Genomic DNA, 55,297 nt, shown 5'->3' with positions numbered 1-55,297 from the left:
GTCGCCAGGATGTCCGGCGTCACGTCGTTTTTGTAGATTGGCGGGTTGTTATACACCATGATTGGCAGGTCAGTGGCGGTTGCCACGCTGCGGAAGTGGGCCGCTGTTTCATGCGGTTTTGAAGAGTACACCAGCGCAGGCATCACCATAATACCGTCAACGCCCACACGCTCGGCCTCTTTCGCCATCTTCTGCGCAAAGGCGGTGGTAAATTCTGCGACACCGGCGATAACCGGGATCTGACCACCCGCCGCGTCTTTCGCCACTTCGATAATTTGCAGCTTTTCCTGCGTGGTCAGAGAAGTGTTCTCGCCCACGCTGCCGCACACCACCAGGCCGGAAACACCATCCTTGACCAGGTTTTTCATCACCGTATGGGTGGCATCCAGGTCGAGAGAGTAATCGCTGCGAAACTGGGTGCTGACTGCCGGGAATACACCGCTCCAGTGAATGGCTTTCTTGCTCATGTTCGGTTCCTTGTCGTCAATTTGTTAAGTCAAAGTGAATGAATGGTGAATATTCACTGACAGATTGACGTTTCAGGCGTCCGACGGCTTGGTGGTTTTCCTCCTCTTTGATGACGAAATTGGCACAGTGCGTTTGTCTTACCCGGCCAGCGTGACGCGAAAATCACGCGGCGTAGAGCCGGTCATGGCCTTGAACTGGCGGCTAAAGGCGCTGTGATCGGTATAGCCACATTGCAGGGCAATATCGGTAATCGGCGTATCGCCCGCCAGCAGCTCGGTCGCTTTTTCCAGACGGACTTTGTGGATCATCTGACGCGGGGTGAGGTGAAAAATGCGCTTACAGTAGCGTTCAATTTGCGCCACCGACATACCGCTCAGCGCGGTCAACTCCTCCATGGCGATCGGCCGGTGGTAATGCTTGCGGATATGATCGTCGACGATCGCCAGCCGTTGCCACGCCGGGTGTCGCGCCTGCGCTTCCTGTAGGTCATGCGAAATGCCCGCCATGCCGATCACCTGGCCCTGCGCATCCCGCAACGCCAGTTTCTGGGTCAGACACCAGCCGCGCTCACGGCCGTTATAGAGATGCATCTCCAGCTGATCGCGCAGCGTCACCCCTTCGCGCAGCACCCGCATATCCTGCTCGGTATAGCCCTGTCCCAGCGCGGAAGGGAAAACATCGGCAGAGGTTTTCCCCAGTAGCGAAGCCACCGTCTTAAACCCACAGCGACGCGCCAGGGTCATATTGACCATCAGATAGCGCGCCTGCACGTCTTTGACAAAAAACACCACATTAGGAATGGCATTGAGCAGCGGCGCAATCAACGCCATCGCATGAAGCAAGGTCTGGATATTGTCCGGACGCTGACGCGCCAGCCCTTCACAAATCTGGCTCAGTTCAGTCACTTCCAGTGCTGGCGAGGGCGCCAGCGCATTATCAATCACACAGGACATAACGCTTCCTCCCGATCGGTGAGCTGGATCTTTATTAACTTTTCGTTAACTCATCAAGCGCCCTTACCGCGTTTTGCGATCCTGCCACAGGTTTATGATTTACCCTTTTCATCCACTGGCGCAGTCACCTTTTTTGGTTTACCACACCAACAACAGAATGATTAATAAGAAATAAATATGAATTTAACTTAAGAATAAAACCGGTCACTGTGCTGATTTCGTCATTTCTGGTGACGAAAGCGATCAAGCAGGAATGCCAGCCTTACGCCAGCATTTAGCAACAAGGTGTTAACTTTCCGGAGATCCCATGACAGCGCAGCACAGCGAACTGAGAGTAATTGACTCCCACACCGGCGGCGAACCGACCCGCCTGGTCATCGACGGTTTTCCGGATCTGGGCGCTGGAAACATGGCCGAGCGCCGGGACCGCTTCGCCCGCGACTACGACGACTGGCGGAAAGCCATCATTCTTGAGCCGCGCGGCAACGATGTCCTGGTCGGCGCTCTGCTCTGTGAACCGGTGTCGCCGAAGGCCACGGCGGGGGTCATCTTCTTCAACAACAGCGGTTTTCTGAACATGTGCGGTCACGGGACGATCGGGCTTGTCGCCTCGCTGGCCTGGCTTGGCCGCATTCAGCCCGGCAAACATCTGATTGAAACCCCGGTGGGTGATGTGACCGCCACGCTGCACGACGATGGCAGCGTTTCGGTAGAAAACGTCCCGGCGTATCGCTGGCGCAAACAGGTGCAGGTTGAAACCGCTCACGGTACGGTCACGGGCGATATCGCCTGGGGCGGAAACTGGTTCTTCCTCGTCAACGATCATCCTTTTGCAGTGACGCCGGACAAGATCCCCCAGTTAACGGAGTATGCCTGGGCGATCCGGGAAGGATTAGAACGTGCCGGTATTCGCGGTGAACATGACGGTATCATCGACCATATTGAACTCTTCGCGGAGGATGACCGCGCGGACAGCCGCAGCTTTGTGCTCTGTCCGGGAAAAGCCTGGGATCGCTCCCCCTGCGGCACCGGCACCAGCGCCAAGCTGGCCTGTCTGGCAGAAGACGGCAAACTCAGGCCGGGAGAAACCTGGCGGCAGGCGAGCATCATCGGCAGCGAATTTACCGCCCATTTCGTGCCGCATGGCAACAAGATCATCCCGACGATCCGTGGTGAGGCATGGGTCTGCGGCGATAACCGGTTGATCCTCAATCCTGACGATCCGTTCCGCTGGGGGATTACGTTGTGACCGACACCGACATCATTGTCATTGGTGCCGGGATCGTCGGTGCCGCCTGTGCCTGGCAACTGGCAAAGCGCGGGCAGCGGGTCACGCTGATCGACGACGGTAACGCGGGCGCAACGGCAGCAGGGATGGGACATCTGGTGTGCATGGATGACGACCCCGCAGAGCTTACCCTTTCAGCCTGGTCTCTGGCACGCTGGCGGGAACTGACGCCCCGGATGCCGGAAAGCTGCGCCTGGCGCGGATGCGGCACGCTGTGGCTGGCGGAAACGCCGCAGGAGCTTGAACTGGCAGAAGAAAAACAACGGCGGATGGCGCAACACCAGGTCGCCAGCGACATGCAGACCCGCGACCAGCTTGCCGCACGTGAACCCCTGCTCACCTCCCGGCTCAGCGGCGGGCTGTGGGTGCCCGGAGACGGGATTGTCTACGCGCCGAACGTCGCCCGCTGGTTAATTGATGATGCCGATGTCACGCATCTTCGTGACCGCGCCCTCGCAGTCGATGCCCCCTACGTCACCCTGCACAGCGGCAAACGCCTGCGCGCGCGTGCCATCGTCATCGCCTGCGGTCTGGGGGCCAACGCGCTGCTTGGTGAAAACTGGCTACGGGCGAAAAAAGGCCAACTGGCGATCACCGATCGCTACGCTCCGTTGCTCAGCCACCAGCTGGTAGAGCTGGGATACGGTGCCAGCGCCCATGCGGGTGGCACCTCGGTGGCGTTTAACGTCCAGCCGCGTCCCACCGGACAACTGCTGATTGGCTCTTCCCGCCAGTTCGACAATACCGACCGCGAGCTGGATTTACCGCTTCTGGCCACCATGCTGACACGCGCGCGCCATTTTCTCCCCTCTCTGGATAACCTCAATATCATTCGCTGCTGGAGCGGCTTTCGCGCCGCGTCGGCAGACGGCAACCCGCTCATCGGCCCGCATCCTGCGCGGCCGGGTATCTGGCTGGCACTGGGGCACGAAGGGCTGGGCGTCACCACCGCCCCCGCAACCGCCGAACTGCTCTGCGCGCAAATCCTCGGCGAACGCTCACCCGTTTCACCGGATGCCTGGCTCCCCGCGCGGCTGCAAAAACAGGAGGCCATTGCATGACGACCCTGAAGCTGATTATCGAAGGCGAACCCTGCGACGTTCCTGCTGGCATCAGCATCGCAGCGGCGCTGGCACTCACGGGTAGCGGCGTGACGCGAAGTTCGGTCAGCGGTGAGCTGCGCGCCCCCTTCTGCGGCATGGGCGTTTGCCAGGAGTGTCGCGTCACGGTGAATGGACGACGGGTGCTGGCCTGCCAGACGGAATGCCAGCCCGACATGGTGATTGAAAGGAGCCAACATGCGAACGTTTGAGTGCGAGATCCTTGTCCTGGGTGCCGGGCCAGCCGGGCTGTCGGCGGCACTGGCCGCTGCACGCTGTGGAAAGTCGGTGATGGTGCTTGACGACAACCCGCGCCCCGGGGGGCAAATCTGGCGTGATGGTCCGCAGGTTTCGCTGCCTCCGCGCGCCTTACGCCTGCGGCAGGCAGTGGCGGAACAGCCGGGCATTACGCTACTGAATGGCGCCCGGTTGATTGCCCGCCCTGAATCGCATTGCGTTGTTTTTGAAACCGCAGACAGTTGCGGCGAGATCCGCTGGCAGCGGTTAATTTTATGCTGCGGCGCGCGGGAACTCTCCCTGCCGTTTCCTGGCTGGACGCTTCCCGGCGTAACGGGAGCCGGTGGGCTACAGGCACAGATTAAACATGGCCTGCCGCTCAACGGCGAGCGGGTCGTCATTGCCGGCAGCGGGCCACTGCTGCTGGCGGTCGCCGGTACGGTGAAACGCGCAGGCGGAAATATCGTCGCCATCATCGAACAGGCGCCGGTGAGCGCGCTGGCCCGTTTCGCGGCGGGGCTCTGGCGCTGGCCAGAAAAACTGCTCCAGCTCGGCGAGCTTTTTCCGGCCCACTATCAACCGGCAAGCCAGGTCATCCACGCCCGGGGGGAGAGATTCCTTCAGTCTGTCACCGTGCGTTACGGGGGAAAAACCCGTGAGATAGCGTGCGACAGGCTGGCTATCGGCTATGGGCTGGTGCCCAATATTGAGCCAGGCCTGCTCTTCGGCTGCACAACCGAAAATCAGGCTATCCGGGTCGATGCTTCTCAACGCACCAGCGTGCAGGATATCTATGCTGCGGGGGAGTGCACCGGTTTTGGCGGCAGCGAACTGGCGCAGGCAGAAGGGGAAATTGCGGGTTATAGCGCGGCGGATAACCCCGGGAAAGCAGAAAAGGCCATCGCAACCCGCGCACGCTGGCAGCGTTTTGCCCGGGCGCTTCATACCACCTTCACCTTACCGGAATCATTAAAAGACGTTATCACTGCCGACACCCTGCTCTGCCGCTGCGAAGATGTGCGCTGCGGCGATGTGCAACATGCCGAAAGCTGGCAGGCGGCGAAGCTCGCCTCGCGCTGCGGAATGGGCGCGTGTCAGGGGAAAACCTGCGCCACCAGCGCCCGCTGGCTGTACGGCTGGCCGCTGCCGCAACCGCGCGAGCCGCTTTCTCCCGCGCGTATCGACACGCTGATCCACCTGGCAAAGCCGGAGGGCTGAGTTACTCCTCTTCCCCGCGTTCGGCAATATGGCGATTGCCGAGCGCGATGAACTCTTCCAGTAGCGCCGTTAGCTGTTTCATTTTCTCCGGCGTGTATTCCGCTTCAATCTGCTGATAGGCCTCTTCCACCTGCGCCTGGGCGTGCTCGTACAGCGCGTTGCCCTCTTTAGTCAGCGACACGTACAGCTTGCGCTGGTCGTTCACCGGCTTTAAGCGCAGCACCAGCCCGTCGCGCTCCATCCGCGTCAGAATACCCGTCAGGCTCGGGCGCAAAATACAGGTCCGAAACGCGAGGTCGTGAAAATCCATCGACGGATGTTCAGCCAGCACGCGCACAATCCGCCACTGCTGTTCGGTCAGGTTATGCCGCTTCACAATCGGGCGGAAGTAAGACATCGCCGCTTCCCGCGCCTGCAACAGCGCGATGGTTAATGAATCATGCATAGCCTCTCCCCACCAGTCATTAACAAGTAAACAATTACACAAAAGATGTTTTTATAAACAACTCGTTTTACGTCAAAAAGTCTAACAGAAACAACACAATTTTATTAACTACATGATAAATAAATATTTAATTATCTATATGTAAATTTATTGTTATTCATATCACAAATTTTTCACTTCTGATTGCGAAACGAACAGCAAAAGCATAAAACCAGATCATTAACATATTAACGAAATCACAACCCGGACTTTCAGGGTGAGGAGTAGTCAATGAAAGGTACTGTTTTTGCCGTCGCATTGAACCATCAAAGCCAGCGTGATGCCTGGCGCGACGCGTTTGAAAAAGCCCCCTACACCACGCCGCCAAAAACGGCGGTGTGGTTTATCAAACCGCATAACACCGTGATCCGCGCAGGCGAGCCCATTCCGTTCCCACAAGGGGAAACCGTGTTAAGCGGTGCGACGGTGGCACTGGTCGTGGGCAAAACCGCCAGCAAGGTGCGCGTGGAAGACGCGGCGGCATACATCGCGGGATATGCGTTAGCCAATGAAGTGAGCCTGCCGGAAGAGAGTTTCTACCGCCCGGCGATTAAGGCCAAATGCCGTGACGGTTTTTGTCCGCTGGGTGAGCTTGTCGTCGTTGATAACGTCGATAACCTGACCATCATCACCGAGATCAACGGCCGCGAAGCTGACCACTGGAACACGGCCGATTTGCAGCGCAATGCCGCCGAACTGCTCAGCGCCCTGAGCGAATTCGCCACCCTCAATCCCGGTGATGCCATTCTGCTCGGTACTCCGCATTCCCGCGTCCCCCTGCAGCCCGGCGATCGCGTGCGCATTCTGGCGAAAGGTTTTCCCCCGCTGGAAAACCCGGTGGTGGATGAACGCGACGTAGCCATCGCACACGGCCCGCACCCGCATGCCACGCTGTTTGCCCTGGGGTTGAACTACGCCGACCACGCCAGCGAACTGGACTTCAAACCGCCCACCGAGCCGCTGGTGTTTATCAAAGCCCCGAACACTTTTAACGGTGATAACCAGACGTCGGTACGCCCGGACAACGTTGAGTACATGCACTACGAGGCGGAGCTGGTGGTGGTCATCGGCAAAACCGCCCGCAAGGTGAGTGAAGCCGACGCGATGGACTATGTGGCGGGCTATACGGTGTGCAACGACTACGCCATCCGCGACTATCTCGAAAATTACTATCGCCCGAATCTGCGCGTCAAAAGCCGTGACGGGCTGACCCCGATTTCCCCCAACATCGTGCCGAAAGCGGCCATTCCCGACCCGCACAACCTGGCCCTTCGCACCTTTGTTAACGGCGAATTACGCCAGGAAGGCACCACGGCAGACCTGATCTTCAGCATCCCGTTCCTGATTGCGTACCTGAGCGAATTTATGACCCTGCAGCCGGGCGACATGATTGCCACCGGCACGCCGAAAGGGCTTTCCGACGTGGTGCCGGGTGACGAAGTGGTGGTGGAAGTAGAAGGCGTGGGCCGCCTGGTGAACCGAATTGTCAGTGAGGAGACGACAAAATGAAAAAGATAAACCATTGGATCAACGGTAAAAACGTGGCGGGAAGTGACTACTTCCACACCACTAACCCGGCGTCTGGCGAGGTGCTGGCAGAAGTGGCCTCCGGCGGTGAAGCCGAAATACATCAGGCCGTTGCGGCGGCAAAAGAGGCATTCCCGAAATGGGCTAACCTGCCGATGAAAGAGCGCGCGCGCCTGATGCGTCGTCTGGGCGATCTGATCGACCAGAACGTCCCTGAGATCGCCGCCATGGAGACCGCCGACACCGGCCTGCCGATCCACCAGACCAAAAACGTGCTGATCCCACGCGCCTCGCACAACTTCGAGTTTTTCGCCGAAGTGTGCCAGCAAATGAACGGCAAGACCTACCCGGTTGACGACAAGATGCTCAACTACACCCTGGTGCAGCCGGTGGGCGTTTGTGCGCTGGTGTCGCCGTGGAACGTGCCGTTTATGACCGCCACCTGGAAGGTTGCGCCGTGCCTGGCGCTGGGCAATACCGCAGTGCTGAAGATGTCTGAGCTTTCCCCGCTGACGGCCGACCGTCTGGGCGAGCTGGCGCTGGAGGCGGGCATTCCGGCGGGCGTGCTGAACGTAGTGCAGGGATACGGAGCCACAGCAGGCGATGCGCTGGTGCGTCATCGCGACGTGCGCGCCGTGTCATTCACCGGCGGTACGGCTACCGGGCGCAATATCATGAAAAACGCCGGGCTGAAAAAGTACTCGATGGAGCTCGGCGGTAAATCCCCGGTGCTGATTTTTGAAGATGCCGATATCGAGCGCGCCCTGGATGCCGCCCTGTTCACCATTTTCTCTATCAACGGCGAGCGTTGTACCGCGGGCTCGCGCATCTTCATTCAGCAGAGCATCTACCCGGAATTCGTCAAACGCTTCGCGGAACGCGCCAACCGCCTGCGCGTGGGCGACCCGACCGATCCGAACACGCAGGTCGGCGCGCTGATCAGCCAGCAGCACTGGGAGAAAGTCTCCGGCTACATCCGTCTCGGTATTGAAGAAGGCGCGGCCCTGCTGGCCGGCGGGCCGGATAAACCGACCGATCTGCCTGCGCACCTGAGAGGCGGCAACTTCCTGCGCCCAACCGTGCTCGCGGACGTCGATAACCGTATGCGCGTGGCACAGGAGGAGATCTTCGGGCCGGTGGCGTGCCTGCTGCCGTTTAAAGACGAAGCGGAAGGCCTGCGTCTGGCTAACGACGTGGAGTACGGTCTGGCGTCGTACATCTGGACCCAGGACGTCAGCAAAGTGCTGCGCCTGGCGCGCAATATCGAAGCGGGCATGGTGTTTGTGAACACCCAGAACGTGCGCGATCTGCGTCAGCCGTTTGGCGGCGTGAAGGCCTCCGGCACCGGCCGCGAGGGCGGCGAGTACAGCTTCGAAGTGTTTGCGGAGATGAAGAACGTCTGCATCTCTATGGGCGACCATCCGATTCCAAAATGGGGAGTCTGATATGGGCAAGTTAGCGTTAGCGGCAAAAATTACCCACGTTCCGTCGATGTACCTTTCTGAGCTGCCGGGGAAAAACCACGGCTGCCGTCAGTCGGCCATCGACGGACACAAAGAGATCAGCAAGCGCTGCCGCGAGCTGGGCGTCGATACCATTATTGTTTTCGACACCCACTGGCTGGTGAACAGCGCGTACCACATTAACTGTGCGGACCATTTTTCCGGCATCTACACCAGCAACGAGCTGCCGCACTTTATCCGCGACATGACCTACGACTACGACGGTAACCCGGCGCTCGGCCAGCTTATCGCCGACGAAGCGGTGAAGCTTGGCGTGCGCGCCAAAGCGCACAACATCCCGAGCCTGAAGCTGGAGTACGGCACGCTGGTGCCGATGCGCTACATGAACAGCGACAAGCACTTCAAAGTGATCTCCATTTCAGCGTTCTGCACCGTTCACGACTTCGCCGACAGCCGCAGGCTCGGCGAAGCCATCGTCAGCGCGATTGAGAAATACAACGGCACGGTCGCGGTACTGGCGAGCGGGTCGCTGTCGCACCGCTTTATTGACGACCAGCGCGCGGAAGAAGGGATGAACAGCTACACCCGCGAGTTCGACCGCCAGATGGACGAGCGCGTGGTGAAGCTGTGGCGCGAAGGCCAGTTCAAAGAGTTTTGCAGCATGCTGCCGGAGTACGCCGACTACTGCTATGGGGAAGGCAATATGCACGACACGGTGATGCTGCTGGGGATGCTCGGCTGGGACAATTACGACGGCAAGGTGGAGTTTCTCACCGAGCTGTTTGCCAGTTCCGGCACCGGCCAGGTCAACGCTGTTTTCCCACTGCCCGCTTAAGGAGCCACCATGCCGCATTTTATCGCTGAATGTACCGACAATATCCGCGAGCAGGCCGATCTGCCGGGACTGTTCGCCAAAGTGAACGAGGCGCTGGCCGCCACGGGCATTTTCCCGCTCGGGGGCATCCGCAGCCGCGCGCACTGGCTGGATACCTGGCAGATGGCCGACGGCAAACATGATTACGCCTTTGTACACATGACCTTGAAAATCGGTGCCGGGCGAAGCCTGGAGAGCCGTGAGGCCGTGGGTGAGATGCTGTTTGAGCTTATCAAAACGCATTTCGCGGATCTGATGGCGGCTCGCTATCTGGCGCTGTCGTTTGAGCTCGACGAGCTTCACCCAACGCTCAATTACAAACAAAACAACGTGCACGCGTTGTTTAAGTAGACATCTTTTCGCCCGGTGGCGCTTCGCTTACCGGGCCTACAACGGCTCGAACGTAGGCCGGGTAAGCGAAGCGCCACCCGGCAACAGCCGCACAAAGGATACGCCATGCTCGATAAACACACCCATTCCCTGATCGCCCATCGTCTGCACCAGGCGGAGCAATCCCGCGAGCAGATCCGCCAGATCTCGCTGGACTACCCGACGATCACCATCGACGACGCCTACGCCGTGCAGCGCGAATGGGTCAGCCTGAAAATCGCCGAAGGCCGCGTACTGAAAGGCCACAAGATCGGCCTGACCTCCAAAGCGATGCAGGCCAGCTCGCAGATCAGCGAACCGGATTACGGCGCGCTGCTGGACGACATGTTCTTCCACGACGGCAGCGACATCCCTGTCGATCGCTTTATCGTGCCGCGCATCGAAGTGGAGCTGGCCTTCGTGCTGGCCAAACCGCTGCGCGGCCCGAACTGCACGATCTTCGACGTCTACAACGCTACGGATTACGTGATCCCGGCGCTGGAACTGATCGACGCCCGCTGCCACAACATCGATCCCGACACCCAACGCCCGCGCAAAGTGTTCGACACCATCTCCGACAACGCCGCCAACGCTGGGGTGATCCTCGGTGGCCGCCCGATTAAACCCGACGAGCTGGATCTGCGCTGGATCTCCGCCCTGCTCTATCGCAACGGCGTGATCGAAGAGACCGGCGTCGCAGCAGGCGTGCTGAACCATCCGGCGAACGGCGTGGCGTGGCTGGCGAACAAACTGGCACCGTACGACGTGCAGCTTGAACCGGGGCAAATCATCCTCGGCGGTTCGTTTACCCGCCCGGTGGCTGCCAGCAAGGGCGATACCTTCCATGTCGACTACGGCAACATGGGCTCCATCAGTTGCCGCTTCGTCTAGGAGACAACCATGCAAAACGCATTCAAAGCGGCGCTGAAATCCGGAACGCCGCAAATTGGGTTATGGCTGGGGCTGACCAGCAGCTACAGCGCCGAACTGCTGGCAGGCGCGGGCTTCGACTGGCTGCTGATCGACGGTGAACACGCACCAAACAATGTGCAAACCGTCTTAACGCAGCTACAGGCAATTGCGCCTTACGCCAGCCAGCCGGTCGTGCGCCCGTCGTGGAACGATCCGGTGCAGATCAAACAGCTGCTCGACGTGGGCGCGCAAACCCTGCTGGTACCGATGGTGCAAAACGCCGATGAAGCCCGGCTGGCGGTAAGCGCTACCCGTTATCCCCCTGCGGGTATTCGCGGTGTGGGCAGTGCGCTGGCCCGTGCGTCGCGCTGGAACCGTATCCCGGATTACCTGCAACAGGCGAACGATGCCATGTGCGTACTGGTGCAAATCGAAACCCGCGAGGCGCTAAAAAATCTGCCGCAGATCCTGGACGTGGAAGGGGTCGACGGGGTGTTTATCGGCCCGGCGGATCTCAGCGCCGACATGGGTTTTGCGGGTAATCCGCAGCACCCGGACGTACAGGCCGCTATCGAACAGGCCATTGCCCAGATACGCGACGCAGGTAAAGCGCCCGGCATCCTGATGGCGAATGAAGCGCTGGCAAAACGCTATCTCGAACTCGGCGCATTGTTTGTCGCCGTCGGCGTTGATACCACCCTGCTCGCCCGCAGCGCCGAAGCCCTGGCTGCAAGATTTATCGAAAAACCGGTTACGTCAGTTAATAACAATAAATCCGTCTACTAAACGTAAGATCTGGAGCGCACCATGACGACCTCTACCCTGCAAAATAATAAAGCTGTTGAACATCGCGTCATTAACAAACTGTTCCGTCGCTTGATCGTGTTTCTCTTTATCCTGTTTGTCTTCTCGTTTCTCGACCGCATTAACATTGGCTTTGCCGGGCTGACGATGGGCAAAGATCTGGGCTTGACCTCCACCATGTTTGGCCTGGCGGCAACGCTGTTTTACGTCACCTACGTGCTGTGTGGGATCCCGAGCAACATCATGCTGGCCAGGATCGGCGCACGCCGCTGGATCGCCGGGATCATGGTGGTGTGGGGCATTGCCTCGACCTGCACCATGTTCGCCACCAGCCCGCAGACGCTCTACGTCCTGCGTATGCTGGTGGGCATTGCCGAAGCCGGCTTCCTGCCGGGGATCCTGGTGTATCTCACCTGGTGGTTCCCGGCGTATCACCGTGCCCGCGCCAACGCGCTGTTTATGATTGCCATGCCGGTGACCATGATGCTCGGCTCGATCCTCTCCGGGTACATTCTGGCGATGGACGGGCTATGGAACCTGAAAGGCTGGCAGTGGCTGTTCCTGCTGGAAGGCCTGCCGTCCGTGGTGCTTGGCGTGGTGACCTGGTTCTTCCTTAACGACACGCCGGATCAGGCCACCTGGCTGGATGATGACGAAAAGCAGGCGCTCAAAACCATGATCGCCCGCGAGCAGGAGCTTGCCGTTGCGCATTCCGCCACGCCGCGCTCGACGCTACGTGAAGTATTGACCCCTGCGGTGCTGCTCTACACCCTGGCCTATTTCTGTCTGACCAACACGCTGAGTGCAATCAACATCTGGACGCCACAGATCCTGCAAAGCTTTAACAGCCACAGCAGCAATATCGTGATCGGCCTGCTGGCGGCGATCCCGCAATTTTGTACCATCCTCGGGATGATCTGGTGGAGCCGCCGCTCCGACAGGCTGAAAGAGCGAAAAAAGCACACCATCCTGCCGTATCTGTTCGCGGCGGCGGGATGGATGCTGGCCTCGGCGACGGATCACAGTCTGATCCAACTACTTGGCATCATCATGGCCTCAACCGGATCGTTTACCGCCATGGCGATATTCTGGACCACGCCGGATCAGGTTATTAGCCTGCAATCCCGCGCGGTGGCACTGGCGGTGATCAATGCCATCGGCAACGTGGGATCTGCCGTCAGCCCGCTGCTGATCGGCATTCTGCGTGATGCGACAGGAAGCTTCAGTTCAGGGCTGTGGTTTGTCGCCGGGCTGCTGGTGGTCGGTGCGCTGGTATTAACACGCATCCCGATGACGCACCGGGATCAGCAGAGGAGCGGCCATGTGCCAGAGCCCCATCGCCAACATTGATATCAGCAAGGAGTACGACGAAAGTCTGGGCACCGACGATGTGCACTACCAGTCGTTCGCGCGCATGGCGGCCTTTTTTGGCCGCGACATGCAGGCGCATCGTCACGACCAGTATTTTCAGATGCACTTTCTTGATACCGGGCAGATTGAGCTTCAGCTCGACGATCACCGCTATTCGGTGCAGGCGCCGCTTTTCGTCCTTACGCCACCGTCGGTGCCGCACGCGTTTATCACCGAATCTGACAGCGACGGGCATGTCCTGACCGTGCGCGAGGATCTGATCTGGCCGCTGCTGGAAGTGCTCTACCCCGGCACGCGTGAAACGTTCGGCCTGCCGGGGATCTGCTTGTCCCTGGCCGACAAACCGGATGAACTGGCGGCGCTGAAACACTACTGGCGGCTGATCGAACGCGAATCCACGGAACAGCTGCCCGGACGTGAACATACGCTGGCACTTTTGGCACAGGCGGTGTTCACCCTGCTGCTGCGCAACGCGAACCTCGACGACCATGCTTCAGGCGGGATGCGCGGCGAGCTCAAACTTTTCCAGCGCTTTACGCAACTGATTGATGCGCACTACCACCAGCACTGGACAGTGCCGGAATATGCCAGCGAACTTCATCTCACCGAATCCCGTCTGACCGATATCTGCCGCCGCTTTGCCAACCGTCCGCCGAAGCGGCTGATCTTCGACCGCCAGCTGCGCGAAGCCAGGCGGTTGCTGCTCTTCTCCGACAGCGCGGTCAGTGAGATTGCCTGGCAGCTCGGGTTTAAAGATCCGGCCTATTTTGCCCGCTTTTTTAACCGTTTAGTGGGGTGCTCGCCGAGCAGCTATCGGGCGCAGAAAGTACCGGTGTCACCTGTTCCCCACCCCCCTGCCCTCTCCCAAAGGGAGAGGGAGTAACCGTCCCCTCTCCCTCTGGGAGAGGGTTAGGGTGAGGGAAATCACACTCTGCGATCTCTCGCGAAAAGTACCCGCCGTTGTCCCAATCGTCCCTTCACGTTCCTCCCCTCTCACGCTTCAATTAAACAACAAAAACAAAACATAAATTTAACAACCCTATTCCGATACGAGGTCCCTATGAAGCCAGAAGATTTCCGCGCTGATGCCAAACGCCCGTTAACCGGCGAAGAGTATTTAAAAAGCCTGCAGGACGGTCGTGAGATTTATATCTACGGCGAGCGCGTCAAAGACGTCACCACCCACCCGGCATTTCGTAATGCGGCAGCCTCCATCGCGCAGATGTACGATGCCCTGCACAAGCCGGACATGCAGGACACGCTGTGCTGGGGTACCGATACGGGCAGTGGCGGCTATACCCATAAGTTCTTCCGCGTGGCGAAAAGTGCCGACGACCTGCGCCAGCAGCGTGATGCCATCGCCGAGTGGTCGCGCCTGAGCTACGGCTGGATGGGTCGCACGCCGGATTACAAAGCGGCATTTGGTTGCGCGCTCGGCGCTAACCCGGCCTTCTACGGTCAGTTCGAACAGAACGCTCGCAACTGGTACACCCGCATTCAGGAAACCGGCCTGTACTTCAACCACGCGATCGTTAACCCCCCGATCGATCGCCATAAACCCGCCGATGAAGTGAAAGATGTCTACATCAAGCTGGAGAAAGAGACCGACGCGGGAATTATCGTCAGCGGTGCGAAAGTGGTGGCCACCAACTCGGCGCTGACTCACTACAACATGATTGGCTTCGGCTCCGCGCAGGTGATGGGCGAAAACCCGGATTTCGCGCTGATGTTCGTCGCCCCGATGGATGCCGAAGGCGTGAAGCTGATCTCCCGCGCCTCTTACGAGATGGTGGCAGGCGCAACAGGCTCCCCGTACGACTACCCGCTCTCCAGCCGCTTCGACGAGAACGACGCGATCCTGGTGATGGACAATGTGCTGATCCCGTGGGAAAACGTGCTGATCTACCGCGATTTCGACCGTTGCCGTCGCTGGACAATGGAAGGTGGCTTTGCCCGTATGTACCCGCTGCAGGCCTGCGTACGTCTGGCGGTGAAGCTCGACTTCATCACTGCCCTGCTGAAGAAATCCCTGGAGTGTACCGGTACCCTGGAGTTCCGCGGCGTGCAGGCAGATCTCGGCGAAGTGGTGGCCTGGCGCAACATGTTCTGGGCGCTGAGCGACTCCATGTGCTCTGAAGCCACGCCGTGGGTCAACGGTGCGTATCTGCCGGATCACGCCGCGCTGCAAACCTACCGCGTAATGGCACCGATGGCCTACGCGAAGATCAAGAACATCATCGAACGTAACGTGACGTCCGGTCTGATCTACCTGCCGTCCAGTGCCCGGGATCTGAACAACCCGCAGATCGACCAGTATCTGGCGAAATACGTGCGCGGCTCCAACGGTATGGATCACGTCGAACGCATCAAGATTTTAAAACTGATGTGGGACGCCATCGGCAGCGAATTTGGCGGCCGTCACGAGCTGTACGAAATCAACTACTCCGGTAGCCAGGATGAGATCCGCCTGCAGTGTCTGCGTCAGGCGCAGAGCTCCGGCAACATGGACAAGATGATGGCAATGGTCGACCGCTGCATGTCCGAGTACGACCAACACGGCTGGACGGTGCCGCACCTGCACAACAACAGCGATATCAACATGCTGGATAAGCTGCTGAAATAACGCAGCGGGAGATGACAATGCAATCAGAACAACGTCTGCGTTTTCGCGATGCGATGGCCAGTCTGTCGGCCGCAGTGAATGTTATCACCACCGAGGGTGAAACTGGTCGCTGCGGGATCACCGCCACCGCCGTCTGCTCGGTAACGGACACACCACCATCGCTGATGGTATGCATCAACGCCAATAGCGCCATGAACCCGGTATTTCAGGGCAACGGCAGGCTGTGCGTTAACGTGCTGAACCACGAGCAGGAGATCATGGCTCGCCACTTCGCCGGAATGACCGGTATGGCCATGGAGGAGCGCTTTGCGCTCTCCTGCTGGCAGAACGGTGCGCTGGCACAACCGGTTCTGAAAGGCGCGCTGGCCAGCCTTGAGGGCGAGATAAGCCAGGTGCAAACCATCGGTACGCATCTTGTCTATCTCGTTGAAATTAAAAATATCATTCTGAGTGACGCAGAACATGGCCTGATCTACTTCAAACGCCGTTTTCACCCGGTCATGATGGAGACGGAAGCCGCAGTATAACCCCTCTCGCGCTGGCCTTTTTTTCCGGCCAGCGCCGCTTTCCACAAAAATTCCTAAGGTTTCCACTAAATCACGCCGTTATATAACCATAAGAGAAATTTTCTGTGCCTGAATACTGACATCTGTTGTCAGTGCCATCCGCATCATTCAGCGCATACACAAATATACAGGATGACCTTATGGCTAAAACGACGCGGAGCCGCTCGGCTGAACGTCTGGTCGATATTCTGGTTGAACTACATTTAAACGGTGTGGTAAACCGCAGTGCGCTAATGGAAAAATTTAAAATTACCGAGCGTACCGTCTACCGGGATTTAAATGCACTCTCTCCGATTGTTGAACATACCGGTAATGGGCTATATCGACTGATCCATTCTTCACAATCTCCCGGCGGACAAGGATTACATCACTCACTGGCTAACTTCCTGAATGCTGATAGCTTTTTCCCTGAAAGAAATACGGAATTCTGGCAGAAACTTGAAACACGCGTTGACGAAAACCATATTCTTATCCTTGGGAATGAAGCAGAACACACGGTACAACGCGATATTCGTCGTCATTTAGCGAAAATCGAGAAATCGATTAAGAACCATAATGTTTGCCAGATCGTTTATAAGAGTAAAACCCGTCTGATTAATCCCTATAAACTGATTAACAAAAAAAATATATGGTATTTACAAGCCACCGAGAATGGCAGACTGAAATCCTTCTCATTGAGTCAGATTAGCTGGCTTGATATTCATACGACCACCTTCACTCCTGAAGAGAATGCCCGCGAGCTGCTGGAAAAAAGCCTCGACCCCTGGGTGTCGGAAGATACTTTCGCAGTGAAAATATTTATTAAAAATAATATTTCACATTACTTCCTGCGCCGCGATCTCCTGCCGGAGCAAGAGTTGCTGGAGGAGCAACACGGCGGCGTCACGCTGCGCTGTCAGGCGGCACACGAAAATCAGATCTTGCCGCTGCTTTTCTACTGGCTGCCAGACATTCAGATCCTGGAGCCGAGCTGGCTTAAGGAGAAACTCATCCGAACACTGGAAAGCTACCTGGCAATGGAGAGCAGCGCGCATAACCAAGTGATCTCAATCACATAATTTCGACCGCTGGCGGCGAACCGGAACCACTCGCCGCCACCTTTGACCGCTTACCTGGCACTTTCAACCACTCATCCATTTACCCTCCTTTACACACGCGACGTTCTGGCAAGATCCCACCAGCATTAATCAACACCTCCTCACAACGAACCCTGACCCTTTTTTCTTTACATAAAAAACCAGGTCTATTATGGATACTAAAAAACTACTGAAGCACGTGCCCTGGGCCTTACTCGGGATCCTCGGCGCTTTTTGTCTGGCGGTTGTCGCATTACGCCGGGGCGAGCACGTAAGCGCCCTGTGGATCGTGGTCGCGTCGGTTTCCGTCTATCTTGTTGCTTATCGCTACTACAGCTTGTACATCGCGCAGAAGGTCATGAAGCTCGACCCGACGCGTGCCACTCCGGCGGTCATAAACAATGACGGCCTGAACTATGTGCCAACCAACCGCTACGTGCTGTTTGGTCACCACTTTGCCGCTATCGCTGGCGCAGGCCCCCTGGTCGGCCCGGTACTGGCCGCGCAGATGGGCTACCTGCCGGGCACCCTGTGGCTGCTCGCCGGTGTCGTGCTGGCGGGTGCGGTGCAGGACTTTATGGTGCTGTTTATCTCTTCTCGTCGTAACGGCGCCTCTCTGGGTGAGATGGTCAAAGAAGAGATGGGCCGCGTGCCGGGGACTATCGCCCTGTTCGGCTGCTTCCTGATTATGATCATCATCCTCGCGGTGCTTGCTCTGATCGTGGTGAAAGCCCTGGCTGAGAGTCCGTGGGGTGTCTTCACCGTCTGCTCTACCGTGCCGATTGCGCTGTTCATGGGTATCTACATGCGCTTCCTGCGCCCTGGACGCGTGGGCGAAGTGTCGGTGATTGGTATCGTGCTGCTGGTGGCCTCTATCTACTTCGGCGGCGTGATTGCGCACGACCCGTACTGGGGCCCGGCGCTGACCTTTAAGGACACCACCATCACCTTCGCGCTGATCGGTTATGCGTTTATCTCCGCTCTGCTGCCGGTATGGCTGATTCTGGCTCCGCGTGACTACCTGGCGACCTTCCTGAAAATCGGCGTGATCGTCGGTCTGGCGATCGGTATCCTGGTGATTAACCCGGATCTGAAAATGCCAGCAGTGACGCAGTACATCGACGGTACTGGCCCACTGTGGAAAGGCGCGCTGTTCCCGTTCCTGTTCATCACCATCGCGTGTGGTGCAGTTTCAGGCTTCCACGCGCTGATCTCTTCAGGTACCACACCTAAGCTGCTGGCGAACGAGAAAGACGCACGTCTGATCGGTTACGGTGCCATGCTGATGGAATCCTTCGTGGCGATCATGGCGCTGGTTGCTGCGTCCATTATCGAACCGGGTCTCTACTTCGCGATGAACACGCCTCCGGCGGGTCTGGGCATTACCATGCCAAACCTGCATGAGATGGGTGGTGACAACGCGGCGCTGATTATGGCGCAGTTGAAAGACGCAAGCGCACATGCTGCAGCGACCGTCAGTTCCTGGGGCTTCGTGATTTCGCCTGAGCAGATCATGCAGACCGCGAAAGACATCGGCGAACCGTCCGTGCTGAACCGTGCAGGTGGTGCTCCAACGCTGGCTGTCGGTATCGCGCACGTGTTCCACAAAGTGCTGCCATGGGCGGACATGGGCTTCTGGTACCACTTCGGTATTCTGTTTGAAGCCCTGTTCATCCTGACCGCGCTGGACGCCGGTACCCGTGCAGGCCGCTTCATGCTGCAGGATCTGCTGGGTAACTTCGTGCCGTTCCTGAAGAAAACCGACTCTCTGGTTGCGGGCGTTCTGGGCACGGCGGGTTGTGTTGGCCTGTGGGGTTACCTGCTGTATCAGGGTGTTGTCGACCCACTGGGCGGCGTGAAGAGCCTGTGGCCGCTGTTCGGTATCTCTAACCAGATGCTCGCAGCCGTTGCTCTGGTGCTCGGTACCGTTGTCCTCGTGAAGATGAAACGCACCAAATACATCTGGGTCACCGTGGTCCCTGCGCTGTGGCTGCTGCTCTGCACCACCTGGGCACTTGGCCTGAAACTGTTCAGTGCCAACCCGCAGCTGGAAGGCTTCTTCTTTATGGCTAACCAGTACAAAGAGAAGATTGCCGCAGGCGGCGCAGACCTGACTGCGCAGCAGATTGCCAACATGAACCATATCGTGGTGAACAACTACACCAACGCGGGCCTGAGTATTCTGTTCCTGGTGGTGGTGTACAGCATCATCTTCTACGGCATCAAAACCTGGCTGAAAGTGCGTAACGCCGAGGGTCGTACGGATAAAGAAACCCCGTATGTGCCGGTGCCGGAAGGCGGCGTGAAGACCTCTTCACACCATTAATGACGTCATATCCAGCCCCGCTTCGGCGGGGCTTTGTTCTTATCAGGACACGTTATGTTTGGTAACTTAGGCGAAGCAAAAAAATACCTCGGTCAGGCGGCGAAAATGCTGATTGGCATTCCGGACTATGACAACTACGTTGAGCATATGAAGACCAACCATCCGGATAAGCCGTACATGACCTACACCGAATTCTTCCGCGAGCGTCAGGAAGCGCGCTACGGCGGAAGTGGAGAAGGCGGCGTCCGCTGCTGCTAAAGGAGACACCATGACCCCGATTGCCGTCACCCTGCTGACCGGTTTCCTCGGCGCAGGTAAAACCACCCTGCTGCGCCATATTCTGAACGAGCAGCACGGCTTCAAAATCGCCGTTATCGAAAACGAGTTTGGCGAAGTTTCGGTAGACGATCAGCTGATCGGCGATCGCGCCACGCAGATCAAAACCCTGACCAACGGCTGCATTTGCTGCACTCGCTCTAACGAACTGGAAGACGCTCTGCTGGACCTGCTCGACAGCCGCGATCGTGGTGACATCAATTTCGACCGTCTGGTGATTGAATGCACCGGCATGGCTGACCCCGGCCCAATTATTCAGACCTTTTTCGCCCATGAGATCCTCTGCCAGCGCTACCTGCTGGACGGCGTGATTGCGCTTGTCGATGCCGTCCATGCCGACGAGCAGATGAACCAGTTCACCATTGCTCAGTCTCAGGTGGGTTATGCCGACCGCATTCTGCTGACCAAAACCGACGTGGCGGGCGAGAGCGAAAAACTGCGCGAGCGCCTGACGCGCATCAACTCGCGCGCCCCGATTTACACGGTGACGCACGGGGATATCGACCTGTCTCAGCTGTTCAACACCAACGGCTTTATGCTGGAAGAGAACGTCACCTCGAAGCCGCGCTTTCACTTTATGGCCGACAAGCAAAACGACGTGTCGTCGATTGTAGTCGAGCTGGATTACCCGGTGGATATCAGCGACGTGTCCCGCGTCATGGAGAACCTGCTGCTGTCGTTTGCCGACAAGCTTTTGCGCTACAAAGGGATGCTGTGGATAGACGGTGAACCAAACCGCCTGCTGTTCCAGGGTGTACAGCGTTTATATAGCGCCGACTGGGACAGGCCGTGGGGTGAGGAAACGCCACGCAGCGTGATGGTGTTTATCGGTATTCAACTCCCGGAAGAAGAAATTCGGGCGGCGTTTGCGGGACTACAGAAATAACCGCTATGCATCCCCTCTGCCCAGTAATTTATTAACCTGAAGCGATGAGCTTTGTATCAGGAAAATGAATAAATTACAGCGATGTCCTGGTCCGGCTGTAAATCGCCGAGGCGTTTCCGTAAGGCCGGGGCGAGGCGCAGGGATGCGCCGAGAGGGCGTGGCCTGCAGGGATGCAGGCTCATGCCCGACCCGATAGCCTGAAGGAATAAGCTGAGGGCACCGCGAAGCGGCGATTTACCGCCGGGAGCCCGGGTCGCCAGGGTGGTGGCGAGTGAGCCACCCTGGCACGTTCACAGGTCATGCCGTTACAGAGTAGCAAGGAACATAAAGTGAACGGAATAACCTCCACAGCCGTATGTTCCCCCTCACCCCAGCCCTCTCCCTCAAGGGAGAGGGGGCCGTCTGTGCAGGCATTATTTTGTGGGGATACTTATTTCACCGCCTCCGGCAGCGTCACAATCCACAGTTCACTGTCCGACTCCGGCTTCTTCAGCGGCTTCACGCTGAGCGTGGTTTCCACCGGTTTATCATCCAGCGTCAGCTTACCTTCTGCGTTCACCCGATAATCCTTGAGCTTCTTGCCCTCGACCGGGTTTTGCATCGCCACCTTTACGCCAAAGTCGTTATCGTTCGCCACCGCCAGCGTTTTGCTGTCGATCAGCGCCAGCCCTTCGGCCTTCTCCTGCTGCCAGCCGAGGGCGCGTAAATCAACGACCTGCGTTTTCACCGCAAGGGTTATACCGCGCTGAGCCAGGGTCTTCTCATCATCAAACTCCGGGTACTCGCCCGGCTTGTCAAAGGCGGAAAGGTCGCTCGCCTTGCTGAGATCCACCTTGTAGATCAGGTTACGCATCCCGTCGTTTTTATCGCTTCCCTGCTCAATCAGCAGGATGTGCTGGTCATCGAGCGCCACAATGTCGCCAATTTTGGCATCACTGTTTTTACTGTAGGCGGAGCTATCGATGGGATAGCCGTACATCGCGGTTTTCCCGGTCGCCGGGTCGAAGCTGACGAGACGCGTAAATAGCGCCTGTTTTTTACTTTTACCGTCGATATCCAGCGTGCTTTGCACAGCGGCAATAATGCGTCCGTCAGGCATACGGGTCAGACCTTCAAAGCCCCGGTTCGGTTGACGCCATTTGATAATGTTTGGCAGACCGCCCGCGATGGATTTTTCCCCTTCCGCCGCCTGCGGCCCATGAATAGCCAGGATTTTCCCACTACTGTCGACGTTTATCAGGAACGGACCATACTCGTCGCACAGCCAGTATCCGCCTTTGCCGTCCGGCGTGATGCCTTCCGTGTCCAGCCCGCGGTTGTCACCCTTCAGCGTCTTTAACGTGTCGCTGAATGCCACTTCATTGGTGGAGCCAATCACGCCGCTTTGCAGCGGTAGCCCGTTAATCTCGCCTTTATCGTCGTGCAGAGGGCGGGCATCAATGGCCTCGGCTTTACCGTCTTGTACACGGATGGTCATCAGCAGCGGCGCGAAATCCGGCGTAACAAAAATTTTGGCTTCGTTTTTACCCATTTTTGGCGCGTCCGCATTCGGACCGCGATCGGTAACCGTCACGAAGGTCAGCGCATCGCCCTGCTTGCCGGTGAACAACAGGCCAGAACCGATTCCGACAGGAAGTCCATGCGGGAAAGCATCCGCAAACGCCCCGCTGTAGCTCACGTGGGAGCCTTCGGGAAAGCTAACGACATAGTGTTCAGCCGTGGGCTGCGCCGCCAGGCCAGAGAAAGAGAGCGCACAACCGATAAGTACAGGAATAATTTTTCTTTTCATATTGTTAGCATCCATAGAGTGAAGCCAACACCGTAAAGAATCAACGTGTCAGAAAAATGACATTGCGAGGAAACAGGGCCGAGCAGTTGAACGTATAATCAGTGCCAGAAATGTAATTTTTTGTGGTTTTGTATGACACCTGAAACATTTCTGGAAATTATTAGAAATGCCATTAATGCATTCCGAATGATTATCCCCGCCTCGTTCAGTTTATGTTTAGTCAAAAAATTAAACTGTTCTTAAACAGCAGAAAATCACGCGTTGACACCCCTAAAACAAAACGCCCTCATAACAATTTGAGCAAGAAAATTAACATTTACAGTATAAAAAGTTGATCCTAACCACATTTGCAGTCATAAACATCGCTTGTTAAGGTGCCGTAAGATTAATTTGATGACGAGGCATAAAACATGAAAAAACTGAATATCCTTCTTCTTTCTGCTCTGACCGCTATCTCGGGTTCCGCACTGGCGATGGGTGGCAGCATTGAGCAGGGTAAAAACTTTACCAACCTCAATCTGGAAATGGGTAAATCCTCGTCTGGCCTGTATGCCGAAAGCAACTGGCTTAAAAACACCGATGACGGCACCCAGACCGGCGGCGTGGGTGCAGGTTACAACCTGGAAGTCGGCCCGGTCATGCTGAATGCGGGCGCGAAGGCGATCTACCTTGGCCCGAAAAAAGGCGATAACGGCGTGGCGTTCCCGATTGGTGGCGGCGTTAACGTTGCCCTGACCGACAGCATTCACGTATTTGGTGAAGGTTATGTCGCTCCAGAAGGTCTGAACAACAGCGTGAAAAACTACGTTGAAGCCAATGGCGGCGTAAGCTGGACGCCAATTACGCCAGTGACCCTGAAAGTGGGTTACCGTCACGTGAGCGTAGATGGCAAAGACGGCCGTCCTGGCCATACGCTGATTGACGGCGCCTATGTGGGCGGCGGCGTGAGCTTCTAAGGCTCCGCACAGATAAAAAACCTGCCGTCTGGCAGGTTTTTTATTACCTCTTACTTACGCACCACCACCAGCTTCTGGTTCACAAACTCTTTGATCCCCAGATCCGACAGCTCGCGTCCGTAGCCGGAGCGCTTCACGCCGCCGAACGGCAGCTCTGGCGCGGTATCGGTGAGCCAGTTGATATACACCATCCCTGTTTCAATCCGCGACGCCATTTTCTTCGCGCGCTCGATATTCTGACTGAATACCGCCCCGCCCAGGCCGTAGTGGGAGTCGTTGGCCAACGCAACCGCCTCGTCATCGTTTTTCACCACGAACATCTGCGCCACCGGGCCGAAGAACTCTTCGAAATACGCCGGATTGTCGCGCGAGATAGTCGTCAGGATCGTCGGCTCGAAGAAACTCCCGTCTCGCGGCACCGGTTTGCCGCCATAGTGCAGCGTCGCACCGTTTTTCACCACTTCGTTAACCTGTCTGGTCAGCGTTTCCAGGGCATCTTTAGACGACAGCGGCCCCAGAGTGGTGCTTTCGTCCAGCGGATCGCCAATCTTCACCTGCTTAAACGCCTCGGTGAATTTGCTGAGGAAGGCATCTGCAATTTTCTCGTGCAGGATAAAGCGCTTCGCCGCGGTGCAGACCTGCCCGGCGTTGTTGAGTCGCGCATTCACGCCAATCTTCACGGCTTTGTCCAGGTCCGCATCATCAAGCACCACGAAGACGTCGTTACCACCTAGCTCAAGGGTCGATTTCTTAATGTGCTTCGCCGCCTGCGCAGCCACGACGCTACCGGCTTTTTCGGAACCGGTCAGCGCGGCCCCCTGCACGCGATCGTCGGCGATGATGTTCGCCACCTGATCGGACGAGATAAACAGGTTAGTCCACGCCCCTTCCGGTGCCCCCGCTTCGCGCACCAGATGGGCAAACGCCTCGGCGCAGTGCGGCACGATGCTGGCATGTTTTGCCAGCACGGGGTTACCCGCCGCCAGGTTCGGTGCCAGAACGCGCATCAGCTGGTAATACGGGAAGTTCCACGGCTCGACGGCCATCAGCACGCCGATGGGGTGATACTCCACCCACGCTTCCCCGAGTTCAGACTCATACTTCACCGGGGCCAGGAATTGTTTCGCGTTATCAGCATAATAGCGGGCGATTTTCGCACACAGCTTCACCTCACCGCGGCTCTGTTCGATGAGCTTACCCATCTCCTGGCTGGCGATTTTAGCCAGCTCCTCGGTGCGCTGGTCGATCAGGTCGGCAAGCTTATGCAGCACTGACAGGCGCTGGCTGATGTCGCCTTTCGCCCATTCTGAATGGTAGAGCGCATCGGCCGCCTTCAGTGCCGCTTCGATATCCGCGTCGGTATGAGAGGGGTATTCTTTGATGAGCTGGTTAGTGGCAGGATTTACTGTCTGATAAGCCATGTCGAATCTCCTTGTTTTACCGCTTAGGGTATTAAGGGTAGTCAACGTGACTGGCTATGGACGTAAAGTTGGGTATATCCGGAAGGTTCTTAATGAAGCGCTGCCAGACGGTTGTTTGACGTGGTATAAAAAACCTCCAGAAGGAGTTCCCATGACCAATACCCGACATATCCGCCAGACGTTTCACCGCGCCTCAGGACTTGAGCTGCGAAGCACGTGGCAGAGTACGCAGGCGTACAAACGTCACTGTCATCCTGAGGTCTCCATTGGCGCGATAGTAGAAGGCCAGACCTGCTGCATGTGCCATGACAGAGAGTACATCCTCCAGCCCGGGGACCTGATTGTGATCCCAGCTTATGTGCCGCACAGCTGCAACCCCGTCGCCGGAAAGCCGCGCAGCTACCACATGCTCTATATCGACACCGGGCTTCCTCTGGCGCTTCAGGTGATTCGCAACCCTGCGTTCTTTAAGTACTACCTTGATATTGTGGAGACGATGTCTCCGGCATCCGTCGACAGGCTGCTTTCTGTCCTTCCCCGCTGTGCGGATAATACAGACGCGCTTCGCGTAACCAGCCAGCAGGTTCAGCAGGCATTTCTTTCCGATCTCGCCAGCCCGCCTTCCCTAGACGAACTTGCCCAACGATTCTCGCTGCGCAAGGAGACGCTGATCCGCACTTTCAGACAGGATACCGGCCTGACGCCGGGGAGCTTCCTCAATATCTCCCGAGTAGAGTATGCCAAAGCGCGGCTGCGCGCCGGGGATAATATCGCCGACGTCGGCTACCAGAGCGGGTTTGCCGACCAGAGCCATTTTCACAAGACCTTCGTGAGCTATACCGCCGCCACGCCGCGCCAGTACGCCACGGGCCGATCAATATCAGACAATAAATAGGTTCTGCGTTTCCGTAGTCTGTACCCGGTTTTGCATTCTGAGGTCGCTATGGAACTGTTCTTCCCTTCCGCTTTTCTCGCCCTGGCGCTGGCGCATTTTGTTGCCCTGTTAAGCCCGGGCCCGGATTTCTTCCTGCTTGTGGGCTACTCGGCGCGCTATCGGTTACGCGGCAGCGCCGGGCTGTGCGTCGGCATCGCCGGGGGTAACGCGCTCTATATTGTTCTGGTGATTATCGGCTGGAGCGCGCTGCGCCAGTTTACGTGGCTATTTACGCTTATCGAGCTTTGCGGGGCGCTGTACCTGCTATGGATCGGCTCGCATCTGGTGCGCAGCCGACCGCAGGCACTGGCGCTGAATGAAACTCACCAGCGCTTCCCTTCACTGCGTAAGCAGATTCTTTTGGGGCTCGGTTCCGCGCTGCTTAATCCGAAGAATGCGTTGTTCTATCTGGCGCTGATGACGGCGCTACTGGGACCGGACGTCACGCTGCTTCAGCAGGCGACCTGCGGCGTCTGGATGGTGATGGTGGTTCTGATGTGGGATCTGGCGCTGGTGTCGCTGATGGGGCTATCGGCGGTGCAACAGAAGCTCAGCCGTTCGCTGTGGTTGATTGAGCGCGCGGCAGGAGTAGTGCTGATGGGGTTTGGTGGGTGGGTGTTGTGGCGGTTGCTATGAAAGGATTTTCACAGGCCCTTCTTAAACCCCTAACCGATAATCCCAGTCATCCGTATGAATAACGTTGCCGTCACGGTAATGCCAGGTAATCTTTTCATAACGAAGCAAAACAAGCTCAAGATGCCCCTGTTTTTCATGATAAGTATCTTTCACGTCATGCATCAATGAAAACAATGTGACGATATTTACCGCTTCCAGCGTTATCGTGAAATAGATTTCTTCCTGACCGGCATCGTTGATTCGATAAAGGTCGATAGCCACTTTCCTGAGTGTGCCTCCCGTACTCAGTGCTTTGTATAGCAGAACACTGGAAGCATCAATTTCCTTTTCAATAAGAAATGGGCGATGCTGGCATTTACTCAACACTCTGCCATTATGAAGATCAGAGTTATAACTTACGTTATGATAGAGTCCTAAGACTTCAATCTGGTTTTCACGGTCTTTAACCTTTACGCTACCTTTTATGATATTACCCGCATCGTCCGTTAAGGACATATATCCTGGGATGGCCATTTAATTATCCTTTTCGAATGGAACTGAGTTTTCAACAGTAGCGATCATAACAGCGAGACATCTTTTACCCTTAGGGTTGTTAACCTTAAAAATTTCCCTGATTGAATCTACATAAAGCTTATTACTCTCTGCTTCTGTCTCCGGAAAATTAGCAAAAGAGCAGATTTGTTCAATAGTGAGCAACGGTTTATCGTCTTTTAAGATTGCTAAGACTCCCTCAGGGTTATGTGGGATGGCTTCTGAAAGCGCCGCCTTTAAATCTTCAGCGGTACCGGCGTCCACCCCGGGTTCGATGGCACTCGCTACGACTAACCATGCATGGGCTCCTTTACTTATCTCCGGAATTACATGGTTCCACCATTCCGACCCTTCACTATCATTTGAATACAGATTATCCACAACACTCCTGGCGCCTTTGTTATTTATCATCTGCATAATCTGCTCAGGAGAGTGATCTTTTGCCAATAACACTACTGAAAAACACGAGAAGAAAAAAACAATGAAATATTTCATCATCTCACCACCAGTATTGTGTCACCCGAATTATAAATCAGATGACGCTTATCCTGTCCATTCATAATAATGCAACCTGCTGACGCAGAACCTGGCGGTTGCCCTTTCTTATCACCATGAATTTGAAAATAACTCCTACCAAAAGTATTGGTCCCCGCTATAGGTTCAAGAATAATCGCCTCAGCACTTTTGTGATTATTCCATCCGGCAATAAAATAAATACCACGTGGAATAGGGCCTTTGTTTCGTTGCCGTTCACACTCAGGTTTGTCTTTCGATTCACCGGCACCGCTATAGCAGCGGGCAATAAACTCACCATTGTGACTTAATATCCCTGTAGAAATCTCATATTCCCATGTCATTAACCTTGCTCCCTGTCATTAAAATTAACCCACCTTAATATTAATAAAGAGCAAAAATTACCACATCAATCACAAAACCTTACATTCGAGAAGAGTTAAGCACAAAAAATATAGAAAAATTAATAATGAATAATTGTAATGTATATATTTATCGGATAATAAATGTCTGTTCATTTTAAGACACCTCCCCATACACCAGCTTTGCATTTTTCGTTCAATTCCCTCTATCCTTAACTCATGGAAAAAATAACAGAACTCAAACGCGCCAAGCTGTTGGCGCTGTCGCTGCTACTGCTGGCCTCTGCGGCGTTTATCACCACCCTGTTCCTGCCGCAGACCTTCTGGGTGCGCGGTGTGAAGGCCATTGCCGAGGCGGCGATGGTCGGCGCGCTGGCAGACTGGTTTGCCGTGGTTGCGCTGTTCCGCAGAGTGCCCATTCCCTTCATCTCGCGCCATACGGCAATTATCCCGCGCAATAAGGACAGGATCGGCGACAATCTCGGCCAGTTCGTGCAGGAAAAATTTCTTGATACCCAGTCGCTGGTGGCGTTGATCCGCCGCTATGAACCCGCACAGATGATCGGTGCCTGGTTCAGTAAACCAGACAACGCCCAGCGCGTCGGGCTGCATCTAATGCAGGTGATGAGCGGTTTTCTCGAACTCACCGACGATGGACGTATCCAGCGTCTGCTCAAGCGCGCGGTGCATAAGGCCATCGACAAGGTCGACTTCACCGAAACCAGCGCCGTGATCCTCGAAAGCATGACCAGAAATCATCGCCACCAGGTGCTGCTGGACGCCATCATCAACCGCCTGATTACCCTGATTCAGCGAGAAAGCACGCGGGACTTTATTGCCGACCAGATTGTCCACTGGCTGAAGACCGAGCATCCGCGTAAGGCAATGGTGCTGCCCACCGAGTGGCTAGGTGACCAGAGTGCGGAGATGGTATCGAACGCGGTAAATACGCTGCTGGACGATATCAGCCACGACCGCACGCACCAGATCCGCCAGGCGTTCGACCGCGCCACGCTGAAGCTTATCAACAACCTGAAAAATGACCCGGAGATGGCGGCGAAAGCCGACAACATCAAGCACTATCTGAAGAACGATGAGGCGTTTAACCGCTATCTGGGGGAAATGTGGGCTGACCTACGCCAGTGGCTGAAAGCGGATATGCAAAGTGAGGATTCGCGCGTGAAGCAGCGCATCGCCAACGCCGGGCTGTGGTTTGGCGAAACGCTGTCAAACGACGCCAGCCTGCGGGCGTCGCTGAACGAGCATCTGGAGCAGGCCGCGCACCGCCTCGCACCGGATTTCGCCGCGTTCCTGACCCGGCACATCAGCGACACGGTGAAAAGCTGGGATGCCAAAGATATGTCCCGCCAGATTGAACTGAATATTGGCAAGGATCTGCAGTTCATCCGCGTCAACGGCACGCTGGTGGGCGGGACGATTGGCCTGATCCTGTTTTTACTCTCGCAACTCCCCGTCGTACTGAGTTTCTAATCTTCTTTGGGCGGCGCGATAACGTAGCGCGTCGCCTCGAAGCGATTCAAAACCAGATGCACGAGAAAGACCATCGTCAGCGTTGCTACCAGCGAAAAGGTGACGGAGGTGATGCGATAGAGATCGCTGAACACCAGGTCAGTGTCCGGGTGCATGTTCTGCCCGAACATAATGCCGATGGTGGTGATGCTGGAAAACCCCACCCCGGCCCCTACTTTCTCCATCACATGCAGACGCGCACCAAACGCCAGGCCGAGGCCAATAAGTGGCATCATCAGCAGCATATGGCTGCTGTGATCGTAGAGGATAAGCTGGACGACAAGAATATAGAGACAGCCCAGCACTACGCCGACCACGCGCCAGATGGAGCTCATCACCGCGCCGCGATAGTGCATCGGGAACAGAATCAATATCCCCGCCATCAGCGCCGAGAGCGAATCGCTTAAATCGCTAATCTGAAACACCACGAATATCAGCGTCGCGACGGTGCCGGAGAGCAGCGACTCGTGTCGCACCCGGGCGTCATCTTTCTCAATCAACGGCGGTGGCTTGCGCGGCTCCACATCTGGCAGGAGATAGTTCATCAACGCACTCAGGCTCACGGCCATGACGCTCGCTTCGATGTTGGAAAACAAAAGCGTGTGCCAGTTAGTCGTGGGATAGCTCATAAAATTGAGCATCACGCTCTGACACACCACCCCCATCGAACCGAAGAGGAACAGTGGCCCCTTGCTCATAAAGCGAAAACGCATCACGTACAGGGCAAACACCACCAGCGTCATAATGAGCGGCCATTGCGACAGATAGCCGATGATAATCACCATTTCAATGCAGTTTAGCGATGCGCTGAAGATAAACTGCTTCGCCACGTGGCGGTTAAACACCGGGACCAGCGACAGAAGCATGATCGGGTAGACCACATAAAACACGCCGTAGCTGGTGTTGTAGAAACTCGAGATGCTCAGGGCAATCATCCCGGCAAACACGATTCGCAGGGTCTGACGAAAATCGTTTGCCGTGTAGACGATATTACCGTGCGGGGTAAATACCCGCGCCAGCGTATTAATAGACATAGTGCAGCAGGCTTACCAGATGGATCTGCATCCTGGAGAAGAAGCGCGCAAACGGGCCTTCACTGTTGTAGAGCTGCACGGTCGCGCGAGCCCCGGTTGGCAGATGCTTCGGCAGCGTTTCATCCAGCGTCACGTGAATGCGCATCCGCTGGGCATCACGTACCCAGCGGTTAGAGGTTTCCGGCTCTGACAGTTGGCCGTTAACGGCCTCCTGGCCCGCAAGGATCCCCGCATCGCTGCTGGTCACGTGGGCGCGAAAGACGTGCCCCGGAAAGGCGTCAAACACCACGGCCGCGTCGGTGCCCTGATGGGTATGACGCAGGCTTTTTTCACGGAAGTCGGCCACGATATCGGTCTGGTTGTTCACCAGCGCCAGCGCGGCTGAGCCTGACGAGGCATAGAAACCGGGGCTTAGCTGCAGGTTACTCACCGTACCGTCCGCCTGCGCGTAGACCTTTGTCCATCCGAGGTTCAGCTCTGCGTCATCCAGCGCGTTACGGTATTTTTGCAGCGTCACGTTGCGGTGCTCGTCCCGCTCGCCGCGCTGGATGCGCAGGTTCTGGATATTGGCCTGAATCGAGCTGACAGACTGTTCGCTGCTCTGCCAGGTGGTGCGGGCTTTATCCAGATCCGCCTGCGAAACGTTCTGCAGGGTGCTCAACTTCTGATAACGATCAAACGTGACTTTGTCGTTACGCGCGGTCAGCACGGCGGTTTTCAGGTTGGCCTGCGCGGCGGCGATTTGCGCATCCAGCTGTTCGTTGGAAAGACGTGCCTGCTCCAGCGCGATTTGCGCCGCTTCCACTTTATTGCGAAACGGCGTGTCATCCAGTTCAAAGAGCAGATCGCCTTTCTTCACCTGGCTGTTGTTATGCACGTGAACTGCCGCCACGTAGCCGGAGACGCGCGGAGAAACCGGCGTCACCACGCGCATCACGGTGGAATCTGGCGTCAGCGGGATCCAGATATCCGCGACGATAAAGTAGACAAACATCAGCAGGAAAGAGGCAATACTCACCCTTACCCAGCGGGCAAACTTTTGTTCAGGCGTCATTATTTTTCGATCTTGTTATCTTCTTCGCGGATTGTCCGCAAATTGCAGGCGAATTGATTCAGGGTGGCGCTGAAAATGTCGATATGTTCCGGCGCGATGTTTTGCGATACACGCGCCTGATATGTCTCAATCACCTGAGTAAGCCTTTTTAATATGGTTTTTCCCTCAGGCGTCAGCGTCAGAAGCCGGATGCGCTTGTCATAAGGCGATACGGAGCGCAGCAGGTATCCCTGCTTTTCCAGCTGTGTCAGAGTGCGCATCAGCGGCGGCAGTTCAATCCCCTGCATCTCCGCCAGTTCACTCACCGAGACGTTATCCCCAAGCTGATGAAGCTGCATCATTACTGTCCAGCTCGACTGGGTTAATCCGGTATCGAGAATGGCATCGTCAATGACGGCACGCCACTGACGCACGATCATTGCCATCCGCATGCCCATCGGCCTGCGGCTAAACAGATTTTCTTCACTCATGGGGAAACCTCTCATCACACGCGGTCACGATAATAGTTATCAGGGTAAGTATCAAGAAACGAGAGGTAAAAGCGCAGGAATTGCGAAACGATATCTCCCTTTGGAGGATGATCTGGCAATGGTAAATTTATTGAAATTAAAAGGATTTTTTATTGTTCGATAAAATTTAGCCCCCAAAATCGCCCCCAACTGGTTTTGTTGTCGCTGAAATGGACTTTTACAACTGGCTGGCGTTTCAGGAGTGGACGCCAGTACAGTATCAAAAATGCGGGACTGTAACGCTTCGTAGGTTGTCGCTAGTGGGTAAATATCATCGAGCTCCGGCACAATGGCGGCGGCCTCGTCAGGGTCTGTCTGAATGGTCTGATATTTCTCCTGCGAATAATCCTGCGTAGCTTTCGGTGAGATGTTGACCAGCCTGCTATCGTCGAACCACGCTGCCGGAATATCGGTGTTTGCTGTTTTTTGTTCGGTGGCGCTCACGTCAATTTTTGCGCCCACCCGCACAAGTTCGCTTTTTTATCTGGTTGTAAACAGTCTGACGGCTTACGCCTTTGTGTCTGGCGTAGGCGGCTTTGGTCATGAGCATGATGAATACCCCATGTCATTATTATGTTATCGTTCAATGTAGTTTAGGTGGAGCTATATTTGGTAGCAAAAAGGAACGATAACATTCCTTTTTGCTATTGTTATTTCTTTTTGAAACGAAGGTGATGCTCAATGACCATAAATAACGTTTTGTTCGGATAATTTACAGCCATTGCTCACTTCATTGAGTGTATCAAAATCTGAACCGTTAAAACGATACGTGATCAAACGACATTCAGGAACTGCAAAATCCCCATTATCACGCTGAAGCGGTGCATTAGCAGCGCGTCCTTGGATGGTTAATTCTTTACTATCTCCTTTAGCGGTATATTTAAATTTTAACCCTGTAGATGTACCATCATCAACAGCTTCAACATAACTGTCCCCCCCTTCTGGAGAGCGGGGGAGTGTAGAGACAACTTTGCCTGTTAACTTGTCAATAACCCATCCGCAGATCCAATAGTCGTGCAAGCACTCACTGCCGTGTCCTCCAGAGGTAACAAATAGTCGGTAATGCCCGGCAAAGTTTACGGGATTATTCAATTGTGTATTTATTTGTTTTTTCCACCAGCTTGAATAATTTTCTTGCTCTGTATTTAGAGATACTGACTGTGCGAATGGCCCTTTGCTAATTTGCACTGGTTTTTCAGCACTTCTAACATCTGTTATAAAGGGACATAGCGAGAAGAGTAGGCTAAAAGCTATATATTTATTTTTTCCCATTTTTTGAAACCTCAAGTATTGAAACCATTTCATCTGGCATAATGTGAGATCTATTTAAACCATCACCAGAGTAATAAGACACACCTTCAATGTGTGCTGTACGTCCTTTACTTATTATCTTACCTTTACGCACCCCAGCAGAAGCAAACTCCATTGCCCAAGCGTAAATAGCATCCTCTACGCTTCCATTTCCGTCAAGATAATTAATAATAGACTCACGTTTAATTTTAATAAGATATTCTTCAAAGATCTTATCCTGCATAGCCTCGTCATACTGTGCATTTACATCTAGGTTTAACACTCTCACCGCTTCTTTAAGAGTATCCGGGATTATTTGAAAACGTCCGGTCGCGAACATATCGAATTTTCTTTGGGCCGCCATAACCTCCCCAAGCGTCATTGATGTCAAATTTGTCTTATAGTGCGCCTCAGTGTGTTTGGGATGAGGGTGCGGCCATGTCCGGTTGTACGCAGTGTAATCATTTTTCGATTCAACATTCCCCAGTAAATCCGCAAACGGTGAATGTGCCCAGCCCTTCGCCTTCGGTGTGCTTATCGCGTCCAGAAACACCACTGGGTGCATATGCCAGATAGCCTGACCCTTATCAAACGACGGAACCTGACTCATCCATTCGTGCGTGTCGCACCACTGTTTCATGTAATTAATGCGCAGCGGGTCATAGTTCTGGAAAAACGTCTCCCATTTGTGATGGCTGCTGCCGCCGAACCATTCAGAGTCGTGTTTCACCACCAGCCGTGACACTATCTTACGCACGCCCATTTCCGGGTGGTGTATCGCCTGGAAAAGCTCCCGCCCACTCAGTTCGCCGTCCTGGTCAGTATCCAGTTTATCCATCATTCCCCTGTAGTACCGGGATACCATGCCCTGCCGCATTCCTTTTTCCGGGTTTATCCGCTCAGCCAGCCAGTTGTACGTGTCACGCATCCAGCCTTCCCGCAGGGAGTTTTTCATGTCACTGTCGGACTCCTCCACCAGCGCACAGAACTCTCGCCCGGCAAGGTCGAACTGCTCCATCTCCTTCACGTCATATCTATTCATCCAGGAGTGCGGGCTTATCTGATACCACGTCAGACCGCCCGAGGTGTAAGGATTGCATTTATCCCGCTCCAGCAGTTTTTCGCCATCCTTTTCTGTCATGGCTTTTGCCTGGGTAAACGTGTCACCGTTGCGGATATACACTGGTTTATTCAGCCCGACCTGGATAAATTTTTTCCCCGTCGTGACTTTTCCGGGATTGCCGAGAAAGTCGGGCATCCGGGTATCCACACTCAGCACCTCGATATGGCTGAAATGGCTGGTGTCTGTTTTCCCCATTCCCACCGGGTCGGTCTCTTCCTGTAAAAAGCCCACTGCATCCCCGGCTGCAATGGCAACAGGAGCCGACGGTTTCACCACGCTGTCAAAGCGTCCCGCACTGAGGGCGTGCTGCATCCATCCCGGCAGGGCGGCGTACTGCTCCCCGTCCTGCGTCATGTACTCCGGTAACAGCGTTACCAGAAACGCCTCCCCGGTGGCCTCGCCGCCGTCGGTCAGGCATTTTACCAGCCCGAACGGCTGTACCTCGCCATGGTTGCGGAACGGCATTTCTTTCAGAACGATAACCCGGCAGCCCTGATTCAGGCTGCCGTGCGACGGCGGAATATCTGCCACCCCGTCAGCCGGGGCGCTGCTGGCATAGCATCCCGCCGGGTGACGAAGTACCGTGGTGCGTGCAACCATCGTCCTGCGTTTCGGGTAGGCAGAGAGTGGGGCTAACCCCATATACAGGGAGTAAAATTCCAGCCAGGTGCTTTCCTGCTGCGGGTCAGGTTTACAGACAGATTTCACCAGCATAAAGCTGGTGGAGTATTGCAGTGCCTTACCGATATAGTTGCCTTTCAGGTAATCCTGATTCACCCGCCAGGCGGCTATCTCACCATCAGCCATACACTGGAGAGGCACGGCGGTATCGGCATTGTCTGCGGTCAGTACCGCGCCGGGTGCCGTGACCGGGGTCAGGTGGATACCGCCGTGCCACATGGTGTTGGTGCCTGCCAGCCATGAGCCGTGCGGCTCACGTCCGATACAGTCCATTATCTCGTTGACGCTGACATACTGCGTCCCGTTCTCTTTACGTGCCGGAAAACAGATATTCATGATACTGCTCCTCAGTAAGCTTTTTATTCAGCGCACCAATACTTAACGCCTTAAAAAATAAAGGAAAATTACAAATAACATTATTACGACACACCACCATGCCAACAATGCGGTTTATATTTATAACGGCGGTGATTGGTAATCATTTGTAACCAGCGAGGTTTATACAGCGCTGTACCGGATGCGTTATTTTTCTCTGTCCGGCACGACCCGGCGCGGGTCACTTTCTTCGAACATTTCCGTCACTATCCCGCCGGGCCTGCCTGGCTGTATTGTCATTTGCCTACCACCAGCGGTCCGGACAGTTTCCGGCCTCGCGATATCAGCCGTCTGCGCGGCAGTACAGCAGCAACACAGTGGCACCGGAATATGACGAAGGGGTGATGGTCAGGAAAGTGGATATCAGCGGTAAGCTGAGCATCAAAGGAGTCCGCCTGAGTGCAGGAAAGGCGTTCAGGGGAGAACAGGTCGGGCTTAAGGAGACGCAGGTGGATGGCTGCTATGACGTGTGGTGGTACAGCACGAAAGTGGGGGGTGATCGACCTGAAGAAACAGTCGATCACCATGGGGAAAGGATGTTAAAAAGTGTTCACCATGTCCCCGAACACCTGTCTACCATGTCCCCGGACTGTACAAGGGTGAGGGGGGAACATACGGCAGCGGAATTTAACGGCTAAAATGTTTGGTAATGGCATCCTTCCCCGAAGCCGTCACCACCACCTCCCGATACCCCGCCACCCGCTGGATCCAGCCTTTACTTTCCAGATGAGTAAGCAGCGCCGCGCCCGCCTCTCCGCCAAGATGAAACCGCCGCTCGCTCCAGTCGAGGCAGGCGCAGCAGGCCTTCCGGCGCGGATGAGCGCTTAACGAAATGCCGAGCGTCAGGAACTGCTCCCGGCCATACAGGGTCAGCGCTGAACCGTCAGCCTCCAGCCAGCCTTCAGCCTGCATGAAATCGTAGATCTGCACCGCCACCGTACCCGCCAGATGGTCGTAGCAGGTCCGGGCTTCCCGCATGGCTTTCGGCGCGGTGGTTTCCGGTGGGGTAATGCGGCTCCACGAAAGCCCCATCATCTGCTCCACCAGCGCCGCCACGTCGTGCCCGGCAAGGCGATAATAGCGATGCCGCCCTTGCGACAGGCAAGTAATCAGTTGCCCTTCAAGCAGCCGGGCGAGATGCCCGCTGGCGGTCGACGGTGCGACATCTGCCGCCGCGCTCAGTTCGGTAGCCGTCCACGCGCGCCCGTCCATCAGCGCGCAGAGCATCTTCACGCGCGACGGATCGGCCATTGCCGCCGCCACCGCTGCAATGGCCTGTTCCAGCACCGCACTGTTATCTGGCGGTAAGCTCGTTTTTAACATGGGTCGCCCAGGGTTCGGTGATCTCAGCGGCCAGCTTATCATCATCCGTCAGCAGAATAAGGTGATTTGCGTGGTCGCTATACTGAGTAAGAATAGACACACCGCGTGCCGCCAGCGCCGCCGCGATGTCGCCTAACTCGCCGGGCCGCTCCTGCCTGAGTTTCCTGATAATCGGCTTGCGCACCGCCTGCACGGTAAATCCTGCCGCCATCAGAACACGTTGCGCTTTTTCTCCATCCTCAACGAGAAAATGGGCATCGGTACCAAATACGCCACCGCCCTCCAGCCCCACGCCGTTGCGGCCTAACAGTTGCCCAAAGCGCGCCAGTTCACCGGGCCTGTCGCTGAAAATCACGTGAAGGTCATACATCGGCATGCCCTCCGGTTTCGGAACTATACTCCCGCACCATCTGCGCCACCCCAATGCGGTAGTACGCAAAAATTGACGCCCGTCCTTCAGCCTGCGCCGCCTGGTGAAAAACGTTCTGCTTCCAGTGACGGATAGCCTCTTCGTCACGCCACCAGGAAAGGGACAGAATTTTGCCGTCGGTGGTCAGGCTCTGAAAACGTTCGATATCAATAAAGCCGTCGATGTCGGCCAGCAAAGGCTTAAGCTCTGCGGCAAGCTTAAGATAGCGCGCCTGATGGGCTGGCGCGGCTTTGGCTTCGAAAATAACTGCGATCATGAGGGTCTCTCCGTGGTGATGTTGAGGAGAGCATGCGGGATGGATAAGCACAATGCTTCGGTAAATAGCGAAGTTTTAGCCCAGAATTGACCTCGGCTCCATAAACGCCCGAATCCCCCACTCGCCCATCTCACGCCCCACGCCAGAGTGCTTAAACCCGCCGAACGGTGCTTTCGGTTCATGAGCAAGCGTGTTTATCAGCACGCGACCGGAGACAATCTGCTGCGCCACGCGACGCGCACGCTCAACATCACCGCCCAGTACCACCGCACTCAGGCCATACTCGGTGTCGTTGGCAATGGCGACAGCCTCCGCCTCGTCCTGATAGGGGATCACGCACAGCACCGGGCCAAAAATCTCGTCGCGGGCAATCGTCATCTGGTTATTCACGTCCGCAAACAGCGTCGGGCGCACAAACCAGCCGTCCTGCGTGCCTTCCGGTCGCCCTTCACCGCCTGCCAGCAGGCGTGCTCCCTCTTCTGTGCCCTTGCGGATATAGCCCTGCACCCGCTGCCACTGCTTTTCGCTGACCATCGGGCCGACATCCGTTTCGCTATCGCGCGGGTCACCGGATTTCACCGCCGCCACTGCCTGCGCCAGCGCGGTTTCGATCTCCAACTTACGCGACTGCGGCACCAGAATGCGCGTTCCGGCCACACACGCCTGCCCGCTGTTCATAAACCCGGCCTGAATCACAAGCGGGATCGCCTGAACCAGATCCACATCATCCAGCAGGACCGTCGGCGATTTACCGCCTAACTCCAGGGTCACGCGCTTAAAGCTTTCCGCCGCGTTGCGCAGGATAGCCTTACCGGTATTCGTCGAACCGGTGAACGAAATTTTTGCCACGTCCGGATGGCGGCTGATGGTGTCACCCACCGTCTCGCCGCGCCCGGTGATGATATTAAACACGCCCGGCGGTAGTTCAGCGTCGCGCAGCGCTTCGGTGACAATCTGGGTTTGCAGGGCGCTCATTTCGCTCGGCTTGATAACTGCCGTACAGCCCGCTGCCAAGGCGGCTGCCAGCTTGCCGCAGATAAAGCCCGCGTCGCTGTTCCACGGCGTAATCAGCCCGGCCACACCCAGCGGGGTCATCTGCACCGTTGCTGCGCCTGCGAGGGTAACGAATTCAAACGCCTCCAGCGCCTCTATCGCCTGAGCAATAACATCTGCCGGATAGCTGGACATCCACGCCGAGCGCGAGGCCGGCGCGCCGTACTCTTTGATGACGGCTTCCAGCAAATCGTCATGACGGGCCACCACAGCCGCGTGCATACGCTTCAGCGCTGCGATGCGCTCCTGCTTTGTGGTCTGCGACCATGCCGGAAACGCCGCTTTTGCCGCCGCAATGGCGCGCCCGGCGTCAACCTCATCCGCCAGGCGGACCTGCCCTATGACCTGCGCCGTCGCCGGGTTGTACAAATCAAACCGTTCGGTGCCGTGCGGGGTAACAAATTCGCCGTTAATAAAGATTTGTTCGATAGTGTGCATATAACCCTCCTGAGGCTGTGTGAGGACAGTCTGGCACGGCTTTTCCGTTGCGATAATCCACGCTATGCTGCAAGGGTTGTTTCGATTTTCAGGATAATCTATGCATCGTTCAGGTCTGACAGAGCTGGAAGTGGTAATGGCCGTCGTGCGGCGCGGTAGCTTTCGCGGCGCGGCGCACGAGCTGGGGATGTCCGCCACGGCGGTGAGCAATGCCATCGCCGGGCTGGAGAGTCGCCTTGATATCCGCCTTTTTAACCGCACCACCCGCAGCGTAGCGCTCACCGACGCCGGACAGCGCTACGCGGCACGTATTGGCCCAGCCCTGCAGGAGATTCGTCTCGCCAGCGAGGAGATCCACAGCGATACCGGGGAACCCGCCGGAACGCTGCGTCTGAACGTTCCAAACAATATCGGCACGCTATTCCTTGATCAGTTGCTGATCGACTTTATGATCCACTACCCGAAAATGCGCGTGGAAACAGTAAGCGAAGCAAAGATGATCGACATCGTTGCTGAAGGCTATGACGCGGGGATCCGCCTTGAAGAGTCCGTGCCTCAGGACATGATCGCCGTGCCGCTGACCGGAGAGATCCGCCAGCTTGTCACCGCTACGCCGGGCTATTTCGCCCAGCACGGCATACCCGAGACGCCGGACGATCTGCTGCAACACCAGGGGATCGGCATGCGTATGGCCCACGGCGGGATCTACCGTTGGGAGCTGGCGCGTCGGGGGGAAACGTACGCGCTTGCCGTGCCGCCGCGCTTTGCGACCTCCGATCTTTTTGCTTCGATTCGCGCCGTGAAAGCGGGATTAGGCGTGGGATTTTTGCCGGAACTGTATATTCGGGAAGAGCTTGAGAGTGGAGAACTGGTGAGCGTCCTGAACGACTGGGCGCAGCCGTTTGCCGGGCTGCGCCTGTATTACCCCGGCCACCGCCACGTCCCGCCAGGACTACGGGCGCTGGTGGCGATGATCCGCGAGCGCGGGATTATTCCAGGTTAGCCTTATTCAGCCCGTAGGCCGCGTCCAGCGAGCCGGGTGCCATGCGGGACGTGATCCCCAGGCGGTTCCAGGCGTTGATGGCCACGATGGCAAAGTTCAGCTCTGAAATCTCGACGTCCGAGAAGTGCTCCGCCACGCTGCGGTAGAGCGCATCGCTCACGCCATGCACGCCAATCTGGGTCAGCGCTTCGGTGAAGGCCAGCGCGGCTTTTTCGCGAGCGCTGAACAGCGGGGACTCGCGCCACGCCGCCAGATGATACAGGCGCAGCTCGCGCTCGCCGGCAATTTTGGCCTCTTTCGAGTGCATATCCAGGCAGAAGGTACAGCCGTTCAGCTGCGACACGCGAATGTCGATCAGGTGTTTCAGCGCCGGGTCGATGGAGGTTTTCGCCACCTCCATACTCAGGGCGGAAAGTGCGTTGGCGAGTGCGGGTGTCGCTTTATGATGGTTAACGCGAGTGCTCATTGTCTTTCCTCTTTTTTGTGCGGCATATGTCATGCGATGAGGCAAATCTACGCCGTTCATGACATAGTAAAAAGATACAAAAAACGTGAAATGAGGTAGGACATGAAGCCGGGCTATCACGAGATCTATACCCGCTATCGCGACAACATCACGCGCGGCGTGCTGAAGCCCGGCGACAAAGTGCCTGCTATACGGGTCCTGGCCGAAGAGCTGAAAGTGGCGCGCAAAACCGTCGAAACGGCCTATGCCATCCTGACGGGCGAAGGGTATCTGGTGAGCCAGGGTGCGCGCGGCACGCGGGTCAACCCGGATTTACTGTTACCGGATAAAAATGCCCCTGCGGAACAGCCCACCGGCACGCTTCCGGCATCGCTTATCAGCCAGCGCGAACGGGCCGGTTTTCTGCGACCCGGCATCCCCGCGCTCGACAGCTTCCCGTATAAAAAATGGCTGCTGCTGGCAGGCCAGGCAACGCGCGCCATGCGCCAGGAGGAGATGCTCAACCCGCCTGTCCTGGGCTGGTATCCACTGCGCCAGGCCATCGCCAGCTACCTCAACATCTCGCGCGGGCTCTCCTGCAGCGCCGAACAGGTGCTGATCACCAGCGGCTACAGCGGCAGCCTGCGCCTGATCCTCGACACCCTCGCCAGCCGCAGCGATAAGGTGGTGTTTGAAGATCCGGGCTACTTTATGGGCCAGCAGTTGCTCAAGCGGATCGTCCCGCGCCTGCACACGGTGCCGGTCGATCGCTGCGGCCTCGATACAGATTATCTACTTCGTCACCATCGCGATGCGCGTTTTGTCATTGTCACCCCGTCGCACCAGAGCCCACTGGCGGTGACGCTCTCCCTGCCGCGTAAACAGCAGCTTCTCGACTGGGCCAGCCAGCACGAAGCGTGGATTATCGAAGACGATTACGACGGCGAATTTCATTACACCCGCAAGGTACTGCCTTCGCTGAAAAGCCTCGACCAGCACGACCGGGTGATCTTTATGGGTACCTTCAGTAAAACCATTATGCCGTCACTGCGCATGGGTTACGTGGTGATGCCCGCCAGCACAGTCGGGGCGTTTACCGACTGTGCTGACATCACCACCAGCGGCCAGCCGGTGCTGACGCAAAAGATCCTCACCGCGTTTCTCAACGAAGGCCATTTTTTCCGTCACCTGAAAAAGATGCGCGCGCTATACCAGACCCGCCGCGACTGGATGATTGCCGCCCTGCGCGAGATGTATGGCGATCTGTTTTTCACCGAGCAAAACGATGGCGGGATGCATATCGTGGCCTTTCTGACGAAAGGCAGTTGCGACAGAGAAATCGCCCGTTGCTGGCAGGAACAACAGTTGCAGGTGAATGCGCTTTCGGAATGGTATCGCGGGTCGGGTAAACGCTATGGGCTGGTGATGGGGTATAACAACGTGCGGACATATCAGGAGGCGATTGAGCTGCTGGAAAGGCCGAAACGGCAGACGCTTGCGCTGTTGAGCTGAAATTGCCGGGTGGCGGCTGCGCCGTACCCGGCCGGGACGATCACACGTCATACCGCGACAACCCAACATCCCTGAGCTGCTCGTCACTCATCTGACTCAGAATGCGGCGGGTACGGTTGATGCGGTACCAGTTGCGTAGCGTTTTCGCGATCCAGACAAACGCAATAAACGGACGTTTTGAACGATTCTCATAGAATTCCATGATGCTCTCCTCGCTGTGCCAGTGGGGATATCATCAGGGAAAACGGCATGCACAATACAGATTCAAAAACAGCTTTTGTTTAACATACAGATCCGCTAAAACAGTATCTGCATGCCGTTTTTTGCGGCAATCTGTACTGGTTTTACAATCTGTATGGTGAAAACAAAGGATACAGCATGACGCGCTACCAACATCTTGCCAACCTTCTGGCAGAACGCATTGAACAAGGGCTGTATCGCAGCGGGGAACGTTTACCGTCGGTACGTGCGCTGAGCCAGGAGCACGGCGTGAGTATCAGCACCATACAGCAGGCGTATCAGATCCTCGAAAATCTCCAGCTGATCACCCCCCAGCCGCGTTCCGGTTATTTTGTCTCACAACGTAAAGCCCAGCCCCCCGTTCCCGCCATGACGCGCCCGGTGCAGCGGCCCGTGGACGTGACACAATGGGATGAGGTGATGATGCTGCTGGATGCCCGCGCCGACAAAGAGATGATCTCCTTCGGTGGCGGTTCGCCGGATATTAACCAGCCGAGCCTGAAGCCTCTGTGGCGCGAGATGAGCCGTATTGCGCAGCATAACCCGAGCGAGATGCTGAGCTATGACGTGCTTGACGGCCGTCTTGAGCTGCGCGAGCAGATCGCCCGCCTGATGCTGGATGGCGGCTCGACCGTAGCGGCGAATGAGATTGTGATCACCAACGGCTGCCACGGCGCGCTGTCGATTGCCCTGCTCTCGGTCTGCAAGCCGGGTGATATCGTGGCGGTCGAGTCGCCGTCGTTTCACGGCACCATGCAGATGCTGCGCGGCTTTGATATCAAGGCGATTGAAATTCCCACCGATCCTGAAACCGGGATCAGCATTGAGGCGTTAGAACTGGCGCTGGAACAGTGGCCGATTAAAGCGGTGATCCTGGTGCCAAACTGCAATAACCCGCTGGGATTCATCATGCCGGAAGCGCGTAAAAAGCAGGTGCTGGCTCTGGCCCAGCGGCACGACATCGTGATCGTGGAAGATGATATCTACGGCGAGCTGGCGGCGGAGTACCCGCGCCCGCGCACCATTCATTCGATGGATATTGATGGTCGCGTGATCCTCTGTAGCTCATTTACCAAAACCGTTGCGCCAGGTCTGCGCGTCGGCTGGATTGTCCCGGGACGCTATTATGACCGGGTGATGCACATGAAATACGCCGCAGGTGGCTTTAACGTGCCCGGCACCCAGATGGCGGTGGCGGCGTTTATTCGCGACGGCCATTATCATCGCCACGTGCGCCGTATGCGTCAGATTTATCAGCAGAATATGGAAACCTACACCTGCTGGGTACGGCAGTATTTTCCGGCAGGGATTTGCGTGACGCGACCGCAGGGAAGTTTCCTGCTGTGGGTTGAGCTGCCAGAGAAAGTGGATATGGTGTGCGTCAGCAAACAACTGTGTCGGCTGAAGATCCAGGCGGCGGCCGGGTCGCTGTTTTCCGCCTCCGGGAAGTATCGCAACTGCCTGCGGATCAACGTGGCGCTGCCCCCGACGGAAAAAAATCGTGATGCACTGAAGAAGATGGGTGAGGCGATCGTGATTGCGATGGAGGAGTAGTGCGGTTTTTTGCCGGGTGGCGGCTTCGCCTTACCCGGCCTACATCTTATCGCCCGTAGGCCCGGTAAGCGAAGCGCCACCGGGCGACAGACCGCACTACTCGTCGAAGTACCAGTATCCCTGGTTAATCAGCCCGGTGAGCTCATCGACAAATGCCGGTTTTTTCAGCGCATCGCCCAGCTCGGCCTGACCGAGTTCGGTGTAGCGGCACAGCGCATCTGCGGCCTTCGCATCCACCGTTTCCAGCAGTTCACTGTTGATAAAGAAGCTGCCGTTAATGTTCAGCACGCGCAGCCCGCTCAGGCGAGATAACCTTTCGCCACCCTGCAGCGCATCGAGCACCTCTTCTGTTGAGTACGGCGGTTCCGCAGCAGCAATATCCAGCTCGTGACGCGGCGTAGAAACAAAGCTGCCGAACCATTTCGTGAAATCGTCAGGTTTGCTGATCATGTCGATCATCATCTGGCGAATACGATCGAGTTCATACTGCTCCACGCGGCCGGGGTGTTCGCGGCAGGTCAGATCCGGATCGCTGTAATGCTCTCCCCCCAGATCGTTTTCCAGCGCGTAATCGGCAAAACTGCTGATCAGATCGCGGCCATTTGGCCCACGGAAACCGACCGAGTAGTTCAGCGCGGTTTCATGGGTAAAGCCGTCGTGCGGGAATCCTGGTGGAATGTAGAGGATATCGCCCGGAGCCAGATCTTCGTCGATGATCGGCTCGAATGGATCAACGTGCAGCAGCGCCGGATGCGGGCAGAACTGACGCATTGGCAGCTTGTCCCCCACGCGCCAGCGGCGGCTACCCATCCCCTGAATGATAAATACATCGTACTGATCGATATGCGGGCCTACGCCACCACCCGGAACAGAGAAGGAGATCATCAGGTCGTCCAGACGCCAGTCTGGCAATACGCGGAACGGACGCACCAGCTCCGCCGCAGGCATATGCCAGTGGTTCACCGCCTGCGCCAGCAGCGACCAGCCGGTTTCACCCAGACCGTCAAAGTGCTCGAACGGACCATTGCTGGCCTGCCATTTACCGTTGAAATGACTCACCAGACGGCTATCGACTTCCGGCTCCATCGCCAGGCCAGCCAGCTCGTCCGGGGTAATCGGGTCAACAAAATTCGGGAAGGCATTTTTCAGCACAACGGGTTTTTTCTGCCAGTATTTTTCGAGAAATTCCGGCCAGTTCAGGTTCAGTTGATACGCCATGGGTAGCACCAGTGAGAGGGGAAACAGGCGCGATTATAGGGGAGACGGTGGAGGGGGAACTTGTCATGGGTCAAACGAGCTTGCGTAGGTCGGGTAAGGCGAAGCCACTACCCGACACATACACGATATTAGCGCTTAATCGAGCTTCAACTCATCATAATGGGTAATCAGTTTACCCACGATACCGTAATCCAGCGCTTCAGCCGGAGACATCCAGAAGTTACGGTCGGTGTCTTTTTTCACTTTTTCCAGCGGCTGGCCGGTGGCGTCAGCAATCAGCTTGTTCACGCGATCCAGCATACGGATGATCTCACGCGCTTCGATTTCGATGTCCGTCGCCTGACCACGTACGCCGCCCAGCGGCTGGTGGATCATGAAACGGGTATTTGGCAGCGAGTAGCGGTGTTCTTTTTTCGCCGCCAGGAAGATGGTGATCCCGGCGCTCGCGACCCAGCCGGTGCCAATGACGTGCACGTCCGGACGGATGAATTTAATGAAGTCGTGGATGGTATCACCCGCTTCCACGTGGCCGCCCTGGCTGTTGATGTACAGTTTGATCGGATCGTTACTTACGCTTTGCAGCAGGATCATCTGGGTGATAACTTTCTGCGCCAGTTCCTGGTTGATCTCACCAGAGATGACAATCGAACGGGATTCCAGCAGTTTTTGCTGCAGCGCGCCTGCGCCGTTTGCCCCTTCGGCCTTATCCTTGTCACTTTCTTTCAGTGTGTAGTGCATTGTTATTTCCTCAGCTTATCGCGCTCAAAACCAGAGTGTAGCCTGTTTTACCGGTCAAAGTCCTCTGAGACAGACAGCGAGGGAGTTTATAAGATTGCAGCTGCCGCACCGGGTTCCGAACGGCAACACAGATTGAGCTTGTCGGTGCAAACGATTAAAAGCGAAGCCTTTTGGGCTTCGCTTATCTGACCTACAAGGGTTGGTTTTGTAGTCCGGGTAAGGCACAGCCGCCATCCGGCGCTTTCACAGACGCGTTGCGCTCTGCCAGCAGCCGACAAATCTCCGCGTGCTTCTCCTCGGTAAAGGTAAAGCGCGACATAAAGCCCATTCGGATCAGCGACCCTATCGCTGGCAGCAGGCAAATCCCGAAGAACAGCCCAGACAGCACGCTCTCGCTCTGGATTTGCGCCTGCGGCACGTAGCCAATCATCGTCAGGAACACGCCGATTAACCCGCCGCCCACCGCCACCGACATCTTGCCGGTAAAGGTCTGCCCGGAGAAGGTGATCGCCGCACAGCGCTTGTTAGTGTGGTACTCCGCGTACTCGATGGTGTCGGCAATCATCGACGAGGTGAGGATGTTGGTCATCATCACGAACAGGGTGCTCAGGCCGAGCAGAATGAACAGCATCGTCACCTGCTGATAGCCGACAAACCACATCACCACGCGCACCGCCACGTCCAGCCCGCAGAGGATCATAAACAGCTTCCGCTTCTGCATCCAGCGCGTCAGCATCGGGGCGACCAGGCACAGCACCGCCGCCACTATCCCCATCACGCCAATCGCCATTTGTAGGCTACCGTCGCCCAGGTTGTTGATAAAGAAGTAGATATACAGACCACCCGCCACGTTATGGAACACGCAGAAGAAGAACGACAGCAGGACGATAAACAGCGGCTTGTTCTGGCGCAGGTTGTGGAAGGTATCACGCATCGTCACCTTTTCCGGGCTTGGCGGCACGCGCTCTTTGATCTGCATAAAGCCGTTGAGCATCAGCGGCAGGCCCACCAGCATCATCACCAGCGCCGCCATAAAGTAGCCTTTATCGTTGCTGTGCTGAGCAAAAAATGCCGCCAGTTTCGGGAAGAAGATGTTGGCGCAGGCAATCCCGGCGTTTACCCCGAGCATCGCCGCCGTTACCGCGCGGGTGCGCTGGGCGGAGTCGTTGGTCATCACCGACGACATCGACCAGAACGGGATATCGGAGATAGCGTACAGCGTCCCCCACAGGATGTAGGTCACCCCGGCGTAGAGGATTTTGGTGGTCATGTCCGCTTCGATTTTATAGAACGACAGCAGCGTGACGCCGGTGATCAGCAGCGGTGCAATCAGTAAAAAGTGGCGAAACTTGCCGAACCGGCTGTTAATGGTGTCCATAATGCTGGCAAACAGCGGATCGTGAACCGCGTCCCACGCGCGGGCAATCAGGAAGATGGTACTCGCCGCCAGCGCCGAGATCCCCAGCACGTCGGTGTAAAAATAGTTAATAAACGAACCCACTAAACCAAAGCTAAAACACTGACCTAAACCATAACCAAAATAAGACCACAACTCGCGAGACGGTATTTTCATTATCGTTGCCATAGTGCGTACCTGATTACCCGGCGACAGGCACCGGGGCAATATGATTAGCCCTGCGCTTTCGGGGCGATCTGACGAAACTTCTGCATCAGCGCGATTTCACGGCGCGAGAACGGAATACCGTTTTCCTCGAACACGTCGTGGAACCAGAGGCGACAGTAGTCCGTGGACTCCTTCATCACCACCGGCCACGGCAGCCACGTCTGGGTTTTACCGCGCACCAGCCCCCACTGATACGGTGCGACTTTCGCCATGTACATCAGCGGAAGTTGCTCTTCGATGGTGCTGCCCACGTGGCGCGCCAGCCATTCGGTGCAGAACAGCGGGCGCCCGAGCGCCTGTAGCTGCTGAATAATCGCCGTCATCCGCCCGGTGTTGGTGTAGGCGTGGAAGCTCACCACGTCCGAGAGCGCCAGCGCGGTCTGGTCCAGCGGATGCTGGAAGAATGTCTCGCCCTCCTCTTCCGGCGGGACTCGCCACGCGCAGACCGTGAGCGGCTGGGTTGGGTCTTCTTCACGCACCCACTGGAACGCCAGCTTCATGAGCTCGTGGGCGCAGGTCTCCAGCTTCGCGTCGTACTGCACCTCCTGTGTACCCGTCGCAAAAATGCCACGGTTGCCCGGCTCGTTATAGAGATCCCACAGTAGCACGCGCCCGTCTTCACGAAACTGGCGAACAACGTCGCGGATATAGCGCTCAATCTGCGGCCAGCAGTCGGGATCGCACACTTTGTCTCGCCCCGGACTCGCCGCTGCCTGGCTGTTGTGCTTGCCCGGCACCGGTGGCTTTTGCGGGCCGAGATACGGCTCGTCGCCGGAGAAGCCGCAGTCGTCCATCAGGGTCAGCATGGTGCTGAACCCGTGACCGTCGGCAATCGTCAAAAAGCGGTCGATGCGCGCCATCAGCCCGTCGCGATCGTGCTCCCAGACGATAAACGGCAGGTTGATGCGCAGGGTGTTGTAACCCGCGTCTGCCGCCCAACCCAGCTCGCGGTCGATGGTTTCGGCATCGAAAGTCTCTTCCTGCCAGATATCGGTCCAGTTCACCGCCGTTGACGGCAGATAGTTAAACCCGCACAGCCAGCCTTTTTGTTCATACCACGCCTGTGCCTGCTCCCTGCTCCACTGCTCTTTCATTACGCGTCCTCTTACTGATAATATTTAGCTAATAAATATTAGCCGCGGGATAAATGCGCAATTTCTCGCACGAAGAAAAGCGATGCCCCTCACAAAGTTCGCGCTTCGATGAATGAGAAACGTGATCGACGGCGCTAAAGCGTGCGGTTAGGGTATGATGCGAAGTCGCGAAAGGGAGAGGACGGATGAAGCGAAAAACGAAAGTGACGATGAACGATATTGCGCGGGCGGCAGGGGTGTCGCAGGCGACGGTATCGCTGGTGCTTAACCAGTCCCGCAACATCAAGCTTAGCGACGACACACGCCAGCGGGTCATTAATGTGGCCACCGAGCTCGGCTACGACCGCCTCCCCGCCGTACACGCCCCGCGCAACCAGGAAGAGATCGCCCTGCTGGTCAGCTCCATGCAGAGCTTCGACCCGTTTATTGACGCCATCAGCCAGGCGCGGGAAGCGGCGTGGCGCAACGAGACCCTGCTCACCGTCTACGACTACGGAGACGACATCGAGCTGGCGCTGAACATCATCCGCCAGCTGGAGAAGCGCAACTGCATCGGCATTATTCTCGCCTCCCCGGTCACCACGCTGGTGGACATGACGGCGTTCCAGGACTGCACCCGCATCCCGCTGGTGCTGCTCAACCAGCGCGACCCCGGCTCGCCGCTGCTGCCGTCGTTTATCCCGGACGACTACGCCAACGCTTTCCAGGTGACGAAACACCTCATCGCCTGCGGAGCCACGCGCATCGCCCACATCACCGGGGAGAGCTGGATGGAAGCCTCCCGCCAGCGTCTGGCGGGGTACCAGGCGGCACTACAGCAGGCCGGACTCGCGTGTGATGACAACCTGGTGCGCCAGACCAACTGGCAGTTCAGCGAGTCCTTTACCGCGACAGCGTCCCTACTGGAACTGGCCGAGCGCCCGGACGCCATCTTCTGCGCCAGCGACTGGCTGGCGATTGGCTGCTATCAGGCGCTGGCGGTGAACGGCGTGGGCATCCCGCAGGACATGCTGCTGGCGGGCTACGACGACCAGAAGATCTCCGAGCAGCTCACCCCACCGCTGACCAGTATCCAGCTGCCCTACAGCGAGCTGGGACGGCTGGCGGTGGAGTACCTGTGCAATCAGGAAGATGCCGCCACGCACGTGACGCTGGCGGGCAGGCTGAAAGTGCGGGCATCAAGCCTCGTCTGAGGTAATGACCATGCCCGCATAGGGCTTCTCGCGACACGCCGCCAGCCGCGCGGCGAGGCTGCCCACGTGCAGCTCCAGCTTGTGCCCGTCCGGGTCGAGAAAATAGAACGACGCCCCCTCGCTTTTGTTCTGCTTCCAGACGGTGACGCCCGCCTGCTCAAGGCTTTGCGAGAGCGGTTCAAAATCCTCTTCCGACACGGTAAACGCGTAGTGGGTATAGTCGCTCTCCTGCGGCGGCACGTACTGGCGCGCCTCGTCGTACGACAGGCAGACCCACAGATCGCCGCAGGTGAGATAGGCCCCGGTATTCCAGCGGGCGTGCAGCGCAAGCCCCAGCAGCTCGTGCCAGAAGCTGACGCTTTTTTGCAGGTCGCTGACCGAGAGGGTCAGGTGGTTGAGTGATTGCAGCATGACGTGCCCTTTTGTTTTTCGCGCCGGACGTGGTACGGTACAGAGATGAACATAAACCACGCCGTGCTCACCGTAAACCGCTGGTGGCTGCCTTCTTAAAGGCGGCACGGAGTTGTTTTCCCCATTTTCAGATAGCCGCCGAAAGGCGGCTTTCACATTTCTAAGACCCCTTTCGGCAATTGCACATTAAGGAGTCTTTATGAACACGCCAACCATCCTCACCGGCGACCGCCCAACCGGCCCGCTGCACCTCGGACACTTCGTCGGATCGCTGCGCCAGCGCGTGGCGCTTCAGCAGACGCACAACCAGTTTGTGCTGATTGCCGACCTGCAGGGGCTGACCGACAACGGTAGCAACCCGCAAAAGATCCGCGACAACATCCCCGAAGTGCTGGCCGACTACCTCGCCGCCGGCATCGACCCGAACCTGACCACGATCTGCCTGCAGTCCGCCCTGCCCGCCCTCGCCGAGCTGACGATGCTGTATATGAACATCGTCACCGTCGCCCGCGTGGAGCGTAACCCGACAGTGAAAAACGAGATTGCGCAGAAGGGCTTTGCCCGCTCGCTGCCGGTCGGGTTTATGGCCTACCCCATCAGCCAGGCGGCGGACATCACCGCGTTTAAGGCCGAGTGCGTGCCCGTCGGCGACGACCAGCTGCCGATGATTGAGCAGACCAACGAGATTGTGCACAAGATGAACAGCCTGCTGCCCGCCCCGGTGCTGCGCCACTGCAAGGCGATGCTGAGCGACACCAGCCGCCTGCCCGGCATCGACGGCAGCGCCAAGATGTCGAAATCGCTGGGCAACACGCTGCACCTTTCGGCCAGCGAAGAGACGATTCACCGTGCGGTCAGCGCCATGTACACCGACCCGAACCACCTGAAGATGAGCGACCCGGGGCAAATTGAGGGGAACGTGGTGTTTACGTACCTCGACGCGTTTCATCCGGACAAGGAGAAAGTGGCGGCGATGAAGGCGCGCTATCAGGCGGGCGGGCTGGGTGACCGGGTTTGCAAGAACGAGCTGGAGGCGTGTTTGCAGGAGCTAATTGCGCCGATGCGGGAGCGGAGGGCGATGTACATGCAGGATAAGGGAGAGCTGATGGCGATGCTGAAGCGCGGGACGGAACGGGCGCAGGGGGTGACGCAGGAGACGTTGAGGGAGGTGAAGGTTGGGCTGGGGGTGCCGGTGTTTTAAAATAACGTCATGCAGCGTATGTATTCAAATAATACATGCGCTGCATAATATTATTTATCGGCAATTCAGCGAATATTACATTTATAATTAACAGGAACCATTACTATCCCTTCTTTAAAAGATAACCAATATCAATCTGGATATTTATTTCGTATTTTAGCCCGACTTATTAACCACTTTATGTATATTCACCTTACAGGCTAAAACCTAGCATTGCTGCATTTACTCTTCTGCCCCTACAAGGAATTGTCATGCAGCTTTATACCAATGAATTTACCGCTGAGTTGAAAGCGGAAATAGATCGTTCGCCTTTTTCCGATGAACAACTGGCCGCCATGCCTGAGGACGCGCGCGCCATTATTGCCGAACAGGAAGCCTTTCATCGACAACATCCCGTCACCGCCATCTGGCGGATTGCCACGGCTGGCAGCCAGACCCTAATGGGCGGCGTGGTACTTCCCGTCGATCGTGAAGCCACAATGCTCATGGACGATGGGAGTTACACCAGCGTGATCGCCGAAGGGGATTGTGTGGCCTATCCGGATGGTACGCTCGCCACGATTATGACCTCAGCTGGAGAAGCCTTTTCCTGGAGGCATCAGGGCGTTGCGCTGGTCGGCAGCCTGCTTGATAACGATGACGAGATTATCAGCACACCGCTCGGCAGTACTTATCTTGTCACCCGCGAAGGTATTCCACCTCAGGAGGATTTCTTAACCTGGCCCGGAGAATAGGCCATGGGCTACCGTTCAACGAACTACGGCCGCGGTCAGGCGCTGCACGGCGACAGAACGACCACCGGCGCAATATGTTGTAGCACCCTGCCCAACTGCACCGAGCACGGTCGCGGTGTTATCCGCGTTGGCGACAAAACTACGGCATGCCCAAAATGCGGCAAACAGGGCGTTGTTGCAGACGGCGAACCTCGCGTTAACTGGATGGGACAAACCTCAGCCGTCGATGGTTCTGTCGTCATTTGTGGCTGCCCGCACGGAACCAACCGCGTGATCGCCCCATTGGGAGAGTGGCTCGGCTCCGGCCCCTCTCCTGAACAGATCGCACAGGAAAAGCATCAGGCCATGCTCGCAGCACGCCGAAAAGAGCAAGAGGCCGAAGCGCAGCGACAAGCAGAAGAACGCGATCGCAACCGGGTCTTTGCGAAATCCTGCCTGCGCGGTGAAGGCTGTAACGATGCAGGCACCGGAAGTGAGCCGCACACCAACTTCGCCGAGATGGCGTTTTACCAGGCCATACCCAACAATGCCCCACAACACGCCCAGGCGGCAAAGCGTAAGGCGCTCCCAAAACCAAAGCAACGCAGCGCGCTTTATCTCTGGTGGAATGGGCATCACGAGGAGATGGACTATCAGGCTGCCATTGCGGCCGAAGAAAGGGCCTGGACCGCGCGGAACGCGATAGCCGATGCCAGCGAACTCGTACTGGTTGGCGGGCGTACCATCACTTCCGGCACATGGGCCGTGCGCGGCGCTGCACTTGGCGAGATAGCCACGGGAGGCCTTGGTGCACCTGTCGCAGGGCTGCTGATAGGGATGTATCCCGGCAAGCTGAACGACGGCGAGCAGGATTTTATCGACAGGATGCGCGCCGAACAGATGCGGGAAGCCCCTACCCGCGTTCGCTTCACCTGGGAGAACGATGCCAGCGGTAGCCTGACGCCGCGCGGCTGGCATACGCCGCCGGGCAAAGACAGCGTGCGCGTTCGCAGGGTGGAGTGGGATAGCCAACGCAAGGCATATACCTTTACTACCGAAGAAGCCCCCGGTATCACCCTCATCTGGACACTGGACCGCACCGGAGAGAATAAGCCGTGGGATACGGGCAATCACAACCCGGTACGGATACCGAACCCGGTTGTGGTTGATCCGCTCCCGGAGGATACGGGGATTGGTGCGACGACCAGCCCGACACCGGAAGAGAAGACGTTTGCGGATTATATTCTGATTTTGCCGGTAGGCGGGGTGCCGCCGATTTATGTCTATCTCAGCGGGAAACGTCGCAGTGGATTACCTGAAGATGGACATGATTATCATCAAGCACCAAAAACCAGCGAAATTACAGGATTAAGTGGTTTAAGAGAGGTGAAAGCGAAAACGCCCAAACAGGGTGGTAGTGGTAAAAGGGCAAGATGGGTTGATTCGAAAGGACGAAGAATATATGAATGGGATTCTCAGCATGGCGAACTCGAAGAATACAGAGCTAGTGACGGCGAGCATCTCGGCTCTATTGATTATAAAACTGGTGAAATTTTGAAACCTGCCGTAAAAGGTAGAAATATTAAATCTTATTTATGAGGCTTATTATGGGATTAAGATTAAGATTACAGTGGTATGATAAAGAAACTGAGTTAGGTAAAGGAAATGAATTTTCTTTAGATTTTGGCGATGATGCTCAGATCATGACAAAAGATCTTGGCCTACCAACTAAGGGGAACGTCAATAATGGTTTTTTTGATGTTGAACCCGAATGGATACCCATTCTCCAACCCCACTTCTTACATAAAATAACCCCCGCTATTTATGACTATCAGGTTTCTTTTGACTATAGGGATAAATGGTGAGAGGCATTGCCCGATAATCGTATCGGGCATGCTAAAAATCTCCGTCAAGATGAAAAAGATCAATCAAAAATTCAGAGGTGAGCCTCTTCCCTTATCCCTACAATATATAGAGTCGGTAAAAAAACGGTATGAGACACATCGCATTAATCCTATAAATCAGGGCGGCGCTGTATATGATCTAGATAATATGAGCATAACAACACCTAAACATCATATTGATATATACCGAGGAAATTAGGATGAAAACCATCAGCGATTATACTGAAAAAGAATTTTTAGACTTAGTAAGAAAAATATGTACTGCCGCAAGTGATACAGAAGAAGAAGGAAGTTTATTGGTTTTAGAGTTTGAACGTCTTTCTGAACATCCTAATGGATCTGATGTTATTTTTTATCCAGAGAAAGGTAAAGATTACAGTCCAGAAGGTATTGTTAGAGAAGTGAAGGAATGGCGCAGAGAAAATGGAAAATCCGGATTTAAGGAATAACAATGCCGCGCTTTCGGGCGCGGATTGTATGCAAAAAATTTAATTAGATAAAAGCATGAAAAAATTAAGCAATTACACTGAAAGTGAATTTTTATATTTAGTACAAAAAATATTCTCTGCCGATTGTTAAACAGAGGAAGATGATAATTTTCAGGTTAGAGAGTTCGAACGGCTTGCAGAGCATACCTCTGGTGCAGATCTTATTTTTTATCCCGAAAATGGAAAAGTTGATAGCCCAGAAGGCGTTGTCCAGGAAGTAAAAGAGTGGCGTCAGCCTCATGGAAAACCTTGCTTCAAGTCTGAGTGATTTTTTAGGATTAAAACAATGATCGTTTACTCTATAGATGTATACAGTAAAACAGATGAACTTTTACTTTATGAAATCATAATCTCTCAGCGAAATGTAGCTGCGCTGTATGACATTATGGGCATTTCAGATGAAGATGAAGCCGACTTCTCGTATGGCATCGGTGTTTATAATATAAACAAAAAACAGGCACATCTTTTAGAAAAACTCATAGGTAAAATATTCTACTCGGACGATTTAATTTTTCAGCTTTCAGGAGGAGAGCTTTAAATGAAGATTAAATATCTAATGCCCCATTTCTCATTTCGAAAACCTAATAATTTACATCTGGACGGTACTTTATAGCTCAAAACCCTGAAACGAGAAAAAAAGCTTACGTTTAAACTATAGGGCGGACTTATACAGATGATTACAAACATGAGGCAATGATTGTTTATCCAGGGAAAATGACCTGCTCCCCGTTGATTAATACACCCCGATGTTAGTAATGTCTTCATAAGCCACATGAGGACATCCCCATGAAGAAGCGTTTTTCCGACGAACAGATCATCAGTATTCTTCGCGAAGCGGAA

The 55,297-nt window shown here is 56.0% G+C and carries 58 protein-coding genes and 3 pseudogenes (1 of these 61 cut by a window edge); 35 read left to right on the top strand and 26 right to left on the bottom strand.

Annotated elements, in window-relative coordinates; translation table 11 throughout:
• Both JGF26_RS14485 and JGF26_RS14480 read right to left on the bottom strand, forming a co-directional pair.
• Nucleotides 1-467 carry the 5' portion of a dihydrodipicolinate synthase family protein gene (locus JGF26_RS14485; protein WP_049007403.1) on the bottom strand. Its footprint begins 454 nt before the window's first position, so the window shows 467 of its 921 coding nt (coding positions 1-467); the start codon lies at nucleotides 465-467; its stop codon lies off the left edge, out of view.
• A 138-nt stretch (nucleotides 468-605) separates the two neighbouring features.
• Nucleotides 606-1,421, bottom strand: coding sequence for an AraC family transcriptional regulator (locus tag JGF26_RS14480; protein WP_128348645.1), 816 nt, complete (start codon nucleotides 1,419-1,421; stop codon nucleotides 606-608).
• Nucleotides 1,422-1,728: 307 nt separating this feature from the next.
• Here JGF26_RS14480 and JGF26_RS14475 point away from each other — a divergent pair, with 307 nt between their 5' ends.
• Genes JGF26_RS14475 through JGF26_RS14460 form a run of 4 tightly spaced genes read left to right on the top strand, consistent with a single transcriptional unit; the run spans nucleotide 1,729 to nucleotide 5,264 of the window.
• Entirely contained in the window at nucleotides 1,729-2,670 is a 942-nt protein-coding gene (locus JGF26_RS14475; RefSeq protein ID WP_134708254.1) for a 4-hydroxyproline epimerase, read from the top strand.
• Nucleotides 2,667-3,770 carry an FAD-dependent oxidoreductase gene (locus JGF26_RS14470; RefSeq protein WP_134708253.1) on the top strand — a complete coding sequence of 368 codons (1,104 nt, stop codon included), beginning with the start codon at nucleotides 2,667-2,669 and terminating at the stop codon, nucleotides 3,768-3,770. The genes JGF26_RS14475 and JGF26_RS14470 overlap by 4 nt, the downstream gene beginning before the upstream one ends.
• Nucleotides 3,767-4,021 (top strand): (2Fe-2S)-binding protein, encoded by a 255-nt coding sequence (locus tag JGF26_RS14465; protein WP_134708252.1) that lies wholly within the window; start codon nucleotides 3,767-3,769, stop codon nucleotides 4,019-4,021. The genes JGF26_RS14470 and JGF26_RS14465 overlap by 4 nt, the downstream gene beginning before the upstream one ends.
• Nucleotides 4,008-5,264 (top strand): FAD/NAD(P)-binding oxidoreductase, encoded by a 1,257-nt coding sequence (locus JGF26_RS14460; protein ID WP_134708251.1) that lies wholly within the window; start codon nucleotides 4,008-4,010, stop codon nucleotides 5,262-5,264. Before JGF26_RS14465 ends, JGF26_RS14460 begins: the two co-directional genes overlap by 14 nt.
• Before the next feature lies 1 nt (nucleotide 5,265).
• Here the strand turns inward: JGF26_RS14460 and hpaR are convergent, their stop codons facing one another.
• On the bottom strand, nucleotides 5,266-5,709 hold the full coding sequence (gene hpaR, locus JGF26_RS14455) for a homoprotocatechuate degradation operon regulator HpaR (protein ID WP_028016562.1): 444 nt from the start codon (nucleotides 5,707-5,709) through the stop codon (nucleotides 5,266-5,268).
• Between the two features lie 270 nt (nucleotides 5,710-5,979).
• On the opposite strand from hpaR, the gene hpaG reads away from it, so the two are divergent.
• From hpaG to yjiA, 14 genes are all read left to right on the top strand, one after another.
• A complete protein-coding gene (hpaG, locus tag JGF26_RS14450) occupies nucleotides 5,980-7,257 on the top strand; it encodes a 4-hydroxyphenylacetate degradation bifunctional isomerase/decarboxylase (RefSeq protein WP_134708250.1) in 1,278 nt (425 codons plus the stop codon).
• On the top strand, nucleotides 7,254-8,720 hold the full coding sequence (gene hpaE, locus JGF26_RS14445) for a 5-carboxymethyl-2-hydroxymuconate semialdehyde dehydrogenase (protein ID WP_134708249.1): 1,467 nt from the start codon (nucleotides 7,254-7,256) through the stop codon (nucleotides 8,718-8,720). The genes hpaG and hpaE overlap by 4 nt, the downstream gene beginning before the upstream one ends.
• 1 nt (nucleotide 8,721) lies before the next feature.
• Nucleotides 8,722-9,573: a 3,4-dihydroxyphenylacetate 2,3-dioxygenase gene (gene hpaD / locus JGF26_RS14440; RefSeq protein ID WP_108089515.1), complete on the top strand. Its 852-nt coding sequence runs from the start codon at nucleotides 8,722-8,724 to the stop codon at nucleotides 9,571-9,573.
• Between the two features lie 9 nt (nucleotides 9,574-9,582).
• Nucleotides 9,583-9,963 (top strand): 5-carboxymethyl-2-hydroxymuconate Delta-isomerase, encoded by a 381-nt coding sequence (locus JGF26_RS14435; RefSeq protein ID WP_049007411.1) that lies wholly within the window; start codon nucleotides 9,583-9,585, stop codon nucleotides 9,961-9,963.
• 105 nt (nucleotides 9,964-10,068) lie between these two features.
• A complete protein-coding gene (gene hpaH, locus JGF26_RS14430; protein WP_128348639.1) occupies nucleotides 10,069-10,872 on the top strand; it encodes a 2-oxo-hept-4-ene-1,7-dioate hydratase in 804 nt (267 codons plus the stop codon).
• Between the two features lie 9 nt (nucleotides 10,873-10,881).
• Nucleotides 10,882-11,679, top strand: a complete 798-nt coding sequence (hpaI, locus tag JGF26_RS14425; RefSeq protein ID WP_128348638.1) for a 4-hydroxy-2-oxoheptanedioate aldolase — start codon at nucleotides 10,882-10,884, stop codon at nucleotides 11,677-11,679.
• Nucleotides 11,680-11,700: 21 nt separating this feature from the next.
• A complete protein-coding gene (gene hpaX / locus JGF26_RS14420; protein WP_134708248.1) occupies nucleotides 11,701-13,047 on the top strand; it encodes a 4-hydroxyphenylacetate permease in 1,347 nt (448 codons plus the stop codon).
• Entirely contained in the window at nucleotides 13,019-13,951 is a 933-nt protein-coding gene (hpaA, locus tag JGF26_RS14415; RefSeq protein ID WP_134708247.1) for a 4-hydroxyphenylacetate catabolism regulatory protein HpaA, read from the top strand. Before hpaX ends, hpaA begins: the two co-directional genes overlap by 29 nt.
• A 177-nt stretch (nucleotides 13,952-14,128) precedes the next feature.
• A complete protein-coding gene (hpaB, locus tag JGF26_RS14410; RefSeq protein ID WP_028015397.1) occupies nucleotides 14,129-15,691 on the top strand; it encodes a 4-hydroxyphenylacetate 3-monooxygenase, oxygenase component in 1,563 nt (520 codons plus the stop codon).
• 17 nt (nucleotides 15,692-15,708) lie between these two features.
• Entirely contained in the window at nucleotides 15,709-16,218 is a 510-nt protein-coding gene (locus JGF26_RS14405) for a 4-hydroxyphenylacetate 3-monooxygenase reductase subunit (protein WP_134708246.1), read from the top strand.
• Nucleotides 16,219-16,397: 179 nt separating this feature from the next.
• Entirely contained in the window at nucleotides 16,398-17,315 is a 918-nt protein-coding gene (locus JGF26_RS14400) for a WYL domain-containing protein (RefSeq protein WP_028016552.1), read from the top strand.
• A 190-nt stretch (nucleotides 17,316-17,505) separates the two neighbouring features.
• A complete protein-coding gene (locus tag JGF26_RS14395) occupies nucleotides 17,506-19,659 on the top strand; it encodes a carbon starvation CstA family protein (protein ID WP_028016551.1) in 2,154 nt (717 codons plus the stop codon).
• 54 nt (nucleotides 19,660-19,713) lie between these two features.
• Nucleotides 19,714-19,917: a YbdD/YjiX family protein gene (locus JGF26_RS14390; RefSeq protein WP_003856610.1), complete on the top strand. Its 204-nt coding sequence runs from the start codon at nucleotides 19,714-19,716 to the stop codon at nucleotides 19,915-19,917.
• Nucleotides 19,918-19,927: 10 nt separating this feature from the next.
• Nucleotides 19,928-20,881: a GTPase gene (yjiA, locus tag JGF26_RS14385; protein WP_134708245.1), complete on the top strand. Its 954-nt coding sequence runs from the start codon at nucleotides 19,928-19,930 to the stop codon at nucleotides 20,879-20,881.
• Between the two features lie 430 nt (nucleotides 20,882-21,311).
• On the opposite strand, the gene JGF26_RS14380 is transcribed toward yjiA, so the two are convergent.
• A complete protein-coding gene (locus tag JGF26_RS14380) occupies nucleotides 21,312-22,670 on the bottom strand; it encodes an esterase-like activity of phytase family protein (protein WP_134708244.1) in 1,359 nt (452 codons plus the stop codon).
• 410 nt (nucleotides 22,671-23,080) lie between these two features.
• Between JGF26_RS14380 and JGF26_RS14375 the strand changes: the two genes are divergently transcribed.
• A complete protein-coding gene (locus JGF26_RS14375) occupies nucleotides 23,081-23,626 on the top strand; it encodes a YfaZ family outer membrane protein (protein ID WP_028016547.1) in 546 nt (181 codons plus the stop codon).
• A 50-nt stretch (nucleotides 23,627-23,676) separates the two neighbouring features.
• On the opposite strand, the gene JGF26_RS14370 is transcribed toward JGF26_RS14375, so the two are convergent.
• On the bottom strand, nucleotides 23,677-25,047 hold the full coding sequence (locus JGF26_RS14370; RefSeq protein ID WP_134708243.1) for an NAD-dependent succinate-semialdehyde dehydrogenase: 1,371 nt from the start codon (nucleotides 25,045-25,047) through the stop codon (nucleotides 23,677-23,679).
• Between the two features lie 151 nt (nucleotides 25,048-25,198).
• Here JGF26_RS14370 and JGF26_RS14365 point away from each other — a divergent pair, with 151 nt between their 5' ends.
• A complete protein-coding gene (locus tag JGF26_RS14365; protein ID WP_134708242.1) occupies nucleotides 25,199-25,942 on the top strand; it encodes an AraC family transcriptional regulator in 744 nt (247 codons plus the stop codon).
• A gap of 48 nt (nucleotides 25,943-25,990) precedes the next feature.
• Nucleotides 25,991-26,617, top strand: a complete 627-nt coding sequence (locus JGF26_RS14360) for a LysE family translocator (protein WP_134708241.1) — start codon at nucleotides 25,991-25,993, stop codon at nucleotides 26,615-26,617.
• Nucleotides 26,618-26,638: 21 nt separating this feature from the next.
• On the opposite strand, the gene tssD is transcribed toward JGF26_RS14360, so the two are convergent.
• Genes tssD through JGF26_RS14345 form a run of 3 tightly spaced genes read right to left on the bottom strand, consistent with a single transcriptional unit; the run spans nucleotide 26,639 to nucleotide 28,005 of the window.
• Nucleotides 26,639-27,130 carry a type VI secretion system tube protein TssD gene (tssD, locus tag JGF26_RS14355; RefSeq protein WP_028016543.1) on the bottom strand — a complete coding sequence of 164 codons (492 nt, stop codon included), beginning with the start codon at nucleotides 27,128-27,130 and terminating at the stop codon, nucleotides 26,639-26,641.
• Nucleotides 27,131-27,646, bottom strand: coding sequence for a hypothetical protein (locus tag JGF26_RS14350; RefSeq protein WP_229255525.1), 516 nt, complete (start codon nucleotides 27,644-27,646; stop codon nucleotides 27,131-27,133).
• A complete protein-coding gene (locus JGF26_RS14345; protein ID WP_028016541.1) occupies nucleotides 27,643-28,005 on the bottom strand; it encodes a tlde1 domain-containing protein in 363 nt (120 codons plus the stop codon). The genes JGF26_RS14350 and JGF26_RS14345 overlap by 4 nt, the downstream gene beginning before the upstream one ends.
• A 237-nt stretch (nucleotides 28,006-28,242) precedes the next feature.
• Between JGF26_RS14345 and JGF26_RS14340 the strand changes: the two genes are divergently transcribed.
• The gene (locus tag JGF26_RS14340; protein WP_134708240.1) at nucleotides 28,243-29,514 is read left to right on the top strand and encodes a DUF445 domain-containing protein; all 1,272 of its coding nucleotides are present in this window, start codon (nucleotides 28,243-28,245) and stop codon (nucleotides 29,512-29,514) included.
• On the opposite strand, the gene JGF26_RS14335 is transcribed toward JGF26_RS14340, so the two are convergent.
• From JGF26_RS14335 to JGF26_RS14310, 7 genes and pseudogenes are all read right to left on the bottom strand, one after another.
• On the bottom strand, nucleotides 29,511-30,587 hold the full coding sequence (locus JGF26_RS14335; RefSeq protein ID WP_134708239.1) for a DUF2955 domain-containing protein: 1,077 nt from the start codon (nucleotides 30,585-30,587) through the stop codon (nucleotides 29,511-29,513). The genes JGF26_RS14340 and JGF26_RS14335 overlap by 4 nt on opposite strands.
• Nucleotides 30,577-31,644, bottom strand: a complete 1,068-nt coding sequence (locus tag JGF26_RS14330; RefSeq protein ID WP_134708238.1) for an HlyD family secretion protein — start codon at nucleotides 31,642-31,644, stop codon at nucleotides 30,577-30,579. The genes JGF26_RS14335 and JGF26_RS14330 overlap by 11 nt, the downstream gene beginning before the upstream one ends.
• A complete protein-coding gene (locus JGF26_RS14325) occupies nucleotides 31,641-32,111 on the bottom strand; it encodes a MarR family transcriptional regulator (protein WP_134708237.1) in 471 nt (156 codons plus the stop codon). Before JGF26_RS14325 ends, JGF26_RS14330 begins: the two co-directional genes overlap by 4 nt.
• A gap of 51 nt (nucleotides 32,112-32,162) precedes the next feature.
• The gene (locus JGF26_RS22430) at nucleotides 32,163-32,594 is read right to left on the bottom strand and encodes a hypothetical protein (RefSeq protein ID WP_238934267.1); all 432 of its coding nucleotides are present in this window, start codon (nucleotides 32,592-32,594) and stop codon (nucleotides 32,163-32,165) included.
• Nucleotides 32,568-32,700, bottom strand: a pseudogene (locus JGF26_RS14320) (DNA-binding protein); the annotation flags it as partial. The gene JGF26_RS22430 and the pseudogene JGF26_RS14320, both read right to left, overlap by 27 nt.
• A 128-nt stretch (nucleotides 32,701-32,828) precedes the next feature.
• A complete protein-coding gene (locus JGF26_RS14315; RefSeq protein ID WP_134708236.1) occupies nucleotides 32,829-33,422 on the bottom strand; it encodes a hypothetical protein in 594 nt (197 codons plus the stop codon).
• Nucleotides 33,409-35,580, bottom strand: a complete 2,172-nt coding sequence (locus JGF26_RS14310) for a hypothetical protein (RefSeq protein WP_134708235.1) — start codon at nucleotides 35,578-35,580, stop codon at nucleotides 33,409-33,411. The genes JGF26_RS14315 and JGF26_RS14310 overlap by 14 nt, the downstream gene beginning before the upstream one ends.
• 314 nt (nucleotides 35,581-35,894) lie before the next feature.
• Between JGF26_RS14310 and JGF26_RS14305 the strand changes: the two are divergent.
• Nucleotides 35,895-36,162: pseudogene (locus JGF26_RS14305) on the top strand (IS481 family transposase); the annotation flags it as partial.
• Nucleotides 36,163-36,246: 84 nt separating this feature from the next.
• Here the strand turns inward: JGF26_RS14305 and JGF26_RS14300 are convergent.
• The 4 genes from JGF26_RS14300 to JGF26_RS14285 all read right to left on the bottom strand — a co-directional run bounded on the left by JGF26_RS14300 (nucleotide 36,247) and on the right by JGF26_RS14285 (nucleotide 39,119).
• A complete protein-coding gene (locus tag JGF26_RS14300; protein ID WP_134708234.1) occupies nucleotides 36,247-36,942 on the bottom strand; it encodes a winged helix-turn-helix domain-containing protein in 696 nt (231 codons plus the stop codon).
• Nucleotides 36,914-37,312, bottom strand: coding sequence for an amino acid-binding protein (locus JGF26_RS14295; RefSeq protein ID WP_108089506.1), 399 nt, complete (start codon nucleotides 37,310-37,312; stop codon nucleotides 36,914-36,916). Before JGF26_RS14295 ends, JGF26_RS14300 begins: the two co-directional genes overlap by 29 nt.
• A complete protein-coding gene (locus tag JGF26_RS14290) occupies nucleotides 37,305-37,628 on the bottom strand; it encodes an antibiotic biosynthesis monooxygenase (protein ID WP_134708233.1) in 324 nt (107 codons plus the stop codon). The genes JGF26_RS14295 and JGF26_RS14290 overlap by 8 nt, the downstream gene beginning before the upstream one ends.
• A 75-nt stretch (nucleotides 37,629-37,703) precedes the next feature.
• Nucleotides 37,704-39,119, bottom strand: coding sequence for an aldehyde dehydrogenase family protein (locus tag JGF26_RS14285; RefSeq protein WP_134708232.1), 1,416 nt, complete (start codon nucleotides 39,117-39,119; stop codon nucleotides 37,704-37,706).
• Between the two features lie 100 nt (nucleotides 39,120-39,219).
• On the opposite strand from JGF26_RS14285, the gene JGF26_RS14280 reads away from it, so the two are divergent.
• On the top strand, nucleotides 39,220-40,122 hold the full coding sequence (locus JGF26_RS14280) for a LysR family transcriptional regulator (RefSeq protein ID WP_134708231.1): 903 nt from the start codon (nucleotides 39,220-39,222) through the stop codon (nucleotides 40,120-40,122).
• Here the strand turns inward: JGF26_RS14280 and JGF26_RS14275 are convergent.
• Complete coding sequence (locus JGF26_RS14275) at nucleotides 40,109-40,588, bottom strand: carboxymuconolactone decarboxylase family protein (protein ID WP_008501331.1); 480 nt, start codon at nucleotides 40,586-40,588, stop codon at nucleotides 40,109-40,111. The genes JGF26_RS14280 and JGF26_RS14275 overlap by 14 nt on opposite strands.
• Before the next feature lie 102 nt (nucleotides 40,589-40,690).
• Between JGF26_RS14275 and JGF26_RS14270 the strand changes: the two genes are divergently transcribed.
• Entirely contained in the window at nucleotides 40,691-42,079 is a 1,389-nt protein-coding gene (locus JGF26_RS14270) for a PLP-dependent aminotransferase family protein (protein WP_134708230.1), read from the top strand.
• 40 nt (nucleotides 42,080-42,119) lie between these two features.
• Here JGF26_RS14270 and JGF26_RS14265 read toward each other — a convergent pair whose 3' ends face one another.
• Entirely contained in the window at nucleotides 42,120-42,281 is a 162-nt protein-coding gene (locus JGF26_RS14265) for a DUF1127 domain-containing protein (RefSeq protein ID WP_032666760.1), read from the bottom strand.
• A gap of 176 nt (nucleotides 42,282-42,457) precedes the next feature.
• Here JGF26_RS14265 and JGF26_RS14260 point away from each other — a divergent pair, with 176 nt between their 5' ends.
• Entirely contained in the window at nucleotides 42,458-43,873 is a 1,416-nt protein-coding gene (locus tag JGF26_RS14260; protein ID WP_129324088.1) for a PLP-dependent aminotransferase family protein, read from the top strand.
• Between the two features lie 96 nt (nucleotides 43,874-43,969).
• On the opposite strand, the gene JGF26_RS14255 is transcribed toward JGF26_RS14260, so the two are convergent.
• The 4 genes from JGF26_RS14255 to JGF26_RS14240 all read right to left on the bottom strand — a co-directional run bounded on the left by JGF26_RS14255 (nucleotide 43,970) and on the right by JGF26_RS14240 (nucleotide 48,547).
• On the bottom strand, nucleotides 43,970-45,091 hold the full coding sequence (locus tag JGF26_RS14255; protein WP_134708229.1) for a cupin domain-containing protein: 1,122 nt from the start codon (nucleotides 45,089-45,091) through the stop codon (nucleotides 43,970-43,972).
• 135 nt (nucleotides 45,092-45,226) lie between these two features.
• Complete coding sequence (locus tag JGF26_RS14250; protein ID WP_028016528.1) at nucleotides 45,227-45,829, bottom strand: ATP-dependent Clp protease proteolytic subunit; 603 nt, start codon at nucleotides 45,827-45,829, stop codon at nucleotides 45,227-45,229.
• A gap of 190 nt (nucleotides 45,830-46,019) precedes the next feature.
• Nucleotides 46,020-47,414, bottom strand: a complete 1,395-nt coding sequence (locus tag JGF26_RS14245) for an MFS transporter (protein ID WP_134708228.1) — start codon at nucleotides 47,412-47,414, stop codon at nucleotides 46,020-46,022.
• Between the two features lie 44 nt (nucleotides 47,415-47,458).
• Nucleotides 47,459-48,547 carry a cellulase family glycosylhydrolase gene (locus JGF26_RS14240; protein WP_134708227.1) on the bottom strand — a complete coding sequence of 363 codons (1,089 nt, stop codon included), beginning with the start codon at nucleotides 48,545-48,547 and terminating at the stop codon, nucleotides 47,459-47,461.
• A 185-nt stretch (nucleotides 48,548-48,732) separates the two neighbouring features.
• Here JGF26_RS14240 and JGF26_RS14235 point away from each other — a divergent pair, with 185 nt between their 5' ends.
• A complete protein-coding gene (locus JGF26_RS14235) occupies nucleotides 48,733-49,740 on the top strand; it encodes a LacI family DNA-binding transcriptional regulator (RefSeq protein ID WP_134708226.1) in 1,008 nt (335 codons plus the stop codon).
• On the opposite strand, the gene fosA is transcribed toward JGF26_RS14235, so the two are convergent.
• The gene (fosA, locus tag JGF26_RS14230; protein WP_134708330.1) at nucleotides 49,726-50,151 is read right to left on the bottom strand and encodes a FosA/FosA2 family fosfomycin resistance glutathione transferase; all 426 of its coding nucleotides are present in this window, start codon (nucleotides 50,149-50,151) and stop codon (nucleotides 49,726-49,728) included. The genes JGF26_RS14235 and fosA overlap by 15 nt on opposite strands.
• 199 nt (nucleotides 50,152-50,350) lie before the next feature.
• Between fosA and trpS the strand changes: the two genes are divergently transcribed.
• The 8 genes and pseudogenes from trpS (at nucleotide 50,351) to JGF26_RS14195 (ending at nucleotide 54,995) form a co-directional block, all read left to right on the top strand.
• A complete protein-coding gene (trpS, locus tag JGF26_RS14225) occupies nucleotides 50,351-51,352 on the top strand; it encodes a tryptophan--tRNA ligase (RefSeq protein WP_134708225.1) in 1,002 nt (333 codons plus the stop codon).
• Between the two features lie 251 nt (nucleotides 51,353-51,603).
• Entirely contained in the window at nucleotides 51,604-52,086 is a 483-nt protein-coding gene (locus JGF26_RS14220; protein WP_134708224.1) for a hypothetical protein, read from the top strand.
• 3 nt (nucleotides 52,087-52,089) lie between these two features.
• Complete coding sequence (locus JGF26_RS14215) at nucleotides 52,090-53,664, top strand: S-type pyocin domain-containing protein (protein ID WP_134708223.1); 1,575 nt, start codon at nucleotides 52,090-52,092, stop codon at nucleotides 53,662-53,664.
• Between the two features lie 8 nt (nucleotides 53,665-53,672).
• A complete protein-coding gene (locus tag JGF26_RS14210) occupies nucleotides 53,673-53,930 on the top strand; it encodes a colicin E3-like toxin immunity protein (RefSeq protein WP_134708222.1) in 258 nt (85 codons plus the stop codon).
• Nucleotides 53,890-54,168: an HNH endonuclease gene (locus JGF26_RS22575; RefSeq protein ID WP_323686928.1), complete on the top strand. Its 279-nt coding sequence runs from the start codon at nucleotides 53,890-53,892 to the stop codon at nucleotides 54,166-54,168. The genes JGF26_RS14210 and JGF26_RS22575 overlap by 41 nt, the downstream gene beginning before the upstream one ends.
• Before the next feature lies 1 nt (nucleotide 54,169).
• Nucleotides 54,170-54,418, top strand: a complete 249-nt coding sequence (locus JGF26_RS14205; protein ID WP_028016519.1) for a bacteriocin immunity protein — start codon at nucleotides 54,170-54,172, stop codon at nucleotides 54,416-54,418.
• Nucleotides 54,419-54,473: 55 nt separating this feature from the next.
• Nucleotides 54,474-54,725 (top strand): annotated as a pseudogene (locus JGF26_RS14200) (bacteriocin immunity protein).
• 18 nt (nucleotides 54,726-54,743) lie between these two features.
• Complete coding sequence (locus JGF26_RS14195; protein ID WP_028016517.1) at nucleotides 54,744-54,995, top strand: hypothetical protein; 252 nt, start codon at nucleotides 54,744-54,746, stop codon at nucleotides 54,993-54,995.
• The last annotated feature ends 302 nt before the right edge of the window (nucleotides 54,996-55,297 follow it).

The organism is Enterobacter sp. E1 (genome assembly GCF_016809815.1).
Taxonomy (GTDB): domain Bacteria; phylum Pseudomonadota; class Gammaproteobacteria; order Enterobacterales; family Enterobacteriaceae; genus Enterobacter; species Enterobacter adelaidei.
The sequence above is the reverse complement of the archived record's forward strand: the minus strand, read 5'-3'. Positions and strand labels throughout refer to the sequence as shown.

What these genes read in the sequence shown, in the direction of transcription:
- JGF26_RS14460 (WP_134708251.1), top strand. Translation starts at nt 4,008, where the DNA reads ATGCGAACGTTTGAGTGCGAGATCCTTGTCCTGGGTGCCGGGCCAGCC.
- JGF26_RS14195 (WP_028016517.1), top strand. Translation starts at nt 54,744, where the DNA reads ATGATCGTTTACTCTATAGATGTATACAGTAAAACAGATGAACTTTTA.
- JGF26_RS14335 (WP_134708239.1), bottom strand. Translation starts at nt 30,587, where the DNA reads ATGTCTATTAATACGCTGGCGCGGGTATTTACCCCGCACGGTAATATC.
- JGF26_RS14380 (WP_134708244.1), bottom strand. Translation starts at nt 22,670, where the DNA reads ATGAAAAGAAAAATTATTCCTGTACTTATCGGTTGTGCGCTCTCTTTC.
- JGF26_RS14375 (WP_028016547.1), top strand. Translation starts at nt 23,081, where the DNA reads ATGAAAAAACTGAATATCCTTCTTCTTTCTGCTCTGACCGCTATCTCG.
- JGF26_RS14400 (WP_028016552.1), top strand. Translation starts at nt 16,398, where the DNA reads ATGGCTAAAACGACGCGGAGCCGCTCGGCTGAACGTCTGGTCGATATT.
- JGF26_RS14295 (WP_108089506.1), bottom strand. Translation starts at nt 37,312, where the DNA reads ATGTATGACCTTCACGTGATTTTCAGCGACAGGCCCGGTGAACTGGCG.
- JGF26_RS14270 (WP_134708230.1), top strand. Translation starts at nt 40,691, where the DNA reads ATGAAGCCGGGCTATCACGAGATCTATACCCGCTATCGCGACAACATC.
- JGF26_RS14390 (WP_003856610.1), top strand. Translation starts at nt 19,714, where the DNA reads ATGTTTGGTAACTTAGGCGAAGCAAAAAAATACCTCGGTCAGGCGGCG.
- JGF26_RS14240 (WP_134708227.1), bottom strand. Translation starts at nt 48,547, where the DNA reads ATGAAAGAGCAGTGGAGCAGGGAGCAGGCACAGGCGTGGTATGAACAA.
- JGF26_RS14350 (WP_229255525.1), bottom strand. Translation starts at nt 27,646, where the DNA reads ATGATGAAATATTTCATTGTTTTTTTCTTCTCGTGTTTTTCAGTAGTG.
- hpaA (WP_134708247.1), top strand. Translation starts at nt 13,019, where the DNA reads ATGTGCCAGAGCCCCATCGCCAACATTGATATCAGCAAGGAGTACGAC.
- hpaX (WP_134708248.1), top strand. Translation starts at nt 11,701, where the DNA reads ATGACGACCTCTACCCTGCAAAATAATAAAGCTGTTGAACATCGCGTC.
- JGF26_RS14345 (WP_028016541.1), bottom strand. Translation starts at nt 28,005, where the DNA reads ATGACATGGGAATATGAGATTTCTACAGGGATATTAAGTCACAATGGT.
- fosA (WP_134708330.1), bottom strand. Translation starts at nt 50,151, where the DNA reads ATGCTGCAATCACTCAACCACCTGACCCTCTCGGTCAGCGACCTGCAA.
- JGF26_RS14290 (WP_134708233.1), bottom strand. Translation starts at nt 37,628, where the DNA reads ATGATCGCAGTTATTTTCGAAGCCAAAGCCGCGCCAGCCCATCAGGCG.
- JGF26_RS14360 (WP_134708241.1), top strand. Translation starts at nt 25,991, where the DNA reads ATGGAACTGTTCTTCCCTTCCGCTTTTCTCGCCCTGGCGCTGGCGCAT.
- trpS (WP_134708225.1), top strand. Translation starts at nt 50,351, where the DNA reads ATGAACACGCCAACCATCCTCACCGGCGACCGCCCAACCGGCCCGCTG.
- JGF26_RS14275 (WP_008501331.1), bottom strand. Translation starts at nt 40,588, where the DNA reads ATGAGCACTCGCGTTAACCATCATAAAGCGACACCCGCACTCGCCAAC.
- hpaG (WP_134708250.1), top strand. Translation starts at nt 5,980, where the DNA reads ATGAAAGGTACTGTTTTTGCCGTCGCATTGAACCATCAAAGCCAGCGT.
- hpaB (WP_028015397.1), top strand. Translation starts at nt 14,129, where the DNA reads ATGAAGCCAGAAGATTTCCGCGCTGATGCCAAACGCCCGTTAACCGGC.
- JGF26_RS14475 (WP_134708254.1), top strand. Translation starts at nt 1,729, where the DNA reads ATGACAGCGCAGCACAGCGAACTGAGAGTAATTGACTCCCACACCGGC.
- yjiA (WP_134708245.1), top strand. Translation starts at nt 19,928, where the DNA reads ATGACCCCGATTGCCGTCACCCTGCTGACCGGTTTCCTCGGCGCAGGT.
- JGF26_RS14220 (WP_134708224.1), top strand. Translation starts at nt 51,604, where the DNA reads ATGCAGCTTTATACCAATGAATTTACCGCTGAGTTGAAAGCGGAAATA.
- JGF26_RS14325 (WP_134708237.1), bottom strand. Translation starts at nt 32,111, where the DNA reads ATGAGTGAAGAAAATCTGTTTAGCCGCAGGCCGATGGGCATGCGGATG.
- JGF26_RS14315 (WP_134708236.1), bottom strand. Translation starts at nt 33,422, where the DNA reads ATGGGAAAAAATAAATATATAGCTTTTAGCCTACTCTTCTCGCTATGT.
- JGF26_RS14260 (WP_129324088.1), top strand. Translation starts at nt 42,458, where the DNA reads ATGACGCGCTACCAACATCTTGCCAACCTTCTGGCAGAACGCATTGAA.
- JGF26_RS22575 (WP_323686928.1), top strand. Translation starts at nt 53,890, where the DNA reads ATGACTATCAGGTTTCTTTTGACTATAGGGATAAATGGTGAGAGGCAT.
- JGF26_RS14280 (WP_134708231.1), top strand. Translation starts at nt 39,220, where the DNA reads ATGCATCGTTCAGGTCTGACAGAGCTGGAAGTGGTAATGGCCGTCGTG.
- hpaI (WP_128348638.1), top strand. Translation starts at nt 10,882, where the DNA reads ATGCAAAACGCATTCAAAGCGGCGCTGAAATCCGGAACGCCGCAAATT.
- JGF26_RS14265 (WP_032666760.1), bottom strand. Translation starts at nt 42,281, where the DNA reads ATGGAATTCTATGAGAATCGTTCAAAACGTCCGTTTATTGCGTTTGTC.
- JGF26_RS14365 (WP_134708242.1), top strand. Translation starts at nt 25,199, where the DNA reads ATGACCAATACCCGACATATCCGCCAGACGTTTCACCGCGCCTCAGGA.
- JGF26_RS14210 (WP_134708222.1), top strand. Translation starts at nt 53,673, where the DNA reads ATGGGATTAAGATTAAGATTACAGTGGTATGATAAAGAAACTGAGTTA.
- JGF26_RS14250 (WP_028016528.1), bottom strand. Translation starts at nt 45,829, where the DNA reads ATGCACTACACACTGAAAGAAAGTGACAAGGATAAGGCCGAAGGGGCA.
- JGF26_RS14340 (WP_134708240.1), top strand. Translation starts at nt 28,243, where the DNA reads ATGGAAAAAATAACAGAACTCAAACGCGCCAAGCTGTTGGCGCTGTCG.
- tssD (WP_028016543.1), bottom strand. Translation starts at nt 27,130, where the DNA reads ATGGCCATCCCAGGATATATGTCCTTAACGGACGATGCGGGTAATATC.
- JGF26_RS14235 (WP_134708226.1), top strand. Translation starts at nt 48,733, where the DNA reads ATGAAGCGAAAAACGAAAGTGACGATGAACGATATTGCGCGGGCGGCA.
- JGF26_RS14215 (WP_134708223.1), top strand. Translation starts at nt 52,090, where the DNA reads ATGGGCTACCGTTCAACGAACTACGGCCGCGGTCAGGCGCTGCACGGC.
- JGF26_RS14395 (WP_028016551.1), top strand. Translation starts at nt 17,506, where the DNA reads ATGGATACTAAAAAACTACTGAAGCACGTGCCCTGGGCCTTACTCGGG.
- JGF26_RS14405 (WP_134708246.1), top strand. Translation starts at nt 15,709, where the DNA reads ATGCAATCAGAACAACGTCTGCGTTTTCGCGATGCGATGGCCAGTCTG.
- JGF26_RS14435 (WP_049007411.1), top strand. Translation starts at nt 9,583, where the DNA reads ATGCCGCATTTTATCGCTGAATGTACCGACAATATCCGCGAGCAGGCC.
- JGF26_RS14370 (WP_134708243.1), bottom strand. Translation starts at nt 25,047, where the DNA reads ATGGCTTATCAGACAGTAAATCCTGCCACTAACCAGCTCATCAAAGAA.
- JGF26_RS14300 (WP_134708234.1), bottom strand. Translation starts at nt 36,942, where the DNA reads ATGTTAAAAACGAGCTTACCGCCAGATAACAGTGCGGTGCTGGAACAG.
- JGF26_RS14465 (WP_134708252.1), top strand. Translation starts at nt 3,767, where the DNA reads ATGACGACCCTGAAGCTGATTATCGAAGGCGAACCCTGCGACGTTCCT.
- hpaH (WP_128348639.1), top strand. Translation starts at nt 10,069, where the DNA reads ATGCTCGATAAACACACCCATTCCCTGATCGCCCATCGTCTGCACCAG.
- hpaE (WP_134708249.1), top strand. Translation starts at nt 7,254, where the DNA reads ATGAAAAAGATAAACCATTGGATCAACGGTAAAAACGTGGCGGGAAGT.
- JGF26_RS14245 (WP_134708228.1), bottom strand. Translation starts at nt 47,414, where the DNA reads ATGGCAACGATAATGAAAATACCGTCTCGCGAGTTGTGGTCTTATTTT.
- JGF26_RS14310 (WP_134708235.1), bottom strand. Translation starts at nt 35,580, where the DNA reads ATGAATATCTGTTTTCCGGCACGTAAAGAGAACGGGACGCAGTATGTC.
- hpaD (WP_108089515.1), top strand. Translation starts at nt 8,722, where the DNA reads ATGGGCAAGTTAGCGTTAGCGGCAAAAATTACCCACGTTCCGTCGATG.
- JGF26_RS14205 (WP_028016519.1), top strand. Translation starts at nt 54,170, where the DNA reads ATGAAAACCATCAGCGATTATACTGAAAAAGAATTTTTAGACTTAGTA.
- JGF26_RS14255 (WP_134708229.1), bottom strand. Translation starts at nt 45,091, where the DNA reads ATGGCGTATCAACTGAACCTGAACTGGCCGGAATTTCTCGAAAAATAC.
- JGF26_RS14480 (WP_128348645.1), bottom strand. Translation starts at nt 1,421, where the DNA reads ATGTCCTGTGTGATTGATAATGCGCTGGCGCCCTCGCCAGCACTGGAA.
- JGF26_RS14285 (WP_134708232.1), bottom strand. Translation starts at nt 39,119, where the DNA reads ATGCACACTATCGAACAAATCTTTATTAACGGCGAATTTGTTACCCCG.
- hpaR (WP_028016562.1), bottom strand. Translation starts at nt 5,709, where the DNA reads ATGCATGATTCATTAACCATCGCGCTGTTGCAGGCGCGGGAAGCGGCG.